Consider the following 56,414-nt stretch of genomic DNA (forward strand, 5'->3'; position numbering starts at 1 on the left):
TGCCACTGCATCTCGGCGGCCAGGGTGAGGCGCCGGGTGCGGCGGGCCAGGAGATAGAGGTCGGTGTCGCGTTCCGCCGCGGCGATCTCGTGGCCCAGGGCGGTGGCGAACTCGGCGAGTGCGCGCACCCCGGCCGGATCGGCACCGGCGGCGGGGAGACGGGCGGAGAGGACGCCGAGGCGGTCGCCGCGCACGGAGACGGGCACATGCACGGCGGCGGTCCCGCCCGCGGGCGGTTCGACCACCGGCGTCTGCTCGGTGAACGCCCGCCCGGCCGGGCCGTCGTACGCGGACAGCGGTTCGTCGGCGCCCGGGAGCGGGTCGACCGGGTGCAGCACCCGCAGGCCGTAGTCGGCGAAGAGAAGGGCGACCTCGCGGGCCGCGGCGCGGTCACCGAGCAGCCGGCGGGCCGTCTCCACCAGCGCGTTGGGCGGAGCCGACCGCAGCTCGCTCTCGACGGAGGGGAGCGGCTCAGAGGTGCTCACGGGTTTCACCCTTCCGGCTCAGAGTCTTCACACTAACGCCATGCCGGTGGGCGCGGGACACACCTCACCGGCCCCGCCAGTCCAGGCACACCACCAGGGCGTCGTCGTCGGGGGTCGGCGTGCCGCGGTGGCCGGTCAGTTCGCGCAGCACGGCCCTGGGCACGGCGGCGGCGGGCAGCAGCCTCGTGCGCTGGATCGCCCGCGCCAGCGCGGCGTCCCCGTACGCCTCACCCTGGGGCGAGGCGACGGCGTAGACCCCGTCGCTGACGAAGAGGATCCGGTCCCCGGGCTCGATCCCGAAGTCCTGCTCGACGTAGTCGGTCTCCTCGAACATGCCCAGCGGCAACTGCGCGTCGAAGGCGATCCGTTCCACCACCCCGTCGCGCAGCCGCAGCGTCTGCGGCGACCCGGCGTCCACCACCCGGGCGTGCCCGGTGGTGAGTTCGAAGTCGAACATCAGCACCGACATATGGCTGCGGCCCCGGTAGTGGGCGTACACGGCCTGGTCCGCGAGAGCCGCCTGGTCGGCGAGGGGGATGCCCGCCCGGCGCGCGTTGCGCAGGGCGTTGACCGTCAGGTTCGTCAGCAGCGAGGCCTCTATCCCCTCGCCCATGCCGTTCGAGACGTAGAGCGTGAGGCGGTCGGCCGTGGCGGACCAGTCGAAGTTGTCGCCGTGGATCGCGTAGGCGGGCTCCAGTTGCGCGCCGAGCTCGAACTCGGGGCGGGAGCAGGACCGGCCGGGCAGCAACTGCCACTGCATCTCCGCCGCCAGCGTGAGCCGGTCCTTGCGCCTGGCCCGCAGATACAGGTCCGTGTCGCGCTCGGCCACCAGCACCTCGTGTCCCAAGACCTCGGCCAGGTCGGCGAGTTCGGGCAGACACTCGCGTACGTGGTCGCCGCCCGGGAGCGTCACCGAGAGCACGCCGAGGCGGTCCCCGCGCACACTGACCGGAAGGTGGACACACACACTGCCGTCCCCGAAGTTCCCCTCCACGAAAGGCTCTTGGGCTCCGAAGGCACGGCCGGCGGGGGTGTTGTGCACGGAGACCGGCGGCAGGGTGTGCGGCAGGTCGGTGACGCGCTGCAGTACGGTCAGGCTGTAGTCGGCCACGAGCAGGTCCACGGAATCCGCCGCGTACCGCCGGACCAGTTCCCGGCCGACCACGTCGGGGAGCTCGTGGGGAGCCGCCGTACGCAGCGCCCGCTCGACAGCCATGAATCTGTTCACGATCGCAGATATACCAATCTCTCCCTCGGACAACGCGTCGTGCGTGCCTAGTACGCTGGAGTTCGTCCCTGTGCCTGCGAGAGTGTGACCGTGACGTCCATCCACCCCCGCCCCGAGCCCGCCGAGGTCGCACGCGTCACCTCGACGGCCGCGGAACTGCTGGAAGTCCTGTGGGGGCGCGCCTCGACCGCGCCCGCGTCCGCCTCGCAGCTACGAGTCCTGTTCATCCTGGAACACCACGAGGGCATCAACCTGCGCACCCTCGCCGACCACCTCGCCTCGACACCGCCGTCGACCAGCCGTCTCTGCGACCGGTTGCAGGCCGCCGGGCTCGTCGACCGCGAGGTGAGCCCCACGGACCGGCGCGAGGTACGCCTGTACCTCAGCGGTCCGGGGCGGGCCTTCCTGTCGGACCTGCGGGCCCGCCGGGAGGAGGCGTTGGGCGCGGTACTGGCACAGATGCCGGCCGCCGGGCGCAACGCGCTGCTCACCGGTCTGGAGGCGTTCTGCGCGGTGGCGTCGGCGCAGATCCACGACCACGACCAGTCCGCCGACAGCCGCACCGCGTGACCGGGCCGCCGGTTTCTTGATCTCCTCGGTCATGGTTCACCTCAGGTCGTCGGGCGGAGCGTACGGTTCCTTGCCTGCTCACTGGTGCCCCCGTCGGACGGAACCAGACACCTCGTCCCTGAGGGATACGTCACGCTGAGCGACGGCGACGCGATCAGCCGGGTGCGAGGGCGAGGCGGAATTCGTTGGACAACTCGGCGACCGCGAGCCAGCGTTGACGGAATGCAGCAGGAGAAGATCTGGGACGCCGACACGGCACAGCGCTACGACACCCCCGGCACGGGCATGTTCGCGCCCGAGACGCTTGGGCCGACCGTGGAGCGACTCGCGCAGCTCGCGGGGGACGGCGCGGCGCTGGAGTTCGCCGTCGGGACCGGCCGGGTCGCCGTGCCGCTCGCCGAGCGCGGAGTCCCCGTCACGGGCATCGAGCTGTCACGGCCGATGGTGGAGCGGCTGCGGACCAAGGCGGACGAGGCGACGATCCCCGTGACCGTCGGCGACATGACGACGACGGTCGTCCCCGGGACGTACAGCCTGGTCTACCTCGTCTACAACACCATCTCGAACCTGCTCACCCAGGCCGCACAGGTCGAGTGCTTCCGCAACGCCGCCCGCCACCTCGCACCGGGCGGCCGGTTCGTGATCGAGCTCTGGGTACCCGAGTTGCGCAAGCTGCCGCCGGGCCAGCACGCCACGGTCTGGCGGACCGACCCCGACTACATCGCCCTGGACACCTACGACGTCCTCAACCAGCGGGCCGTGTCGCACCACTTCCGGATCGACGAGGCCGGGCAGGCGCGGCTCGCACTCAGCCCGCACCGCTACATCTGGCCGGCCGAGCTCGATCTCATGGCGCAGTTGGCGGGCTTCGAACTGGAGACGAGGCACGCGGACTGGGACGGGTCCGAGTTCACCGCCGAGTCGCCTTCTCATGTCTCCGTCTACCGGGTCCCGGCCACGCCGTGACCCCCCGGCTCATGTGCGGCGCGGGCCGCCGCGGGTGACATCGCTGTCGGGACCCTCGGACAGCGCGATGCGCGCGGTGATGCGCTTGCCCACCGGTTCGCGCTGTGCCTCGAAGCCGCGCGAGACGGCCCGTACGATCTCCAGACCGTGCTGGCCCACCCGTTGGGCGTCCGCGCCACGGGCGACCGGCAGCACCGGGTCGGAGTCCCACACCTCCACCTCGACCAGGGCGCCGACGATCCGCAGATCCATCAGCACCGGGCCGGGCGCGTACTTGCGGGCGTTGGTGACCAACTCGCTGACCACCAACTGCGTGATGTCCATGGCACGGGCCGACACCGGGAGCCCGTACTCGGTCCGTGCCCGGACGAGGAACATCGCGGCCAGCTGCCGCGCCTCGGCGATGCAGGAGCCGTCCCCGTCCAGTGCCACGGTGGACCGTATGGGCAGGGCCCGGGCCCTGGCCTGCGGCGCTGTGTCGTCGTCCTCCGAAGAGTCTGGTTCCATCCGGATCGTCTCACCGCCTTCTGCGTGCCCCGCGCATACCCCGTGAGGCACCACCCACTCCGTCAATTTCCGTCGGCCCCACCGGACGCGGGCATCAACCGTACGATGCGGGGCAGCACTTCGGATGAAATCCTGCTCCGTAGCGTTCACCGACTCATGTATGAGGACAGATGGCCGACACCGAACAGCCGGGCCAGCCAGGGCAGTTGACGGTCAGAGCCGACGTCGTCGACGGCACCGTCGTCGTGGCGCTGGCCGGAGAGATCGACCACCAGACGGCCGGTTCGCTGAGGGAGGCGCTGGACCTTCCGGACGGGGGCGCACCGCACGTCGTCCTCGACCTGCGCCAGGTCACCTTCATGGACTCCAGCGGTATCAACATCCTCCTCGCCGTCCACCAGACGCTCGCCCAGGCGGACGGCTGGCTGCGACTGGCCGGGACCGCCCCGCCCGTGCAGCGCGTCATCGAACTCGTCGGCATCGACACGGTCATCGACTGCTATCCGACGGTCCAACAGGCCCTCGCGCCCTGACCGTTGTGGCGGCACTGTTCGCTTTCCGCAGGTCGGGACGGATAAATCGTTGGCCGGTCGACGGAGCACGGTGATAGACATCCCGAGTGACGAAGACTCTCGAATTCGCGGACCTGCTGCGGTTGATCGACGAACGGTCGACGGCATTCCGGGCCGCGGTCGCAGCCGCGCCCAGCCTGGACGCGCAGGTGCCGACCTGCCCCGCGTGGACCCTGCTCGACCTGGTGCACCACCTGGGCACCGTGCACCGCCGCTGGGCCGCCGTCGTCGCCGCCGGGCCCGCCGACAGCCGAGCGACCCCCGCGGACTCCGAAATACCTGAGGAGCGAGCGGCCCTGCTCGCCTGGTCGGCCGAGTCCACGCAGCAACTGCTGGGCGCACTGCGAGAGTTCGGCCCCGATCGCGGCTGCTGGACATGGTGGCCCGACTCGCAGTCTCCGCAGACCTCCGGCGCCGTCGCCCGGCACCAGGTCCAGGAGGCCCTGGTGCACACCTACGACGCCCAGCTCACCGTCGGCGACCCGCTGCCGCTTCCCGAGGAAGCGGCGGTGGACGGTGTCGAGGAATTCGTGTTCACCTGCAACGCCACGACGAGCGCCTGGCCGCACGACCCCGCCACCGTCGACTACCACGCCACCGAGGGCCGGTCCTGGCGCCTCGCGCTCTCCGCCGCCGGCGCGACGGCCACGCCCATTCCCGCGTCCGCGCCGATTCCCGCCGACACCGCCTACGCCTCCGCCCGGGCCACGGCCGGAGAACTGGTCCTCTTCATGTACGGCCGTACCTACGTCGAACCCCTGAAGATCGACGGCGAGCAACGACTCTTCGACCAGCTCATCGCCTGGGACCCGTCGGCGTAGGGGAACACCGGCTACGCCCCGATGGCCGGACCCGCTCGGCTAGGGTGACCCCGGAGGTGGTCAAGTGGCCGACAGAACACGGGAGTTGAGCCAGGCGCCGGAGTCCACGACCGTGGTGGTGATCGGCGCCGGCCCGGCCGGTACGACCGTCGCGAACCTGTTGCAGCGCAGCGGCGTCGACTGCGTCGTCCTGGAACGCCGGACCCGGGAGCACGTGGCACAGCGCCAGCGGGCCGGCATCGTCGAGACCCGCGCGGTCCGCATGTTCGACTCCTGGGGGCTGGCCGACCGGGTCCTGGGCGGTGTCCCGCACGAAGGCATCCTGGAGCTCCGGGTCGACGGCGAACCCCATCTCGTCTCGGACTACGACGGCTCCGAAGGCCCGACCGCCCGCCTCTGCCCCCAGCAGATGCTGGTCCAGAAACTCACCGCCGAGTACCTCGCGAACGGCGGCGACCTGCGCTTCGAAGCCGCCGACGTCTCCCTGCACGACCTGACCGGCGACCGCCCCACCGTCCGCTACCGCACCGCGGACGGCGACCTCCGCACCCTCACCTGCGAGTTCGTCGCGGGCTGCGACGGCGACCACGGCATCAGCCGCACCTCCGTCCCCGACGGGGCCCTCACGCCGTACGCCTTCGACCACGGGATCGGCTGGCTGACGGTCCTCGCCGACGCCCCGCCCCCGGCCCACCCACTCCTGGCCGTCAGCCCGCAGGGCTTCGCCGCGCACTTCCCGCGCGGCCCGTACACCAGCCGCTACTACCTCCAGTGCCCGCCCGACGACCACCCCGACGCCTGGACCGACGACCGGGTCTGGGACGCCCTGCGCGCCCGGCTCGGCGACCCGGCCCTCGTCTCCGGTCCGATCACCGACCGCGAGATCTTCCGCCTCCGCAGCCTGGTCCACGACCCGATGCAGTACGGCCGCCTCTTCCTGGTCGGCGACGCGGCGCACATCGTCTCGCCGATGGGCGGCAAGGGCATGAACCTCGCGCTCTACGACGCCGATCTCTTCGTCAGAGCCGTACGGGACTCCGTCCACGACCACGACGACACGGCCCTGCGCACCTACTCGGAGCGCTGTCTGCGCCGAGTCTGGAACGACCAGGAGTTCTCCCACTGGATGACCGGCATGCTCCACGACGCCGGCGACACCGCCAACTCCGGCCCGTTCCGCCGCGGCCTGGCCCGCGCCCGGCTCGACCGGCTCTTCACGGCCCCCGGCGCGGCCCGCGCCTTCTCCGAACTCATGACAGGGCTGGAATTCGGAGAGAGCGCGGGGCCGCCACGCTGAGATCAGCGCCGGCGCAGCTGCCGTACGAAGAACCGCACCGCGCTGTCGGCCTCGAACCTGGGCAGCTCCTTGTGGGCGCCCGAGTTGACGTGCAGTGACTTCTCCCGCGAGGCGAAGGCGTCGAACAGCGCGAGACCGGACCGGCGCGGGATGTGCTCGTCGTCCCACTGGAGCGCGAACTCGATCGGAACGGTGATGCGCCGAGCAGCCTCGGCGAGGGCGTCGTCGTACCAGAAGAGGCCGAACACCGCGGCGGTGATGCGGGGTTCGGCCGCCGTCAGCGGGATGCCGATGGCGGTCCCCATGTTCAGGCCGTAGTAGCCGACGGGGCCTTCGGTGCCGATCTCCGGCAGCTCCTGGAGGGCGTCCAGGGTGGCCAGCCACTCCGGTACGGCACGCTCGGCGAGGTGGCCGTTGTAGCGGACGACGATCTCGCCGGCCGGTTCGCCGGCCGCCATCGCCTTCTGCATCGTGGCGATCTCCCGCTCGTCGTGTGCCGTGCGGGGGCGGCCGCCGTGGCCGGGTGCGTCGATGACGGCGACGTGGAAACCGCCGTCGGCCACGAGGAGTTGGGCGCGGCCCGTCATGGCGGGGGACTTCCGGTGGTTGCCGCCTCCGTGCCCCATCAGGATCAAGGGCGCGCGGTCGGCACCGGATTCCGGTGACCAGAGGGCTCCGGTGATCTCGCCCATGGTGAAGTCGTGCTGGATGACGCCGTTCGACGTGGTCTCGGCGGTGAAGTGGAAGTGCGTTGAATTCATGGGGTGTTGCCTTTCGGGATCGCCTTGTCGTGCGGCGCTCCCGGCGACCTCTAGATCGCTGGCCCAACCGTGAAGAAGAGGGGGAGCACCCACCTGCGTACAGCGTTCATGGGTCTCACCTCCTCGCGTGTTGTCACGGCCTACGGCAAGTTAGCAGCCCCCTCGTCCGCGCGGCCAACGCATTTTGTCGAGCTGCTGCCGTATGCGCGTACATCTAATGTTCTTGACATCTTCCGGGACCGGCGACGAAGGTTGAGGCGATCGCTCCCGGACGGGTGGAGGCCCCATGTGCGCACGTGACGCCGCGCCTCGCGGTGCCGTCCCGGGCGCGCGGCTGATCATTCGCCGGCATGTGGACTACTGCCGTACCGCCTCCGCCGTGTGTCCTTCCGTACGCCTCTGATCCACGTCGGCCCCGCGGGCCGTCCGTCTCGACGCGTTCTCGGAAGGAACCCCCATGGCCGGCTCCGCTCTGCGGCTCGCCCTCGAAATCGACGGCGACGGCGCCCATCCCGTGGCCTGGCGCCGCGCCGCCCACTCGCCCGACCACCTGCTGAGCCCGCGCCGGGTGGCCCGTGTCGCCGCCGACGCGGAGAACGCCGGGTTCACCCTGCTCACCCTGGAGGACGGCGCGCTCCCGCCCGGCACCGGCCCTGACGTGGTCGGCCGGATCGGCGCGGTGGAGCGGGCCGCGTTCATCGCCGCGTCGACGAGTGTCGTCGGCATCGCGCCGGTCGTGCCGCTCACCTACGCCGAACCGTTCCATGTCTCCAGCCAGTTGGCGTCCCTGGACCACATCTCGGTCGGGCGTGCCGCGTGGGTGGTGAGTGAGGAGACGCGTGCCGAGGCCGCCTCCGTGTGGGGGCGCCCGCTGGTCGACGGGGCCGCGGCCCGCGCCCGCGAGTCCCGTGACGGCGTGGAGGTCGTCCGCGCGCTGTGGGACTCCTGGGAGGACGACGCGGTCATCCGCTCCGTCGCCACCAGCCGCTACCTCGATCGCGAGCGGCTGCACTACGTCGACTTCACCGGCGACACCTACACGGTGAAGGGCCCGGCGATCGTGCCGCGTCCGCCGCAGGGCCAACTCGTCGTGCTCGGCCACCCCGACCGCGTGCCCGCCGGGCAACTCGACGTCGCCCTGGTCGAGGGCCGCGACCTCGCCGCCGTCGCCTCGGGTGCGGCCACCGCCGGAACTCCGCGTTCCTTCGCCGAGATCGAGGTCGCCCTCGACACCGCGCACGCCACGGCCGAGGAACGCGTCGCCGACCTCGAACACCATGCGCCCTGGCCCGACCGGGGACGGCTGCGCCACATCGGCTCGGCCGCCGGACTCGCCCTGCTGCTGGGGGAGTTGAGGGGAGTGGTGGACGGAGTCCGGCTGCACCCGCTGGTGCTGGACGAGGACCTCCCGGAACTCTCCCGGCTCGTCCTGCCCCATCTCTTCGAACGACGGCACGCCCTACGGCCGCTGCCCGCCGCGACCCTCCGCACCCACCTGGGCCTCGACCGGCCCGCGAACCGGTACGCCGCCGCGGCCGTCCAGGAGGAAGCCCGATGACCCGCACCGACCCCCTCGACGTCCCCCGCCCGGACGCCCGACTCCACCTCGGCGTCTTCTTCCAGGGCGTCAACCACTGGACCATCTGGTCCGACCCGGCCAGCGGTTCCCAGATCGACCCCGCCAACTTCCGGTGCGTCGCGCAGACCGCCGAACGCGGCCTGTTCGACGCGTTCTTCCTGGGGGAGGGGCTGCGGCTGCGCGAGGTCGACGGACAGATCCACGACCTCGACGTCGCCGGACGGCCCGACGCCATCACCCAACTCGCCGCGCTGGCCGCCGTGACCGACCGGATCGGCCTGGTCAGCACCTCCAACACCACCTTCAACGAACCCGCCGACCTGGCCCGCCGCCTCTCCGGCCTCGACCTGCTCTCCGAGGGCCGCGCCGGCTGGAACGTGGTGACCACCGACAACGCCTGGACCGGCGCCAACTTCCGCCGTGGCGGCTACCTCGACCACGCCGACCGCTACCGGCGCGCCGAGGAGTTCCTCACCGTCGCCCGCGCCCTCTGGGACGGCTGGGCGGACACGGCCGTCTCCGACTCGGCCGACGCCCCGGCCTGGGCGGCACCCGGCGCCGTACGCCAAGTCCGCCACCGGGGACCGCAGTTCGACGTCGACCTGGCACCCACCCTGCCGCGCAGCGCCCAGAGACACCCGGTGATCTTCCAGGCCGGGGACTCCGGCGAGGGCCGTGACTTCGCCGCCCGCAACGCCGACGTCATCTTCTCCGCGCACGGCAACGACTTCGACGACGCGCTCACCTTCGCCGACGACCTGCGGAGCCGGCTGCGGGCCGTCGGCCGTCCCGAGGACGACCTGCGCATCCTCCCGGGCACCGAGATCATCATCGGCGCCACGGAGGAGGAGGCCCTGGAGAAGAAGCGCTGGATCCGCCTCCAACAGGTCACCCCGGCAACGGCGTTGGGCATCGCCGGACTTCTGTGGGGCATCGACCTCTCGGGCCGTGACGCCGACGGGCCGCTGCCCAAGGAAGACCCGGTCGTCGCCGAGAACGACGGATCCTTCGGCGCGCGGCGCATCGCCGATCCGCGCCAAGTCGTCGCCGAATGGCGGGAGAAGGCCGACGCGAACCGCTGGTCGCTGCGCGAGACCGTCATCGCGCTCGGCCCCCAGCGTGGCCATGTCGGCACCCCGGAGGGCTTGGCGGACAAGTTCGCCCACTACGTCCGGCACGGCGCCGTCGACGGCTTCAACGTCACGCCGTACCTGATCCCCGACGGTCTGGACGACATCGTCGACCTGCTCGTCCCGGCACTCCAGGAACGCGGCGTCTACCGCACCGAGTACACCGGCACGACCCTGCGCGAACACCTCGGCCTGCGCGAACCGCTCACCCACCGCACCGCCACGGACCGCCGGCTGGCCGGCTGACCCACGGCCGCCGTGGCCACCGTCCCCCTGTGCACGGTGGCCACCGCGTGCCGTCGCTCACACCCTCGCCGCGTGGGAAGCGCGGGGCAATGAATTCGAAATGGTTCTAAACGACCCCTCGGTCGGGATCTGTCACCGGTCCAGCAGGCGCAGACCCAGGGGTGTCGCCGAGTGCCGTACGAACTGGCCGTCCCGGTGACTGGCGACCAGACCTCCGTCGCGCAGTACACCGAGCTGGTAACTGGCGCTGGGCAACGCGATGTTGGCCGCGGAGGCCACCTCGGACGTGGTCCGTGCGCCATGCCTGGCCAGATGCGCCAGGACGACCGTCCGGGTACGGCCGAGCAGTCGCTCCAGCCCGTCTCTGCTCTCCCGGACGATCTCCAGAGGCTGTTTGGCTACCGGGTAGACGAGCACGGGCCCGAGCGTGGGGTCCGCCAGGGCGGTGGGTCTGCGCCAGCAGAAGTAGGACGGGACGAGCAGCAGGCCGCGCCCCTCCAGATGCAGTTCGCGGTCGACGGGATAGTCCACCTCCAGCACCGGGGCGTGCCAACGGGCGTGCGGGCGCAGGCTGTTGAGGAGGGCGGAGGTGCCGCCGTCGAGAAGTGCGCGGGCGCGCAGTTCGACATCGTCGCCGACGGCTGCCTGAACGCGGGGCCAGTACGGTTCGAGCAGGGTCCCGCAGGACACTTCCAGGGCCCGCGTCAACGCCCCCAGGGCCTTGGTGCCCGGCCGGTCGAGTGTGGAGACCCACGACGGCAGCGGACGCGACTCGGCGAGCCGGGACAGCTCACGGCTCAACCGGGCGCGGGAGGTGGCCCGTACCTCGTCGAGACCGCCGGCCAGACCGCCGCCCGTGACGGACGGTGTGAGGAAGTCGGGGATGTAGCCCACCGGAGGAATCAGCGTCCGTAACGGCGACAGGGCCCGCCCGGCCCGCGGGTCCTCGGCCAGCCGGTCGCGCACCGAGCGGCGCCAGTGCCCGAATTCGAGCGCCCCCTGCCGGCTGTCCAACCGGCAGACACCGCACACGAGTTCCCACAGCGCATGAGGCTGGCGGGCGACCCGGATGTTCTGGAAATCCCGCGAAGTGAAGTGAATTCGGAGCATGCGACCTCATTCCCGCGCGTGGTCAGTGCGCGTGATCGGTGGGGGGTCACGGCCGCAAAAAAACCGGCGCGCCACTCATGGGGACGACTGAGAGGCGCGCTTGGTTGTGGGGCCGGGACTCAGATCCCACCCCGCTCACGCGGAATCTTCTGCCCCGCTTCGATGGCCACCGGCAGGCGGTTCTCCGCTGGCGGCAGCGGGCAGGTGGCCAGGTCCGTATAGGCGCAGGGGAGGTTGGCCGCGCGGTTGAAGTCCAGGACAACCGTGCCGTCGGCGGCGGGCGGGGCGAGCGAGAGCGCCCGGTTGGCGGCGTAGGTGGTCACTCCGGAGGTGGCGTCCGTGAAGAGGACCAGCAGCCCGCCCGGCCCGCGTCCGGGGAACGCGGTCAGCGCCAGCGGGTGCCCGTCCAGCTCGAAATCGACCCGGCCCGGCGCGTCGTACACGTGCTCCAGGCCCTCGACCGCCGCGCCCACGGTTGTCGGGCGCGGCGTCTCGAACGCCGTGTACCGTCCCCGCACCACCCAGCGGGGATCCGGCGCGTAGGCGGGGGTCCCGGTGAAGGCGGTGCGCAGTGGCGCGTCCGGGTGCCGGGGCCGCACGATGTCCTGCCCGCCGCGCCTGGCGACCTCGATCACGGCGTCGCCCCAGACCGCGTCGACACCGCCCCGCTCGGGCAGCGCGCCGAAGCGGTGCTCACCTCGCAGGGTCGTTCCGCCCACGACGAGTTCCTCACCGTCGTCGAGGACTACGGCGACTCCTTCGGCGTCGGTCCACCAGGCACCCGGCGCGTCCGGGAACCGCTGCGGCCGGTCGTCGAGCCAGTGCAGTCCGGTGATCGCCAGGAATCCGTGCGGGGCGGCGAGCCGTTCCTCCTGACCGCGGTACCACTCCAGCCATTCCTGGGTGAAGGCCTGCAGATCCGTCCCAGTGAGGTCAACGGTCACGATGACTCCTTCGTCGCACGAGGCTCGGCCTCGAAACGGGCTCGTACCAGTGCCAACCCCGGCCGCCCGGCGGCGGATTCCGCCCGCGTGTGACAGCTTTGTGTCCAGATGGTCGAGCCGAAGGAGGAGAAACGGTCATGAGTACGTTCCCCACCGCGCGAGACGTCAGGACCACACCTGAGGGACTGCTGTGGGAACCGAGCCAGCGCTGGGTCCGCGGCCTGAAGGGCGATGTCACCGTCGTGGACAGCAGGCACCCCGTCCTCGTCTGGGAGCCGGGAGTTCCGGTCCCCCTCTATGCCTTCCCGCACGATGAGGTCCGCGAGGACCTGCTCCGTCCCGCGAAGAACCCCCCGACCGGCACGCACACCGGATCGCAGGTCTTCTACGACCTCGAAGCCGACGGCCGGCTGGTGGAGAACGCGGCCTGGACCTTCCCCGCGGAGGACCTGGCCGGGCACATCGCCTTCGAGTGGTTCCGGCGGGTCGGGCGCGGCCTCGACCACTGGTACGAGGAGGAGGAAGAGATCTTCATCCACCCCCGCGACCCGCACAAACGGGTGGACGCCCTCCCCAGCAGCCGTCATGTCCGGGTCGAGATCGACGGCACGGTCGTCGCCGAGACCCGCCGTCCGGTCCTCCTCTTCGAGACCGGCCTGCCGACCCGCTACTACCTTCCCCGCGAGGACGTCCGCCTGGACCTCTTCGAACCGACCGAGCACAGCACCGGGTGCCCCTACAAGGGGACCGCCACGTACTGGTCGTGGCGCGGCGGGACCGACGGCCCGGATGTCCCGCCGAACATCGTCTGGAGCTATCCGCAGCCGCTGCCCGCGGTCGGTGCCGTCAAAGACCTCCTCGCCTTCTACAACGAGGCGGTCGACATCACCGTGGACGGCGAAGCCCTGGAACGCCCCGTCACTCCCTTCACCGAGACGCTTTCGGGGCGGCCGGCGACCTGACCTTGGCCGCGATTGAAACCCTTTTGGCGCGAGGAGAAGTGAAACGCGGTCCACCGGGCAGTCGACCCGGATGGAGAGTCAGAAGTCGGAAGAGAAGAAGCGGGACGAGAAGAAGCAGGCGCCGAAACGCAAGGTCCTCGATCTGACCGCGGTGCAGGTGGTCGCGAGTGCGCTTGCCACCGTGGTGGGCGCGGTGCTGGCGTCCTTGCTGGGGGTGACCGGCACGATCATCGGCGCCGCCGTGGTCAGCACCAGCGCGACCACCGGCGCGGCGGTCTTCCAGCACGCTTTCCGGCGGACCGGCGAAGGAATCCGCAAGCGGGTGCCCGTGATGGCGATGGCCCTGACACCGAGTGAGGAGCGTGCGATCCAACGCGCCGACGCCCGGGCGGCGTTCGCGTTACCCGACGGCGCCCGGGCCGGTGACCGGACGCCGACCACCAGCCCCTCCGAGGACGAGTCGGTGACCACCTATCGAACCGGCTCCTTCTGGAAGTCCGTCGGCTGGAAGAAGTACCTGCTGGCGACCGGCCTGGTGTTCGCCCTGGCGATGGTCGCGGTCACCGCGGGTGAGCTGATCATGGGCAAGCCGATAGCCGCCGCGGTGCGGGGCGAATCGGGCAAGGGCACGTCGATGGGCGGCGGTTCGGCCGGGACGTCCGCACCCGCACACAGTCCGACGCCCACACCGCTCGGGTCCAGCGGTGCGGGGTCACGGACGGGCGGCTCGGCCTCGCCGTCCACAAGCGCGGAGCCGGACACGAGCTCCGGTACCGGCGCCGGCGCCGGTCAGAGCGCCTCTTCCAGCCCCGAGACCTCGGCCTCGACCGTGCCGTCCGCGAGCGGCGGCGCCGTCAACAGCCCCGACGCCACCACCCGTTGAGCCCTCGCTCCGGATGGGCGGAGGCTGTCGGACGACGGCCGGCGACCCTACTCGGACCTCCGGTTCGCCTCCGCCATGGCGCGGTCGTCGGGGCGTTCGGGAAGGGCGAGCTGCCTGCTGAACCTCCGTGCGGTGAGAAGCGCGAGCAGGGCCGTGAGTGCCGCCAGCGCAGCGAGCGCGGCCGTCAACCCCGCCAGCCAGGGCGGCGCAGCAGTGATCCGCAGCGCCTGGGACAGCCGCGTGGAGTGGAACCGTCCGTCGAACAGCTGGATCGCCGCCAACGCGGCCGGCACCACCATGGACAGGGCGAGTACGGGCAGGCCGCCGTGGAGAACCAGCGCCGGTGCCAGCAGGACGCACAGGATCGAGACCCCCAGCGCGAAACCGAAGGCGGCGCCGGAGGCCCCGTCCCGGTGCAGCGGGAAGTAGGACAGCCCGCACAGGACGAGCGCCGCCGCCGCGAACAGCCGCGGCCAGACCGGGAGTTCGGCGCGCCGTGGCATCGTACGCGGAGGCTGTGGACGGCGTCGGCGTGCCGGACGGTCGGCCGGCCGCTCCGGCTCGTGCGTGTCTGCCGGGAGTGGTCCGGTCGCCTCCGACCCGACAGCGGCCTCAGCGGTGGACCGATCGGCCGCCGGACCCGGGGCCCGGACGGGTGTGTCCTGTTCCTCGGCCAGGCGGCCGATCAACTGGGCGAGTTCCTCGACGGGCCGGCCGGCCGCGGCCCGTACCGCCTCCTCCCCGCAGTGCGGCTCCAGCGGAGCCCGGTGCAGCAGGGCCATCAGCCGGGTGACCTCCTCCACGGGCCGGGACTCGGCCGCCGCGCGGATCGTCTCGTCGGCGGAGTCGGGATGGCGTGGCGGCTGTGTCAGCAGGGTCACCAGGCGTGTCACGTCCTCCACGGACCGGTCCACCCCGATCGCCCGCAGGGCGTCGACGGTGGCCTGCGCGTACTTCGGTGACTGTTCCAGCAACGTGATCAGCTGGAGGACCTCTTCCAACGGCCGGTCGGTGACGGCGGCATGCACCAGGCTGTGCAGCGCGAGTGGGTGGGCCGCACTGTCATGAGATATCTCGGGTCGGTCCGGGCTGGGCGGGAAAGAGCGGGTGGTCATGCTCGGCTCCATGAAGAGGGTGATGCTGCTATCGCCCCCCGAAGCGCGATGAACCAGCTGATCCTGTCCAGTAGTAAGCGCCTGCCACCCGCGCCGCCACGCGATTGAGCCACCCGTGTGACGTGCGCGGGCCGCTCGCCCAGGCACAGGCCTGATTGACGGTCCGGAGAGCCGCGCCGTACGCTCCCCCTGTAGTGATGGCATAAGGAAGCTGGTGGAATTCCAGCACGGTCGCGCCACTGTGAGCCCGCCACCGGAGGTGGTGGGCGAGTCAGACACTGAACCGTCACTCGCCCGTACACGCAAGGGACGCACGATCCCGAAGGAGGGCTCACCTTGAGCAGCATTTCCACATCCCGTCCGGTGTCCACGCCGGTCGTCCTGCCGATCTCGAAGTCCATCGTCTGGCTGGTCGGCACCGCGCTGATCGCGCTGGCCGTCTACTACTTCATCGGTGTCGACCAGGGCGCCGTGTCGGTGTTCGGAAACGACACGCACGTCCACGAGTTCGTCCACGACGCCCGCCACTTCCTCGGCTTCCCCTGCCACTGACCCTCCACCGGCACCTGGACGTACGGACAACTCGACATGGAAAAGAAGCTCATACTGCGCGGCGTCCTCGCCGGCGCAGTAGCGGGCCTGCTCGCGTTCGTGTTCGCGCGGATCTTCGCCGAACCGCAGATCGCCAAGGCCATCGACTACGAGAGCGGCCGTGACGCCGCCCAGAACGCCCTGGACAAGGCGGCCGGCCTCCCCGTCGAGGGCCACGAACATGAGCTGTTCAGCCGCACCATCCAGGCCAACGTCGGCATAGGCGCCGGCATGATCCTCTTCGGCATGGCGATGGGCGCCCTGTTCGCCGTCGCCTACGCCGTCTGCCTGGGCCGTACCGGCGGTCTGAGGCCGCGTAACCTGGCGCTTCTCGTCGCCGGCGGCGGGTTCCTCGGCATGTACCTGGTGCCGTTCCTGAAGTACCCGGCCAACCCGCCCGCGATCGGCCACGAAGAGACGATCCAGCAGCGCAGCGCCCTGTACCTGATCATGATCGTGTGCTCCGTCGCCTTCCTCGCGGGAGCCGTCTATCTCGGCAAGCGGCTCCAGGCCCGCTTCGGCAACTGGAACGCCACGCTTCTTGCCGGTGCCGCCTTCGTCGTCGCGATCGGGATCGTCATGCTGCTCCTGCCGCAGTTCGGCCATCTCTCGTACAACAAGGCCAACTTCGGTGACCAGGCCACCGAGACGCCGTTGCCGCTGAAGGACTCGAAGGGCACCATCGTGTACCCGGGCTTCCCGGCCGACGTGCTGTTCACCTTCCGCTTCTACTCCGTCGCCGCGCAACTCATCCTCTGGACGGCCCTCGGCCTGATCTTCGCCCCGCTCGCCGAGCGTCTCCTCCAGCCCGCGCGACCGGACTCCACCACCCCGTCGAAGGAGCCGGACCCCGTCCCGGCGGCCTGACCAACTCCCCACGACGAGCGCGGTGATCGAGTCGATCACCGCGCTCGGTCCGTTGTGGAGGCTTTCCCCGGTCACCTGCGTCTGTGATCTACGTCATGGACGGGCATCGGAACTCGGCCCTCCGCCCCGCCGACTACTGGAGCGGTAGGGCTTCAACTGCCGTGCGCGGCAGAACGGTTCGATGCGACCAGGGAGGCCGGGCACCCTCCTGCTGCCGTCGACCGGAGCCGAGGAGACATCGGCGTTCTTCCGTGACGCCAACGAGGGCGGCTCCGCCGACCGCTTGCACGGGTCACCTCACCCCGCGCCTCCGGTGGCGTCGCTCTCTCCCAGCACCGTATGACCCAAGGGAACGCGCCTTACGACACCGCGATCGACTCGGTCGACATCGCGGCGGGCGACAGCCTTGCCATGTCGCCGACCTGCCGGTCTCCGCGGTCTCCAGCACATGGCGCTCGGGCGACCTCGTCCCCTTCGAGTTCCGGCGCAGTGGGCGGGTCACGGTGCTCTCCGTGGTCGTGCGTCCTGGCACCGTCTCGCTCCAGTGGTCGTCCCGAACCGCCGTCGAGTTCCCGGTGTTGCCATGTGACATGAGTCACTGCGCTGGTGGTGAGTCGAAGCCCCGGTGTGTACCCGTACCCCTGATGACGATCAGACGTCGAGTGCAAAGATGGGCGTGCCATGACTGTCGGAGGGTGGTGCCGCACGCTGCGGGCGGGTGTGTTCGCCGCCGTCTGCGTGCTGCTGGCCGCCCTCGGCCACTTGATGATGTCCGGCGCTGCCGTCCCCTGGTGGACCATGGGCGTCGGCGCCGCCGCGACCGGCGCGGCAGGCTGGTTCCTGGCCGGCCGTGAGCGCGGGCGCGGGCTGATCGTCACGGTCGTGGTCGCCGCCCAGACGGTGCTTCACGAGACGTTCTCCCTGGGCCAGAACCTGATGCCCGGGAGTGGTGGCGCGTCGATCGACATGGGCCGTGCGACCACGGGTTCCTCGGACTCCATGGCGTCCATGTCCATGGACGCCATGGACATGAGCGGCATGGCACACATGGCGCGCGGCTCGTCCGACATGGGGCCCGCGCAGACCATGACGGGCGCTGCCTCGTTCGGCATGCTCGCCGCCCACCTCCTCGCCGCCGTCCTGTGCGGGCTGTGGCTCGCGTACGGCGAACGCGCCGTCTTCCGTGTCCTGCGGGCGGCGGCAGCACGGCTGGCCGAACCCCTGCGGATGCTGCTGGCGCTGTCGGTACCGGCCCGCCGCCCGTCCGCGCGCGGGCGCCGCACCCTCGCGTACCGGTCGTCCCTGGCCCGCTTCCTTCTCTGCTACTCCCTCACCTCCCGGGGACCGCCCACGGGCCTCGCTGTCAGCTGAGACAGCCGGACCCACCGGGGGCTCACCCGCACTTCGTCGTACCGCGTTCCGGCGCGGAACCTCCCAGCGCCGCACACCGTTTCGTGCGGCTGACGAGCGCGCGCCGAGCCCCGGGCATCGCCGTACCCCTCGCGTACGGCCGCACCCCATGCGCCGGAGAGCCGTCCCCCACCGCGGGACGTCGGCCCCGGACGACCCGAGAAGGACACCACGTGATCACTTCTGTGCTGCCCGCTCGCCACCGGGCGGAGCGTGCCGCGGCGGACGCCTCCGCCACCGCCTGGGCCCTGGCCGCCCGAAACGGCGATCCCCACGCGACCGAGCACTTCGTCCGCGCGCTGCACGGCGACGTACTGCGCTACGTCGTCCATCTCAGCGGCGACCCGCAGACCGCGCACGACCTCACCCAGGACACCTTCGTACGGGCCCTCGACAGCCTGCCGGGTTTCGAGGGCCGTGCCTCGGCCCGCACCTGGCTGCTGTCCATCGCCCGTCGCGCGGTGGCCGACAGTTTCCGCCGGGCCGCGGCCCGACCGCGCCTGGCCGACGCGCACGACTGGCAACTGGCCCTGGAAAGCAACCAGCCCCGCGACCTGCCGGGCTTCGACGACGGCATCGCACTCCTCGACCTGCTGGAGACGCTGCCCGACGAACGCCGTGAGGCGTTCGTGCTGACCCAGGTGGTCGGTCTGCCGTACGACGAGGCGGCACGCTTCATCGGCTGCCCCGTCGGCACGATCCGCTCCCGGGTCGCCCGGGCGAGGGCCACCCTGGAACGCCTGCTCAGCGAGGCCGAGGCCGACGCCGCCGACGCCGCGTGACGTGAAGGCCGGCGCCTCCGTGCGGGCGCCGGCCCTCCACTGCGTTCCAACTCCCTGCCACTGAAGCAGAGTTGACGGAAATTCTAGGGAACTCACCCATTCCGGCTCCCGACTACTGGTGCGACGGCTCGATACCGCGCCCGGTCACGACACCAGTCAGGAGATCCGGGTGACGCCAGAGATGGAGGACGCCTTCGAGGCGATCCGAGCCGTGCACGGCTCGGAGGCGATCAATCGCGTCGAGCGGATGCCGGAGCCCGGCGGAGGTGGGCCACGGTATCCGCTCCAGAAGGGCGCCAAGTGGATCCTGCCGGCATTTTCCACGACCCCGTGGCACGACCCCTACGCCCACCCCGAACTGCTACCGGTGGTCGAAGCGCTGGAATCGGCCCACTCGGCCGTCAAGGAAGAACTGAACTCCGCCTGGAGGGCCAGACGCGAAGCATTCTCATCGTCGGCCTCGTCGGTCCCAACGGCAGTGGTAAATCAACCCTGTTGCGCGCCGTCTACCGCTCGCTCCGCCCGCAGGACGGCGTCGTCAGGGTCGGCGAGGACGACGTATGGACGCTGTCCGTCCGTGCCGCGGCCCGCCGTACCGCCGCCACTTCGACATCCGCGCCCGGTTCGAACTGCTGGACCTGATCCGCGCCACCGGCATCACCACACTCGCGGTTCTTCACGACCTCGACCTGGCCGCCCGCCTCGGCGACCATCTCGCGGTCCTGCACGAGGGCGCGGTGGTGGCCGCCGGGCCGGTCCTGGAGTTCCTGACCCCGGGGATCCTCAGGGATGTCTTCGGTGTCCGGGCGAGCGCCGAGCGGCACGCCGACGGCGTCGTCCGCGTCACCTACGCCGCCCAGCCGCTCGCCCGCGACGGGACGGCGGCGACCGAGACCGTTGCGCGCCGACATCCCCCTCCAACAGAAGTCGGACGGGAATCCCGTTGAGTTCCGGGCTTTTGGCGTGGTCCGGGTCACATGCTGTGGGTTGAGTGTGGTGCGCTGTGGGTTTGCTCACCCGCACCTGACATGCGATTTCCTGGTGCCAGGATGAGGCCTCATGAGACCAGGGTGGTGCTCCCGCGCGATGCGGGCCGCGGTGTTCGCGGCCGTCTGCGTGGTGCTCGCCTCCCTGGCGCACGTCATGATGTCCGGGAACCACGTGCCCCCGTGGGCACTGTCCGGCGGACTGGTCGCCACCGGCACCGCGGGCTGGTGTCTGGCGGCCCGTGAGCGCGGTCTCCCGCTGATCGTGACTGTCGTGGTCGTCTCCCAGACGATGCTGCACTCGGCGTTCTCGCTTGCCGCGTCGGCGTCCGGCGAATCGGCCCGCATGAACGCGAACATGGCCATGGGCTCGATGCGGCAGGGTTCCATGGACATGGCGGCGTCGTCCGCCGGTGGTACACCCTCGACCGGCATGCTCGTCGCCCACCTGTTGGCCGCCCTGCTCTGCGGGCTCTGGCTGGCCCACGGCGAGAAGGCCGCGTTCCGCATCCTGCGCGCCGTCGTCACCCGACTGGCTGCGCCGCTACGGCTGCTGCTGGCACTGCCCGCGCCGATGGACCGCCCGTGCCTCCGCAGGCGTCGCCTCCGCTCGGACCGTGCGCCGCACTCCTTCTTCCTGGTCCACTCGATCACCTCCCGGGGCCCGCCCGCGCGGACCGCTGTCGTCTGAGACAGCCGGTACCCCGAGGCCGCCCGTCACGGCGTGCCTCCGGCCTCGGCCGTACGTCCGCGCGAGCGCGCCGTAGGGCCGTCTTTCCCCACTCACCGGACCGCCCGCGTTCGCGTGCCCAGGTCCGGGTCACGGATGACCGAGAAGGACACCAGGTGATCACTCCTGCCCTGCCCGCCCCGCGCGGCAATGGCGACAAGAAGTCGGCATCTCTCGACGAGTCGACAACCGCGTGGGCGCTCGCCGCCCGCCACGGCGACGCGGACGCGGTCGAGCACTTCGTGCGGGCCTTGCAGCGCGACGTCCAGCGGTACGTCGCCCATCTCTGCGGCGATCCGCAGGCCGCCGACGACCTCGTACAGGACACGTTCCTGCGCGCGCTCGGCAGCCTGCACCGCTTCGAGGGGCGTTCCTCGGCACGCTCCTGGCTGCTGTCGATCGCCCGCCGGGCCGTCGTCGACAGCTACCGGTACGCCGCCGCGAGACCCCGTCTGTCGGACGTGGCGGACTGGCAGTTGGCGGTCGAACTGGCCCAGCCGATCGACCTGCCCGGTTTCGAGGACGGCGTCGTGCTCCTCGACCTCCTGGCGTCGCTGCCGGACGACCGCCGTGAAGCCTTCGTCCTCACCCAGATGCTCGGCCTGCCCTACGCGGAAGCCGCCGAGGCGAGCGACTGCCCGATCGGCACGGTCCGCTCCCGCGTGGCACGGGCCCGGGAGACTCTGACGGAACTGCTGGCCGAGGCCGACGAGGTGGTCGTGGCGGCCAGAGCAAGCCACCGTGCGAGCTGCGTACCTGCCCCAAGGAACTGGTCGCCTTCACCCCCGCCGACGGCGCCGGCGACCACGACGCGGTCCAGGCACCGAAGCATCGCAACGAGGTGTTCTTCGACTGGCTCGTCGTCGTGATGTGACCGGCTCCGGGCGGCGGGACCGGGGCATTCAGGCTGCGGCCCCCGGACGCCGGTTTCCGACCGGGGCGGGAACCGGCGGCGGGCGGTCGACTTCGATGTCCCGAAGCAGGGCGGCCCGACGCTCAGCGCCAGCCGAGCTCCGGTGCCACCTGGGTCAGGATGCTCTCCAGCACATGGGCGTTGTAGTCGACCCCGAGCTGGTTCGGGACGGTCAGCAGGAGGGTGTCCGCGGCCTGGACGGCCTCGTCCTCCTGGAGTTGCTTCACCAGCACGTCCGGCTCGGCGGCGTAGGAGCGGCCGAAGATCGCCCTGGTCTTGTCGTCGATCATGCCGACCTGGTCCCGCGAGTTGCGGTCGTTGCCGAAGTAGGCCCGGTCCACGTCGTCGGTCAGGGCGAAGATGCTGCGGCTGACGGACACCCGCGGTTCTCGCGTGTGGCCGGCCTCCCTGTACGCCTCCCGGTACGCCTCGATCTGCTTGCGCTGCTGGACGTGCAGCGGCTCGCCCGTCTCATCGTCCTTCAGCGTGGAGCTCTGCAGGTTCATCCCCAGCTTCGCGGCCCAGACGGCGGTCGCGTTCGAGCTGGATCCCCACCAGATCCGTTCGCGCAGCCCCTCGGAGTACGGCTCGACGCGCAGCAGCCCCGGCGGGTTGGGGAACATCGGCCGCGGATTCGGCCGCGCGAAGCCCTCGCCCTCGATCACCTTGAGGAAGGCCTCGGCGTGCTGACGGGCCATGTCCGCACCGGTCTCACCCTCCGCGGGCGCGTAGCCGAAATAGCGCCAGCCGTCGACGACCTGCTCCGGTGAACCACGGCTGATGCCGAGCTGGAGCCTGCCGCCGGAGATGAGGTCCGCCGCGCCCGCGTTCTCCGCCATGTACAGCGGGTTCTCGTAGCGCATGTCGATCACACCGGTGCCGATCTCGATCTTCGAGGTCCGCGCGCCGATGGCCGAGAGCAGCGGGAAGGGGCTGCCCGCCTGCTGGGCGAAGTGGTGCACGCGGAAGTACGCGCCGTCCACGCCCAGCTCCTCGGCGGCGACCGCCAGGTCGATGGACTGGTGCAGGAAGTCGGCGGCGGACCGGGTCTGGGAATGCGGACTCGGCGACCAGTGACCGAACGAAAGGAAACCTATCTTCTTCACGCAGGCCAGAGCGTTCGGCAGGCACGATTGATTCCCATGTCCGCGCCGCGGGGCCCGGCGTCACAGGCCCTTCAGGACACGATCAAGTGCCGACCGGCCCGCCGGTCCCCAGTTCGGCTTGCCGCCAGGCAGCCCGCGGTCCCCGTTCTGGCCCATCAGCATCAAGAACAGGCTCTTCATCGCGGCCAGCCCGCGCGCCCGACGTACCGCGGCTTCGTCCGCCCGCGCGTAGCCGTCGAAGAAACGTGGGGCGCCACCCGCCGGGAGCAGCAGCCAGGCAGCCGCGAGGTCCCAAGCCGGGTCGCCGGCGAAGAGCGCGCCGAAATCGACGATGCCCGCCAGCGTGCCTTCGGCGACGACCACGTTCGCGGGATGCAGGTCACCGTGCACCCACATCCGCGGTCCCTCCCACTCGGGTGCGGCCACCGCGTCGTCCCACACGGCCCGGATGTCGTCCTCGGCGAAGCGGCCGAGGTCCACCTCCCGAAGGAAGTGCTCGAAGCCGTCGGTGCACTCTCTGGGGTGAGCGCCGTGGTCCGAGGCGCCCGGCGCGTCGGCGGGCGCCTCCGCGTGCAGCGCCTTGAGGAAGGACGCCAACGTGTCGGCCGCGTGGTCGCCGCGGGTGAGGGAGCCGCGGTCCAGCGGCGTGCCGTCGACCCATGTCATGACGGTCCAGATCTTGGGGAAGCGCTCGGACGGTGCCCCGTTCCGCACCGGGGTCGGGATCGGAAGCGGCAGATGCGGAGCCAGCACCGGCAGCCAGCGGCGCTCCTTGAACTGCGCATCGGGGAGTCTGTCCATCCGCTGCATCCGGACGGCCAACCTGTCCCCGAGGCGCCACATCTGGTTGCCCCAGCCGCCCTCCACCTCGCGGACGGGTAGCTCGGCCAGGTCCGGATGCTGTTCCCGCAACAGGGCGCGAACCAGGTCCTCGCTGATCTCGATCTCGGCTTCGATCATGCGGAGTCACAGTAGTTGAGGCGGGCGGAGTCGACCTCGCTCTTGGGAGGATCCAGTTCCCGGCAGCCCCCGTGCCCACAGGTACGGGAGCAACTCGGAGGAGGAACGCCGGCCGGAACTGCCGTGCCGCTACGGGCGGTTCAGCAGGCGAGGGGCCCGTTCGAGGACCGGTCGGTCGACCATGCGGCCGTTCACCACGGTGACCGCTCCGTCGGCCGCACGGTCGGCCGAGGCCCGGACGATCGCGCGGGCCTGCTCGCGTTCCTCGTCCGACGGCGTGAACGCAGCGTTCACCGGCCGTACTTGACGGGGATGGACGCAGACTTTGCCGGTGAACCCCAGGGCCGCCGCCCGTTCGGCGTCGGCCACCAGCGCACGCTCGTCGTCCAGCGCTGTCGTCACCCCGTCGAGCGGGGGCGCCACCCGGCCGCGGCCGACGCGAGCACCAACTGGGAGCGGGTGCAGGCCAGTGCCGTCGGGTCGTCGGGGTCGACGCCGAGTTCGGCCGCCAGGTCGACGCTGCCGAAGCCGGCCCGGATCACTCCGGGCACCGCGCAGACGTCGCGGGCGTCCAGCACTCCGGCCGCCGTTTCCAGCAGCGGGACGATCACCGATCCCGGGGCAGCCGGGCCGGCAAGTCGCCGATCTGGTGCGGCCGTTCGGCCTTCGGCAGCATCACCGTGCGCGGGTGTCCGGCGAGGGCGGCCACGTCCCGTTCGTACCACGGGGTGGCGGGGCCGTTGATCCGTACGATGCCGGTGCCCCCGCCGGAGAGCCAGGCGAGGACGTGGCCGCGGGCCGCGTCCCTCGTCATCTCGACCCGCACCGCGGAGGGGCACGTGCGGCGCATCCTCGACAGACTCGGCCTGCTGTCGCGCTCGCAGATAGCCGCCTGGATGACCGGCTCGCCGCGGAGAGCGCGCTGATCGAGGAGAGCCCCGCGCTCGGTCCGTCACACTGTGCGGGCGACTCCGACGTACAACGGGATCTGTTCGCTCCCGCTCTGCCGCTCCCCGAGTTCGGGATGCCAGTGTGCCGCGAGCTCTATGCCGGGGTCGACGAGCTCAAGTCCCGTGAAGAATGCGGTGAATTCGGCGCGCGACCGTACTTGCGCGGGTGTGCCGCCCTTGCGGTAGACCTCGACGACCCGTTCCCATGTCTCGGGATCGAAGTCGCCGGTCGCGTGGGAGAGGGCGAGGTAGCTGCCGGGGGCCAGTGCGGCGAGCAGTTCGGCGACGATGCGATGGGGACGGTCCTCGTCGGCCACCAGGTGCAGCAGGGCCACCAGGGACAGGGCGACGGGCTGTTCGAAGTCCAGCACCTCCCTCGCCGCCGCGAGGATCTTTCCCGGCTCTCTCACATCGGCCTGGATGTACGTCGTGCTGCCCTCGGGCGTGCTGTGAAGAAGCGCCTCGGCATGCCTCAGCACGATCGGGTCGTTGTCCGCGTACACCACACGGGCGCCGGGATCGACGGCCTGGACGACCTGGTGGAGGTTGGGCCGGGTGGGTATTCCGGTACCGATGTCGAGGAACTGACGGATTCCCCGGCCTGCCAGCAGTCCGGACGCCCGGTGCATGAAATCGCGGTTCACCCGGGCCATGTGCCGGACGGCGGGGAATAACGCGATGACCTTTTCCGCGGCTTCCCAGTCGACGGGGTAGTTGTCCTTGCCGCCGAGGAAGTAGTCGTACATGCGGGCCGATTGGGGCCTGCTGGTGTCGATGCCGTCCGCGCTGAATCCGGCAGCTGCCATGTCGCTCCTCCTGCGATCCGTCGGCCAGCAGTGTGCCATGACGGTCGTGGCGTGATCTCCAACTCGCTTACGTCCACAGGGTGTTGGGCTAGTGCACGGAGAACCCGCCGTCGACGAAGACGGACTGACCGGTGACATAGGCGGAGGCGCGGCTCGCCAGGAACACCGCTGCGCCCGCGAAGTCCTCGGCAAGTCCGTTGCGCCCGACCATCGTTCGGGCGGCCAGCGCCGCCACCTTCTCCGGGTCGTTCGAGAGCCGCGCGTTGAGCGGCGTCATCACGAACCCCGGCACCAGCGTGTTGCAGGTGACGCCGTACGGCGACCACGCCTCGGCCTGCGACCGGGCGAGCGACTCCAGCGCGCCCTTGGACACCCCGTAGGCACCGCTCTGCACGAACGCGCGGTGCGCCTGCTGGGAGGTGATGTGGATGATCCGCCCGAAGCCCCGCTCGGCCATGCCGGGCCCGAAGCGCTGCCCCAGGAGGTAGGGCGCCTCCAGGTTCACCGCCATCGTGGTGTCCCACACGTCCTCGCCCAACTCGCCCATCGGCGGGCGGAGATTGATCCCGGCGCTGTTCACGAGAATGTCCGGCTCGCCGAACGCCTCGGCCGCGGCCTCCGCCACCGCACGCACCCCGTCCCGCGTCCCGAGGTCACCGCTCACCCAGGCCGCCCGGCACCCCTCCGCCACCAACTCGTCGACGGTGGCGGCCAGTTCCTCCTCCTTGCGGGCCACTACGACGACCTGGGCCCCCGCCCGCGCGAGCGCCCCGGCGACCGCCCGGCCGATGCCGGAACTGCCGCCCGTCACCACGGCCACCCGGCCGTCCAGCGAGAACATGTCGAAGAGATAGTCGCGAGAGATCATCCCCGCAGCCTAGGCGCCGACCTCCGCGATCCGGTCCCGGGGACCGCGGACAACGAGGAGGCAAGGCCTCTCGCACCCATGGCACCAACTAGGTACCATCGACGCATGCCATCACTGAATGTGTCCTTCACGGAAGAGGAACTCGACGGGGTGCGCGCCGCTGCCGCGGCCGAGGGCAAGAGCCTCAAGCAGTACCTGCACGACCTCGGCGTCCGCGAGATGCAGCGCGGCCGGTTCGTCGCCGGCGCGTCCGCGTGGGCCGAGCGGCTGCGCGGCGAGTTCGACGACGCCTTCCCCGAGGAGGTGCCGCCTTCCGAGCGCGGTGGGGCCGCGGCCGCCTGATGCACCTGTACATCGACGTCTCCTGGCTGCTCGACGTCCAGGAGGCCGCCCTCTCCGACGAGGACATGTCGGTCTCGGACTACTCCGCGCTCCTGGCCGCCGTGGCACGCCACAAGACCAAGCTGCCGACCCTCGCCGCCGCCGATCCGGACGCCGCCTGGCGGGCCGCCGCGCTCATGCACACCATCGTGCGCCTGGAGCCGCTGCCGCACCGCAACAGCCTGTACGCCGCGTTCGTCGCCGCCCAGTACATGGGCCAGTCCGGCGAGGGCATCGACCCGCCCTACGGCGCGCTCTCCGAGCTCGTGCGCAAGATCCGTGACACTCGTGTCGGGGTCGTGGCCGTCGCCGACCAGCTGCGCTCCTGGAAGGTCTGACCTGGTCCTTCCCGGGTCCTCGCGACCGGGCGGCCGTACCTCTGCGTACGCTGTCGGCGTGTCAGCCGCCCGCCTCCGCCGTGTCGCCGTCCTCGTCCTCGAAGGCGCCAAGCCGCTCGACGTCGGTATCCCCGCGCAGGTCTTCACGACCCGGGCGAGCATGCCGTACGAGGTGCGGCTGTGCGGTGCGGCCCCCGGGCTGGTCACCGGCGGAGACGGACTGTCGTACCACGTCGCCGACGGCCTCGACGCGCTGGCCTGGGCCGACATCGTCTTCGTCCCCGGCTACCGGTTCCCGGACCGCGAGAACCCGCCGCGGGCCGTCCTCGACGCGCTGATCACCGCCCACGACCGGGGCGCCCGGCTCGCCGCGATCTCCACGGGGGCCTTCGCGCTCGCCGCCACAGGACTCCTCGACGGCAAACGGGCGACGACCCACTGGCACTACACGCGGGCCCTCGCGGCGAAGTACCCACTCGTCAAAGTTGACGAGAACGTCCTGTTCGTAGACGAGGGCAGCATGCTGACCTCGGCGGGCGCCGCCTCCGGCATCGACCTCTGCCTGCACATCCTGCGCGGCGACCTCGGAGTGGCCGCGTCCAACCATGCCGCCCGGCGCCTGGTCGCGGCCCCCTACCGCAGCGGCGGCCAGGCGCAGTACGTGCCGCGCAGCGTGCCCGAGCCGCTCGGCGAGCGGTTCGCCGCCACCCGTGAGTGGGCGCTGCACCGGCTCGGCGAGCCCCTCACCCTGGAAACACTGGCCCGGCAGGCCGCGGTCTCGCCGCGGACGTTCTCCCGGCGCTTCGTCGACGAGACCGGCTACACACCGATGCAGTGGATCATGCGCGCCCGCATCGACATGGCCCGCGAACTGCTCGAACGGTCCGAGCGCAGCGTCGAGCAGATCGCCGCCGACGTCGGCCTCGGTACCGGCGCCAACCTCCGGCTGCACTTCCACCGCCTGCTCGGCACCACACCGAGCGAGTACCGGCGCACCTTCGCCCAGGGGGAGTAGCCGAGGCCCCGCGACGGCCTTGGGTGAAGGCCCTGCGACCGCCCTGGCGAGATCCTTTTGAACCGTGGCGATCGCGCCACTGTCACCGACGGTTGCCGCGCGCGAGCCTGGAGTGGAACCGAAGGGACACCACTTATGACTCGCATCGCCATCAATGGATTCGGCCGCATCGGACGCAACGTGCTGCGCGCGCTGCTCGAACGTGACAGCTCTCTCGAAGTCGTCGCCGTCAACGACCTGACTGAGCCCGCCACCCTGGCGCGTCTTCTTGCCTTCGACACGACGTCCGGCCGGCTCGGCCGCCCTGTCTCCGTCGACGGGGACACCCTGGTCGTCGACGGTCGGCGCATCAAGGTGCTCGCCGAGCGCGAACCGGCGGACCTGCCCTGGGCCGAGCTGAATGTCGACCTCGTCCTTGAGTCCACCGGCCGTTTCACCTCCGCCAAGGCCGCCCGTGTCCACCTCGACGCGGGCGCGCGCAAGGTGCTCGTCAGCGCGCCCTCGGACGGCGCCGACGTCACGCTCGCGTTCGGGGTGAACAACGACGCCTACGACCCGGCCGTGCACACGGTCGTCTCCAACGCCTCCTGCACGACCAACGCGCTGGCACCACTGGCCGCGGTGCTCGACGAACTCGCCGGTATCGAGCACGGCTTCATGACCACGGTGCACGCCTACACGCAGGAGCAGAACCTCCAGGACGGTCCGCACCGCGACGCCCGCCGTGCCCGTGCCGCCGCGGTCAACATCGTGCCGACGACGACGGGCGCCGCCAAGGCGATCGGTCACGTCCTGCCGAACCTCGACGGCAAGCTGTCGGGCGACTCGATCCGGGTACCCGTGCCGGTGGGCTCGATCGTCGAGCTCAACACCACCGTCTCCCGCGACGTGACCCGCGAAGACGTGCTGGCGGCCTATCGCGCCGCGGCCGAGGGACCCCTCGCGGGCGTCCTGGAGTACTCCGAGGACGCGCTCGTATCCTCCGACATCACCGGCAACCCGGCCTCGTCGATCTTCGACTCGGCCCTCACCCGCGTCGACGGCCGCCATGTGAAGGTCGTCGCCTGGTACGACAACGAGTGGGGCTTCTCCAACCGGGTGATCGACACCCTCGAACTCCTCGCCGCAGGCTGACCTGCGGCGAGGGGCGGCAGGCGGACGACCGCTGCCCGCCGACGCGACCGGTGCTGTCGTAGTGTCTGGCCATGCCCGAGTCGCCCCACCCCGTCCCGCCGGCGCCCGACGTGTCCCGCCGAGCCCGTGAACTCGGGCTCGGTATCGGTGACTTGCCCACCGGCACGCACAACGCGATCACGGACGTGCCCGGCGTCCGGGTGGGGCACACCACGTTGATCCACCCGCCGCACGTGCACAGCGGTGTCACCGCGATCGTGCCCGGGGGAGTGGGACCCGCGACCCCGCTGCCCGCCGGGGTGTTCGCGGGCAACGGCTACGGCAAACTTCTGGGCACCACGCAGATCACCGAACTCGGCGCCCTCGAAACCCCGGTGCTGCTCACCTCGACCCTGTCCGCCTTCCGGGTCGCGGACGCCCTGGTCGGCTGGGTGCTGGAACGGCCCGAGGGGGCGGAGGCGCGGAGCGTGAACCCGGTGGTGGGGGAGTGCAACGACGGTCTCCTGTCCGACATCCGGTCGCGTCCGGTCCGCGAGGAACACGTCCGCGCCGCACTCGACACCGCGTCCGCCGGACCGGTCGCCGAAGGTTCGGTCGGCGCGGGCACCGGGACGGCCGCGCTCGGTTTCAAGGCCGGCATCGGCACCTCGTCACGACGCGTACCGCTCGCGGGCCGGGAGACGATGCTCGGGGTGCTGGTGCAGGCCAACTTCGCCGGCACGCTCCGGGTACGCGGCCGTACGGTCACTCCCGCCGACGTGGGCGTCCCCGCCGAGGAATCCGATCCCGGTCCGGAGACCGGTTCCTGCATGATCGTGGCCGCGACCGACGCGCCCCTCGACTCCCGCCAGCTCACCCGGCTCGCCCGCCGCGCCGTCTACTCGCTGGCCAGGGTCGGTGCGGGCTACGGCCACGGCAGCGGCGACTACGGCCTCGCGTTCGGCACCCGCTCCCTCGGCACGCCCGCCGGACCGGCGGTGGTGCCCGATGCCGGGCTCGACGTCCTCTTCGGCGCGGTACTGGACGCCGTGGAAGAGGCGGTCCTGAACTCGCTGTTGACCGCGACCCGGGTGACGGGGCCGCGCGGGCACACCCGCCTGCCGTTGCCCGCGGCGGCGCTGCTCAGTCTGCTGGGGTGAGGGCGCGCTCGTACCAGGTGCCCTGCTTGCCGCCGATCTCGGCCGGGAGCGCGGGGCCGACCGGGACGAACCCGGCCTTGGCCAGCACCTTCCGAGACGCGATGTTCGCGTCCGAGGTGGCCGCCCGGAGCGTACGCAGACGGTGCCGTGTGGCCGCCAGCCGGCACAGTTCCTCGACGGTCGCGGTCGCCACACCGCGCCCGGCCACATGCTGCGCCACCCGGTAGCCGAGGTCGGCGGTACGGCCCTCGACGACGTCGAACAGGTTGAACCTGCCGAGCACCGAGCCGTCCTCGTCGACGAGCACATGGAAGGCGCAGACACCGGCCTCCTGCTCGGCCAGCAGGGACTCGTACTCTTCGGTGAAGTGCGCGAAGTAGTCGTCGCCGCGGTCGGAGACGGAGGCGGCGAAGTAGTCGCGGTTCGCCAACTCGAAGGCCAGGACCGCCGGGGCGTGATCGGCGCGCAGCCGCTGCAACTCGGGCACCGCCCGACCCTACCCAGGTGGGACCCGGGCCGGGCAACTCACTTTCCGACGAGGAAGCAGGTCCCGTCCGCGTCCCGAATCTCCGGCACACCCAGGTACGTGAGGCGACCAGGCCAGCTCTTCGGCCGACCAGCGGATCACACCGGCGTCGACCGGGCGGATCGCACCGGGTTCAAAGGCGTGATGGCACTGCGGGCATTCGACTTCGCTCGGCGGGGGCGCCGTGGCACTGTCCGGCCACCTGAGCCGCATCGACCTCAAGTCGTAAGGGGCGTGCCGTACATGGGCCCCGGGGCGTCACAGTTCGAACGTGGCGTGCATCTCCCGGGCGAGGATCTCCGAGGGGCCGGTCGCGTCGACCCGGTGTCCACCCGTGGCGGTGAAACGCACGGCGTCGCCCTCGTCGAGCCTGCTGGTGCCCTCCAGTTCCACCGAGCCGCGGGCGACGAACAGGTGCAGATACGGCGCCTCGGGCAGGACCACCTGCTGCCCTGGCCGCAGTCGTGCCACGTGCAGAGCCGCGTGCCGGTTCCGGATGGCGCTCATGTCCTGGTGCCGGTCCCTGCCGGACGCCACCGTCACCAGCCCGCCCGAGAGCAACTCGCCGTCGATCTCCAGCTGTTCGTAGGCCAGAGCGAGGCGCCGACCAGGTCCCCGCGGTAGTTTCGGCTCGCCAGTCACTTGAGCATTGAATTCATTCAGGTAGCGCCGAAGACTTCGTCGGCCACACCTCGCGGCCCGGCCGTACCACGCCAAGGCCGGTGCCCCGGAGCTCTGCAAGGTGCTGGGCGCCTCAGCCGGGCTCCAGCCCCGCGTCCCGTGCCAGCAGCGCCGCCTGTACCCGGTTCTCGCAGCGCAGCTTGGTCAGGATCCGGCTGACGTACGTCTTCACCGTCGCCTCGCTCACATGGATCCGCTCGCCCGCGTCGGCGTTCGACAGGCCCTCACCGAGCAGCGCCAGCACCTCCAGTTCGCGGGTGCTCAGTGTCTCCAGACGCCGCCGAGCCTCCTCGCCGCGCGCCGCGGCCGGCCCCGAGGCGAGCGAGTCGACCACATGGCGGGTGGCGGCCGGCGACAGATACGCGTCCCCGGCCGCAGCCGCCCGCACCGCCTGGATCAGTTCGGCCGGCGCCGAGTCCTTCAGCAGGAACCCGGCGCCTCCCTGGCTCAGCGCACGCAGTACGTTCTCCCGCTCGCCGAACGTCGTCAGGATCAGCGGACGTACGGCCGGTGCCGCTCGCCGCAGTTCGGCCAGTGCGGACAGCCCGTCCAGTACGGGCATCTGGATGTCCAGCAGGGCCACGTCGACGGAGTGGGCGCGGACGAGGTCGACGGCCTCGCGGCCGTTGGCCGCCTCCGCCACCACGTCGATGTCGTCGGCGGAGGTGAGGATCATCCTGATGCCCGCCCGGATGAGCGGTTCGTCATCCGCGACGAGGACTCTGATCACAACTCTCCTGCGGGGACGTGCGGTGATGGCCGCTACTTGACCAAGTAGGCCTTTTTCTCGATCAGTTTGCCGTCCTTGAAGCAGAAGCGGTAGGCGGGCATCTTGTCCCCCTCGTTCGGCCAGTCCTCCGTCGACAGGTACGACGCGCACGTCGCTCCCCGCGGCACGGCGGGCGCCTGGTCGTCGTCGATGGCCCCGGCCAGGAACGACTTGCCGTGCGGCAACCTGTCCCGCACAGCCGTCTCGGTGTCCCCGACCCTCACGGAGTCGTAGACGGACGGCTGGATCATGATCTTGTCGGACTCCTTCTCCACCAGGTTGACGATCAGTACGACGGCCAGCACCCCGAGAACCAGGAAGATCACTGCCGCGGCACTGCACCCGATCACGAAGCCTTTCCCCTTGCGTCCCATGGCGATGTCGAACTCCTTCTGCCTGTCCGGCGCACCGGACCAGTCGATGTCCGCACCACCGTCGCCGGGCACCACCCCTTCGCTCTGCCCCCGGAAGTCGTTCGACCCGTCGACGAACGTCGTTCCCTTCCGCACGGGGTCCGCTCGCCGCGGGTCCCCGCCAGGCGCACGCGGCGGGGAACCGTACGGCAGAACGCCCGCGACCCGGAACCCGCCCTCGGACGTGGAGCCCGTATGCACCATGCCGCCGACCAGCCGGGCCCGCTCCTGAAGTCCCGTGAGGCCCTGACCGCCGCTGATCACCGGGTGCCGTCCGCCGCCGGTCGTCACGGGTGTCGGACCGTTGGCCACCTCGACCACCAGGGCGTCCGGCTCGTACCGCAGCTCGACGGCGACCGAGGCCCCCGGCGCGTGCTTCAGGGCATTGGTCAGCGCCTCCTGCACGATCCGGTACGCCGCGTGATCGGCGGCGGGGGGCAGCGGCCTTGCCTCACCGGCCCGCCGCAGCTCGACGGCCGAGTGCGCACCCCGCGAGGCCGCCACCAGGCCGGCTATCCCCGCGACGCCCCGGGCCGATGGCTCCGGGTCGGGCTCCTGTTCCCGGGCCCGGTCCGGTGTGCCGTCGTGCAGGATGCCGACGGCCTCGCGGAGCTCGTGCATCGCGGCCACGGACGCCTCCCGCAGGACGCCGACCACCTCCCGCTGTCCGTCCGTCAGGTTCCGGTCCACCTCCAGGGCACCCGTGTGGACGGCGATCAGCGCCAGTTGGTGGCCGAGGCTGTCGTGCATGTCCTGCGCGATGCGCTGCCGCTCGCGCAGCCGGGCGTGGGAGGCGATGATCTCGCGCTCGCGCAGCAGCTGGGCGTTGTGCTCGTGCAACGCATGGACCAGCCTGCGCCGCTGGGCGCGGTATCGACTGGTGAGACCGGGCAGGACCGTCGTCGCCAGGAACGCGAGCGAGGTGAACACCAGTGACTGCGCCGCGAACACGTTGAAGGGCGCTCGGCTGACGGACAGCCCCGTGAACAGGACGAAGGTGGTTGCGAACAGGGCGAGCGCCCGCCGCGGTGCCTCGATCCGCGCCCCCGCCGACCAGCTCGCGGCCATCAGCACGACCCCGAAAGTGCCGAGCGCACCGGCGATCGCACCGGTGAGAACCAGCACGGTCGCCGGGAAGGGCCGCCGCAGCAGCGAGAGCACCGCGGCGGTCACGGCCGCGGCGATCATCAGCGGCAGGCCCCTGTCGGCGAAACTCAGCATCGCGAACAGGCCCAGTAGGACGGCCAGCACCGTCTCGCCGACGATCTGCCGCCGGGACCACAGATGTGCCGCCCCCAACTGCTTCCGGACCTCGCGCGCCTTCGTCTTCACGTCCACGCGCCAACGGTAGACATCAACACCCGCGCGCACAGCCACCGTTCGTCGCTGCCACGAGCGACCAAAGTCGTACGGCGGCCCGAGGGGTCGGCGGGATCGGGCGTGTGGCGGCCACGAGTCGGTCAGCCGTTGCCGCCGAAGGACTTGACCTGGCATTCGACCTTGTACTTGTCGAAGTCGGGCAGGTTCATGCTGTCACCGCCGGCCGGTCCCCAATTCCCGTCGGAGACCACGCTCTTGATCCCGTGACTGTTCATGCACTTGACCATGGCGCGCACGCCGTCGCCGTAGCGGGGATTCTTCGCCGGGTCCATCTCCACCGGCTGGAGTGGGTATGTCGACTCGCATGCCTTGAGTGCCGGGCTGTCGGCGACGGGTTTGCTGCCGGCGGGCACCCCATGTCGGTGGAGGCAGCCCGTCCAGGCGTCCCAGAGCCTGTTGGTGTCCTGCGGGTTGTCGTCGAGACGGATCCGCACGTGACCGGCGTTCGGGTCCGCAGTCCTTCCGGCGGTGGTGGAAGGAGTGGCGAGGGAGGCGACGCCTTCGTCGCGGGTGCCCTTCCCGCCGTCGCCGCAGGAGGCGACCAGGAGGAGGGCCGTGCCGGACGCGAGGACCGTCAGCACGGGACCGGTGACGCCGTGGCGCCGAGGAACGGTGAAGGAGGACATGGCATCAACATCCCGGCCAGATATGAGGATCCTGTCAGCGACCGGTCAGCATTCTGTCTGCGCGAGAGCGATCCGGTGGCGGCCGGAAGCGGGCCCCGGACGACTCCACCGACACCTGCCGACCCCACTGTCGACGCCTCGAACAACTTCTGTCCCAACGCTGTACGCGCATCCGGTGTTCGAGATAGCGTCACCACGCAGCTGCCCAGTGAAACGATTCAATCCACTGCCGCACAAGGGGACAGCATGGCGCTGAACAGCACACCGAACGAAGGCATTTCCCGTCGCGCAGCTCTGGCCGCAGCCGGCACCGTCGGACTCACCGCGGTGTCCCTCTCGACCGGGCTTCCCACGGCGGAGGCGCTCCCGGCCGCCGAAGCCTCAGCTTCACCCACCGGCAGCGTGCCGCGCCGCGCCGGCGGCTGGCATCGCTACGTCCAGGGGCCGTCCTCGCGCACCGTCCGGCCGGTGCGGATCGTCGCGTCGACCGGAGACGTGAAGAACCCCAATGCGCTTCTCAAGCCGGGCGGTTCCAGATCGGTCCTGCGGCGCCCGCAGCCCGCGGCGGCCCCCGCCTGGCCCGCCGGCACCACGGCCGAGGCCTCCTCGGCACACGCCGGCAACAACGGCAACGACGGTCAGCCGCGCACCTACGACGCCTCCAACGCGATCGACGGAAACCCCGACACCTTCTGGAACGACGACACCCTCGGGGTGTTCCCCGACGTCCTCACCATTGTCGCGCCGCAGGTCACGACCCTGCAGGGCATCACGGTGATCTCCAACAGCGACGGCGTACCGACCGACTACACCGTCGACGTCTGGCGCGACGGCGACTGGCACACCGCCGCGACGGTCGCGGGCGACGACGCGGTGCAGAGGGCCGTTCCGTTCACGGAGCCGGTCGGCACCGACCGCGTGCGCATCACCGTGACCCACGCACAGGACACCTCGCACGGCAACTTCACCCGGATCAACGAGGTCTGGCCCGCGCCGGTCGAGCCGATCCCCGTGCCCAGCGTCACGGTGGACTTCGGCAAGGTCGTGGTCGGATATCCGCAGATCAGGTTCACCTCCGCCTCCACCAACTCCCCGGGTGTGCGCGTCGCGTTCTCCGAGACCCGCCAATTCCTCACCGACCGCTCGGACTTCACCCGCTCCGACCAGGCGGGCGGCGCCGGACAGGGCACGGACCAGTTCGCCGTACCCGCGAAGGGCGCCAACTGGACCGACCGCAAAGGTTTCCAGGCCGGCGACAAGGTCTTCGCGGACGGACTCCACGGATTCCGCTACCTCAAGATCAGCCTCGACGCGCTCGTCTCCGACAGCCCCGCCGCGCAGCCCTGGGGGACGGTGGAAATCGACTCCGTGGCCCTCCAGTTCACCGCGTACGTGGGCACACCGAGCACCTACCGCGGCTGGTTCCTGTGCTCCGACGACGAGTTGAATCGTTACTGGTACGGCGCCGCATACACCAACGAACTGGTCACCGACACCTTCCGTCAGGACGACGTCGACCCGCGCAACGCCTGGAGTGCCACGCTGGAGGGGAAGCCGGTCCTCCAGGACGGCGCCAAGCGCGACCGCGACCCGTACGTCGGCGACCTCGCCGTCTCGGCGCGCACCCTCTACCTCACCCACGACGACGCGGCGGCCGCGGCCCGCAACGTCCTGGCCGACCTCGCCGACCACCAGCGCGCCGACGGCTGGATACCGCCCGCCTCCATCGGCAACTACACCCTGCCCCTCTTCGACTATCCGCTGTACTGGGTCACCTGCAGCTGGGACTACGTTCTCTACACCGGGGACCGCCAGTACGCGACGCGCTACTACCCCACGCTCCTGAAGGTCCTGGACACCTGGTACCCCAGCGTCACGGACGACGCGGGTCTGCTCAGCAAGGGCCTCAACGGGACCGGCGGTTACGGCGACTACGCGTTCCTCGGCCGCACCGGCCGCGTCACCTACTACAACGCGCTCTACGTCCAAGCGCTGCAGAACGCCGCCCAGTTGGCGCGGCTGCTGGGGCAGACGGCCGACGCCACCCGGTGGAGCGAGCGCGCGGACAAGGTCGCGCGGGCCGTCAACTCGCTGCTGTGGGACGCGGACGCGGGCGCCTACCTGGACTCGTCGACCGGTGCGGTGCGCCACGCACAGGACGGCAACTCCCTCGCCGTCGTCACCGGTATCGCCGACGCGGACCGCGCCGCCTCCGCGCTCGCCCATCTCGACGCGACGACGCAACGGCCGTACGGCAACGCCTTCATGGACAACGACACGCTCTTCGACCAGGCCTCCCAGCGGGTCTACGCCTTCACCTCCTACCCGGAGATCGAGGCCCGCTTCCTGACCGGTCAGGTCGACTCGGCGCTCGACCAGATCCGCCGGATGTACGGCTGGATGGACAAGAACGACCCCGGCATCACCAACTGGGAGGGCATCGGCCCGAACGGGTCCCTGTACGAGGACGCGTACACCAGCATGGCGCACGGCTGGTCCACCGGAGTCCTGCCCGCGCTCACCAACAACCTCCTCGGCGCCCGGCCGACCTCGCCCGGCTACGCCACCTGGGAAGTGCGCCCGCAGCCCGGCCGTGTCTCCTGGGCGACGGGTCAACTCCCCACGCCTCAAGGACCGTTGGGCGTCGAGTGGGAGAACGGCGCGCGTGTCTTCCGGCTCACCGTCCGCGTACCCAAGCACACCCAGGGCTCGGTCACCCTGCCCGGCGACGCGCGCGGGCTACGGGTGTCCGTCGGGCGACGGACGCTCTGGGACGGCGGGCGCGCGTCGACCCGCGACGTGAGCGTGGCCGACGGCACGGTCACCGTGTCGGGCCTCGGCCCGGGCGAGCACGGTTTCGTGAGCGAACAGCGCGGCAACTGACACTGTTCCGCGCCCCGTCGGCGCGGCACCTGGGCGAGCTGCTCCGGGACGGACCAACCGCCGTCTGACTCGGGGCGGTTCGCCGTGAAATGGGCGAACCAAACGTTCCCTTTGGCTAATTGTGGCGGGTGTTTTGCCGGTCCTCGCATTGCCCGTCCCAGCACCCCGACCTAGCCTGACCTGCGGACCAAGGGAGGGCTGGCATGCTGCGGACCGTCCGGGAACAGGCAGCGGGTCTCACCAAGGATCAGCGCAACGCCTTCGTCGCCGCCTACCTGGGCTGGGCGATGGACGCCTTCGACTACTTCCTCGTCGTCCTCGTCTACAGCGAGATCGCCGACGACTTCAATGTCTCCCTCACGGACATGGCCTTCCTCACCACGGCCACCCTGGTGATGCGGCCGGTCGGCGCGCTGCTCTTCGGCCTGTGGGCGGACCGCAAGGGCCGCCGCACTCCGCTCATGGTCGACGTGGTCTTCTACTCCCTCGTCGGATTCGCCTGCGCCTTCGCGCCGAACTACGCCGTGCTGCTGGTGCTTCGCCTGCTGTACGGCATCGGAATGGGCGGCGAATGGGGCCTGGGCGCCGCGCTCGCCATGGAGAAGATCCCCGCCGACCGGCGCGGCTTCTGGTCGGGCCTGCTGCAGAGCGGCTACTCGCTGGGCTATCTGCTCGCCGCCGTCGCGTTCTTCGGTATCGAACCCTCCTTCGGCTGGCGCGGGCTGTTCGCCTTCAGTCTCGTCCCCGCCCTGGTCGCACTGTGGGTGCGCACCCGGGTGGAGGAGAGCGAGGTGTGGGAGAAGAGCGTCCGGCTCAACCGCACGCCCGCCTACCAGGTGTTCAAGAACCCGGCGGTCCTGCGGCGCTTCGTCTACCTGGTCGCGCTGATGACCGCCTTCAACTGGATGTCGCACGGCACCCAGGACATTTACCCCACCTTCGTCAAGAAGGGGCTGGGCCTGTCCCCGGACACCGCGATCGCCATCGCCGTCGTCTACAACATCGGCGCCATCATCGGCGGCATGGTGCTCGGCGCCTACTCCGAGCGGCTGGGACGCCGTCGCACGATCATGATCGCGGCAGCCGCCGGCCTGGTCGTGGTGCCCTTCTTCGTCCTGTCCACCGCCGTGGGCTGGCTGATGTTCTCCTCCTTCCTGATGCAACTGTGCGTCCAGGGCGCCTGGGGCGTCATCCCCGCCCACCTGACCGAGATGAGCCCGGACACGATCCGCGGCTTCTACCCCGGCGTCACCTACCAGCTCGGCAACCTCATCGCCGCCCTCAACCTGCCGATCCAGGAAGCCCTCGCCGAGCGGCACGGCTATCCGGCGGCGATGGCGTGGACGGTGACACCTGCCCTGACCCTGGTGATCGTGCTGAGCGCCGTGGGCCGGGAGGCCAAGGGCATACGGTTCGGCGGCACGGGGGCGCAGGTGCAGAGCGCCGCGGTGGCCGACACCTGAGGGCCCCTCAAAGCGCCGGTGAGCGTCCTGGGACGACGACCGGTTCCAGCCGCCGTACGCGGAACCGGTCGCGGCGCAGCAGGGGCCGCTCGACGAGGGCGTACGAGGCGAGAGCCGCGGCGAGCGTCGCCGCGAGGCCGGCCGGGAGCAACGGGTCGCCGCGCACACCGAGGTCGTGCAGCAACCGGATCACGGGGTAGTGCCACAGGTACATCCCGTAGCTCAGGTTGCGTCCGATCCACACCGGCGCGGACAGCGAGAGCAGACGGGTGGGCCACGCCTCGGGACACAGGTCGAGCGCGGCCACCACGCAGGCCGTCAGCACGGCGGCGACCAGGAATCCCACCGTGTACCAGACCGGGTTCCATCCGCTGACCTCGGTGATCGGGATCTGCCAGGCGATCAGCCCCAGCAGCACGAGCGCGGGCCGGCACAGCCGTCGCGCCCAGCGGCGCAGCAGCGCCAGCCGGGGGTCGTCGGCCCGCAGCCGGGCCAGCACGAGGGCCAGCAGGGCGCCGACGAGGAGCTGGTCGGCGCGGGTGTCGGGGCCGTTGTAGATGCGGTGTGCCGCCGAGGGATCCCACAGCACGCTCCGCCAGAGCACCGGCAGCACGCACAGCACCGCGACCCAGCCCAGCACGGCGCGCGCCCTCGCGTGCCGGAGCAGCACCAGCAGGAGGAGCGGCCAGGCCAGATAGAACTGCTCCTCCACCCCCAGCGACCAGGTGTGGCTGAGCGGCGCGGTGAGGTCGGAGTACGTCCCGGCGCTCCCGGCCCGTACGAGGTTGACGACCGAGCCCGCGGCCAGCACCGCAGCCATCCATGCCCCTTGGAACAGCGGCAGAGCGAACGCCACGGACAGGACGGCGGTCACCGCGCACATCACCAGCAGGGCCGGCATCAGCCGCAGCCAGCGCCGGCGGTAGAACGACCACAGTCCGATACGACCGCTACGGGCGTACTCGGTGACCAGCAGCCGGGTGATGACGAACCCGCTGATGGTGAAGAACACGTCCACGCCCACCGAACCACCGGGCACCAGCTCCGGTTCCACGTGGTAGACGATCACCAGCACCACGGCGACCGTCCGCAATCCGTCCAGCCCCGCCACCCGCCCACCACCGCGCAGCGCGGACGCAAAACCCTGTCCCGCGTCTCTTACGTCAGGGCTCTGTCCGGTGGCCTCGTCTACCGCGCTTCGTTGGAGGGTGCTCATAACGGCGGCGTCTGCCCAACCGGAGCGGGATCACACAAATTCTCATGTTCCTCATGGAGCGGCGGCACGATTCGGCCGCTGTCACCCGTCGGGAGTCAGGAGGGGCCGTTCTGTATCTCGGCGTGAACGGCGAGGGCGCGTAGCGGGGTGAGGTCGAGGGAGGTGAGGACGGAGGAGTGCACGACCGAGGGAAGGGTGTGGCGCAGGAGCGCGGAGGTGGCATGGGGGAGGTTCTGGTAGGCGGTGGTCGCCTGGGACATCGCCTGGATGCCGGCGAAGGCGCCGACGAGGACCTCGGCCGTCTCGGCCGGGTTGACGTGGGGGAGGAGTTCGCCCTGGTTGCGGGCTTTGTCGAGGAGGTCGGTGACGAGGGTGGTCCAGTGGTGGAACGGGCCGGTGCGGTCGACGCCGTCGGCACGCTGGTCGAGCGCGAGCCGGGCGCCGGCCCGGACCATGGGGTCGGTCTGCAGGTGGTACGCGTGGAGCATGGCCGTGTCGACGAGTTCCTGTGTCTTGCACGGGCGGTCGGGTACGGCGAGGTTGTCGTTCTGTCCGGCCAGGACGCCTTCGGCGAGCTGTTCCTTCGACTTGAAGTGGAAGTACAGGGCGCCCTTGGTGACGTTGGCGGTGGTGAGGATCTCGCTGATGGTCGCCGCTTGGTAGCCGCGCTCCTCGAAGACGCTGGCCGCGGCGACAAGGATGGTACGGCGGGTACGGATCGCCCGGTCCTGTTTGGGTCCTGGCATGGGCCGGCGCCTTTCGTTGCGGGAGAGCTGCGCTGTTCAACTCGTTAAAAATACCGTCCAGTTCGTATAGTCTACGGCGCTTCGTCACTCGTTGAAGGGCCCATTGCGGGTCGTTTGACGGGTGAATCCTCGTTACCCGGTGTGTGGCAGCTTATTTTACGGACCGGTCATGCCGTTTTTTCGAACCCTGTTCGGCCGGCCGGTCGCCATGAGAGGCGCGCTGCCAAGTCAGTTGCCGTCCCGCATGTCGGCAGATCACGAACTCTCGGTCAGCAGCCCTCTGGCGAAATCGTGGGCCGGATCCGCCAGGGTGCTCCGGAGCGCGGCGAAGAGGTCCGCGGCCGTCGTGCCCGACCAGGTGGCGGGGAGCAGGGTGTCGGGCAGGCCCGGGTCGAGGTAGGGCAGCCGGCGCCAGGCCGTCAGGACGTGGACGTAGTCGATGAACGCCTCCTGGTCGGACAGCGCGCCCCTGCCGACGCCGGCCCAACGCCCGGCCATCGGTGTGAACTCCGCGACGAAATCGTCGTAGAGCTTCTGCAGTGCCTCCAAGTCCCACCAGCGGCCCACCTGTTCGGCGGGGTCGCCGAAGGCCACGTAGTCGGCGCGGAAGAGGTCGACGTACTGGTTCAGGCCGTGTCGCAGGAGGTGGTCGCGGGTGTCGTCGAGGGCGTGGGCGGGGGCGATCCAGACCCCGGAGGAGACCGTGCCGAAGCCCAACCACGCCAGCCGGGACCGGAGTTGGTGACGGTGTTGCCGTTCGCTCTCCGGTACCGAGAAGACGGCGATGACCCAGCCGTCGTCGGTGGCGGAGTGGCGCTCGAAGATACGGCGGTCACCGGTCTCCAGGACGGAGCGGGCGTACGGCGAGAGCGCGTAGCCCGCTCGGCCGTCCCGGCGCTCGGCCACCAGGATCTCGCGGCGCTTCAGCCGGAAGATGGAGGAACGGACCGCCTGGGCGTCGACGTCCAGCTCGGCGAGGAGCCGGATCAGCGCGCTCACGCTGATCCAGCCGCCGACCTCGCGCGCGTAGAGGCCGTACACCGTCACGATCAGGGATCGCGGCGGTGCGGGCTGGCCCGGGCTGTCGTCAACGAGATCGCTTGCCGTCATGATCGGATTATTTTAGTGCGCCGTACGGGCGTCCGGTTCGGCCAGGTCGGCCGCCGTGCCCGTCCCGCCCAGCGCCGCACGCCAGGCGGCGGGCCACGGTGCGCTGCCGCCCGTCTCCTTGTCCGGGACGTGCACGGTGACGTAGCTGCCCCGGGCCGCGCGACGGCGCGACCCGTCCCCGGAGGCGCCGCGCCACACCTCGAAGCGGAAGGTCATCGAAGACCGGCCCAGGCGGGTCAGCTCGACCCGCGTCTCGACCTCCTCGCCGAACCGGATCGACGCTTCGAACTCCACCTCGTAGCGCACCCGTGGAGCCACCGGGAAGTACCCCGGGATGTCGTACGCCCGCATCAGCTCGGCCTCCGCCGCCTCGGCGAACCGGACGACGGTGGTGTTGTGGTAGATCCCGGCCGCGTCGGTGTCGATCCACTCCACGCGGGTGCTGTGGACGGCGTGGGGGCCGCTCATCCCGCCGCCCTGCCCGGGGTCCAGCGCAGGTGCACGGCGTCCCGCGGGGTCTCGCGCAGCAGCGCGAGGCGCGGACGTACCGCGTCGGTCCGTGAGGTGGGCGGCTTGCGGCGGCCGGCCGCGAACTGCGCCGGCCAGTCGGCTCCCGGGCCGCGGTACTCCTGCTCGGCGGCGGCCTGCAGCGTCCACTGCGGGTTGTACAGGTGTGTGCGGCCCAGCGCGCACAGGTCGGCGCGCCCGGCGAGCAGGATCGAGTTGACGTCGTCGTACGACGAGATCGCTCCTACGGCGATCACGGCCGCGCCCGCCGGAGCGGCCACCTCGTGCCGGATCCGGTCGGCGAACGGGGTCTGGTACGAGCGGCCGTACGCCGGCTTCTCGTCCTTGGTGACCTGACCGGACGACACGTCGACGGCCGCCGCGCCATGCGCCACGAAGGCGCGCGCGATCTCGACCGCGTCGTGCTCGGTGTTCCCGTCCGGGACCCAGTCGGTGGCGGAGATCCGTACCGTCACCGGGCGGTCGGCGGGGAAGGCGGACCGAACGGCGTCGAAGACCTCCAGCGGGAAGCGCAGCCGGTTCGTCAGGTCGCCGCCGTACTCGTCGGTGCGGCGGTTGGAGGTGGGGGAGAGGAAAGAGGAGAGCAGGTAGCCGTGGGCCGCGTGCACCTCCAGCAGGTCGAAGCCCGCGTCGGCGCCGCGCCGGGCGGCGGACACGAAGTCGGCCACGACCGCGTCCATGTCGGCCCGCGTCATCTCACGCGGCTGGTGGCAGCCCGTGCCGTAGGGCAGCGCGGACGGGCCCATGACCTGCCAGTTGCCCTCGGGCAGAGGCTCGTCAATGCCCTCCCACATGATCCGAGTCGAGCCCTTGCGGCCCGAATGCCCGAGCTGCAGGCCGATCTTCGCCGTGCTGCGGTCGTGGACGAAGGAGGTGACCCGCGTCCACGCCTCGCGCTGGGTGTCGTTCCACAGGCCCGTGCAGCCGGGGGTGATACGGCCCTCGGGGGAGACGCAGACCATCTCGGTCATCACCAGGCCCGCGCCGCCGAGCGCCTTCGAGCCGAGGTGCACGACGTGGAAGTCGTCCGGTACTCCGTCGACGGCGGAGTACATGTCCATCGGCGAGACCACGATCCGGTTCTTCAGCTCCAGGCCGCCGATGCTGAACGGCTGGAACATCGCCGGGGCGGACTCGGCCGCGCCCTGGGCCTCGGCGAAGCCGCGCTCGATCAGGTCGGCGAAGCCCGGGTCGCGGTCCTTGAGGTTGTCGAAGGTGATCCGGCGCGAACGGGTCAGCAGGTTGAAGCAGAACTGCGCGGGATCCTGGTCGGCGTAGCGGCCGATGTTCTCGAACCACTCGAGGGAAGCCTGCGCGGCGCGCTGGGTGGACTCCACCACCGGACGGCGCTCGGTCTCGTACGCCGTCAACGCCTCGTCCACGGTGGGGTGTTCGTGCAGACACGCGGCGAGCGCGAGGGCGTCCTCCATGGCCAGCTTGGTGCCGGAGCCGATCGAGAAGTGCGCGGTGTGGGCGGCGTCGCCGAGCAGGACCACGTTGTGGTGGTGCCAGCGCTCGTTGCGGACCGTCGTGAAGTTGAGCCAACGGGAGTTGTTCGTAAGGAGGTTGTGGCCGGCGAGTTCGGCGGCGAAGATCTCGCGGATCCGGGCGACGGACTCCTCGTCGCTGACGCCGGGCGGGAACTGCGTGCCCTCCGTCGAGTCGAGGCCCGCCCTGCGCCACACGTCCTGGGCCATCTCGACGATGAAGGTCGAACCGCCGTCGGAGAAGGGGTAGCCGTGGATCTGCATGGTCCCGAACTCGGTCTGCTTGACCAGGAATTGGAAGGCCTCGAAGACCCGGTCGGTGCCCAGCCACATGTACTTGTTGGTCCGCCGGTCGAGCGAGGGGACGAAGGCGTCGGCGTATTTGGTGCGCACTGCCGAGTTGATGCCGTCGGCCGCGACCACGAGGTCGTAGGACAGGCGCAGTTCGTCGACGTCCGGGGCCAGGGTGCGGTAGTGGACCGTGACGCCGAGTTCGGCGGCCCGTTCCTGGAGGATGTGCAGCAGGTCCTTGCGGGCCATCGCCGCGAAACCCTGGCCGCCGACCGTGAAGGGGTGGCCGTCGAACTCGATGTCGATGTCGGTCCAGCGGGCGAACCGGCTCTCCATCGCGTCGTGGACGACGGTGTCCGCGTTCTCGATGCCGCCGAGGGTCTCGTCGGAGAAGACCACGCCGAAGCCGAAGGTGTCGTCGGGCGCGTTGCGCTCCCAGACGGTGATGTCATGGCCGGGGTCGAGCTGCTTCATGAGTGCGGCGAGGTACAGTCCGCCCGGCCCGCCGCCCACGATGGCGATCCTCATGCCTGGTTCTCCTTCTCGACGATCTGACGCAGCAGGAAGTGCTGAAGCTTTCCGCTGGTGTTGCGGGGCAGGGAGTCGCAGAAGCGCACCGCGCGGGGGTACTTGTACGGCGCCAGCTGTGCCTTGACGTGGTTCTGGATGTCCTTGACCTTGGCGTCGTCGCCCACGACCCCCTCGGTCAGGACGACGAACGCGCAGACGACGGAGCCGCGTTCGGGATCGGGCTTGGCGACCACGGCCGACTCGACGACGTCCGGGTGGGTGTTGATCGCGGACTCGACCTCGGGACCGCCGATGTTGTACCCGGAGGAGACGATCATGTTGTCCGTGCGGGTGCGGTAGTAGAAGTAGCCGTCCTCGTCGCGGACGAAGGTGTCGCCCGTGACGTTCCAGCCGTTGACGACGTAGTTCTCCTGACGCGGGTCGTCGAGATAGCGGCAGCCGACGGGGCCGATCACGGCCAGCCGCCCCTCGACACCCGGGCCGACCTCCTCGCCGTCGAGGTCGAGGACGGTCGCGCGATAACCGGGGACGGGTTTGCCCGTCGCCCCGGGCCGGATGTCGTCACCGGCGGCGGAGATGAAGATGTGGATCATCTCGGTGGCGCCGATGCCGTCGATGACCTTGATCCCGGTCTCCTCGTGGAGCTGCTGCCACACCTCTTCCGGTATGTGCTCCCCGGCACTGACCGCGGCGCGCAGACCGTGCAGCCGGTCCGCCTTCCCGGCCTTGAGGATCTGCCGGTACGCCGTCGGCGCGGTCGCCAGCACGGTGCCCCCCGCCTCGGCGACCAGCTCTGCCAGCGGCTCCGGCGCGACCGCCTCCGTCAGCAGCGCGCACGCACCAGCCCGCAGGGCGCAGACGACCAGGATGCCGAGCCCGAAGGTGAAGGCGAGCGGCGCCGTGCACGACACGAGGTCGTCGGACCGTAGCCGCAGGGTGTGGCGTCCGAAGGTGTTGTCGATCGACAGGATGTCGCGGTGGAAGTGCGTGGTGATCTTCGGTACGCCGGTGCTGCCCGAGGTGGGTCCGAAGAGGGCGACATCGTCGGCGGCCGTGTCGACGGCCGTGAACTCCCCTGATTTCGAGGTAACTTGGCGTGTCAGGTCGTCGGGCGTGTCGCCGCCGAACGCCACGATCCTGATGTCCGGCAGGACCGCGTCGCGTACGGCCTCCACGTCCGCCGTGAATCGGTGGTCCACGAGGGCGACGGCCGGGCGGGTCTTCTCCACGACCGGGGTGAGTTCACGGGCCCGCAGTGCCGCCATGGTGGTGACGACGATGCCGCCGGCCTTGAGGACGGCGAGCCAACACGCCACGATCCAGGGGTTGTTGGGGGCGCGCAGCAGTACCCGGTTGCCGGGGACCAGGCCGAGGTCCTCGGTGAGGACGTGGGCGATCTGGTTGGTGCGGCGCAGGAGTTCGCCGTAGGTCCACACCTCGCCGTCCGGTGTGCGCAGGGCCGGGCGGTCGGCGCCGAAGGCGGCGGTGGGTACGTCGATCAGTTCGGTGCCGGCGTTGAGGCGTCCGGGGTACTGGAGGTCGTCGGTGGTGAACTCCAGGACCGGCCACTGGGCGCGTGGCGGAAGGTGGTCGCGGGCGAAGGTGTCCGGATAGGCGGAGGGCGAGAGAGCCAACGGGTCCAGCTGGTCCATCGGGAGGTTCCTTTCCGCGGGCCGGGGCGGGCCGTGCAGGGATCAGGAGCTGCGCGGGAATCAAGAGCTGCGGATCAGGCCTTCCTGGGCGACGGTGGCCAGGTGGGTACCGGAGGCGGTGAAGAAGCGGCCGACCGCGAGGCCGCGACCGGAGTCGGCGGCGACGGCCTCCTGGGCGTAGAGGAGCCATTCGTCCAAGGGGCCCGGGCGGTGGAACCACATCGAGTGGTCGAGGCTGGCGGTGACGACTCCCGGCTGCGCCCAGGACAGGTCGAGCATGCGCAGGACGGGTTCGAGGATCGTGTAGTCGCAGACGTAGGCGAGCGCGGCGAGGTCGCGCTGCTCGTCGGTGAGGCCGTCGACGGGGCGCAGTGCGTCGAACGGCCTGACCCACACGGCCTGTTGGGGAACGCGTTCACCCTCGACCGTGAGGTACACGGGTCCGGGCACGTGCCGCATGTCGAAGCTGCGCCCGCCGCTCCAGTACTCCTCGGAGGTATCCGTCATCGTGCCCCGGGGAGCGGTGGTGTCGCGCAAGTACGTTGCCGAGCTGGGCAGTTCGGTGGGATCCGGGACGCCGGCCGGGGGCTCGGCGGCGAAGGTGGCACCGGGCTCGCCCGCGGCGAAGTTGGCGAGGCAGGTGTAGACGGGTTTGCCGTTCTGGAAGCCGCGGACCTGCCGGGTGGCGTAGCCGCGGCCGTCGCGCAGCAGTTCCACCTCGTAGCGGACCTCGGCGCCGATGTCGACCGGCCGCAGGAAGTAGGAGTGCATCGAGTGGAGCGTCTTGCCCTCGACCGAGCGCATCGCGGCTGCGGCGGCCTGGGCCACCATGTCGCCGCCGTAGGCCTTGGGCCAGGGGCAGGGCTGGGTGGTCGCGGTGAAGGCGAGGTCGAAGTGCTCGGGCTCGGCGGGGGTCAGGGCGAGCGCGGCGGTGAAGACCGCCGAGGTCGGGACGGACCGGATGTCGGTGCGGGTGCTCCGGGAGTCGGCGCCGGTGCTCGGGAAGTCGTTCACGGCCGGTCCAGCCAGTCGCGCAGGTCGGCGTCCGCCACCTGTTCCAGGTTGACCACGATGTTCTCCGGGGTGCGGGTCGTCATCCAGGTGAGGGGGTTGTTGCGGTCGAGATTGCACTCGACGTGCGGCATGAACGGCGGGACGAAGACCCAGTCGCCCTCCGAGAGGTCGAGGTAGTCCTCGAAGCGTTCGCCGAAATAGATCCGGGCCCGGCCCGAGAGGACATAGCCGCCGGTCTCCGCCTCGCCGTGGTGATGAGGCACCGAGCGGTAGCCCGACTCGTTGCTCACCTTCCCGAACCACAGCTTGGTGGCCGGTGTGTGCTGGACGGAGACACCGGAGATTCGGGTGGCGCCGGATGACTGGCCGGTGTCACCGACCTCCAGGCCCGCGCGGGTCACGACCGGTACGACCAGGCCGGACTCGTTGGCGTACAAGGAGTTGTCGCCCTCTAGGACGTACTTGGAGAAATCGGGTTCCATGATCAGCTCCTGGAGTCGGTGAGACGGAGGCGGTTGCGCAGGGTGCCGATGCCCGGGATCTCGGTCTCGACGAGATCGCCGTCGGCCAGACGGACCGGTGGGGTCATGCCCGACCCCACACCACCGGGGGTGCCGGTGAGCACGAGGTCGCCGGGACGCAGCACCGTGAAGGTCGAGATGTAGGCGAGCAGATCGGCCGCGTCGAACACCAGCGTGCGCGTGTTGCCGCGCTGCCGCTCGACACCGTCGACCCGGCAGATCACCTCGACGCCGGTGACCGGGTCCAGCTCGTCGGGGGTGACCACCACCGGGCCCAGCGGGGTGGTGCGGTCCCAGGCCTTGCCCTGGAACCACTGGAGCGTGCGCTTCTGCCAGTCCCGCACGCTGATGTCGTTCGCGACCGTGTACCCGGCGATCGCCCGTCCGGCCGTGTCGCGGTCGGCGTTCCTCAGTTCGGCCCCGACCACCACCGCGAGCTCGGCCTCCCAGTCGACGTCGAGACCGGGCGGGAGGAACAGGTCGTCCTCGGGGCCGGTCAGCGTGTCGGCGAACTTGGCGAACAGGGTGGGGTGCGCGGGCAGCTCGCGGCCCATCTCGGTGATGTGGTCGGCGTAGTTGAGTCCGCAGCAGACGACCTTTCGCGGTGACGGCAGCGGCAACACCGGGGTGGCGCCCGGCAGTTCGGCCTCGGCGAGGTCTGCGACACGGTCGGGGGACGTCGTCGCCAGCAGTGCGGAGAGGTCGTCGGCCGGCAGTGCCCGCCAGCGGTCGCCGTCCAGGACGGCGGCCGTGGTGCGGCCTTCGTGGGCCACGGTGGCGAGCTTCATGGGCGGTACTCCCTCGGGTGCTCGGGGTGACGGCGGCTGGAGGGGCCGAGCCGCGTCGGCGATATAGCGAGATTTTCACGACCGTCGAAAACAGTCAATAGATGAGTTACGCTGCCTGCACCAGCCCGTCCGAGGAGGAACCCGCAATGACGACTCCGATCCCGGTGAACCCGCCCTCGCTCCCCGCACCGAGCGGCTACTCGCACGGCACCCTGAGCGGCAACACGCTCCACCTGGGCGGACAGACGGCCCTGGACGCGAACATGCGGATCGTCCCCGGAGGCATCGTCGAGCAGTTCCGGCAGGCGTTCGGCAACGTGCTCACCACGCTGCGGGCCGCCGGTGGCATCCCCGAGGACCTGGTCAGCCTGACGATCTACCTCACCGACATCCCCGACTACCAGGCGCACGGCAAGGAGATCGGGAAGGTCTGGCGCGAGCTCGCGGGCCCGGTCTACCCGGCGATGGCCGGCATCGGCACCACCGCGCTCTGGCAGCCGGAGGCGATGATCGAGATCCTCGGCGTCGCGGTCGTCCCGGACGAGCGGCTCATCCGGCCGGGCGAGGGGAACGCCGCCGGGGTGTGACGGGTACCTGGCGCCAGGTGAGCGCTGCCCTCGATCGTGCATGAGCCCTCGTCGTGCGCCGACGAGGGCTTCTTGCTGCATTTCGTGACCCCCTGCTGCAGGGGTTCCGCTGCCGCTCGGCGCGCGGCCATTCTGACATCTCTGCCGAGCGGTGCGGCTTTCAAACATTCAATTCGGTTCGACTGCCGAAATAGGTGGTCCTCTTTGCCTGTGTGGCCGCCCATGTCACCGATTCGCCTTCCTGCGGGGGAAGTTGTGTGACGGTGTGCAGGCGTTCCTCCCATATGGGAGTTTCGCGGGATTCTTTTTTCAGGGTGACACCCGGGTGGGGCTCCGGGAAATATCAAGTGTTGACATGCCCGGAGCCCGTGATTGATGATTACGACCGCGTCACGGAGTTCCGGAAGGGAATCTGAGGGAACAGGAAAATGACGTGACGAAGTAATTGGCCAGCGATTTCGTTCGTCGAATTGTCGAATCCCCGGGCCGCTTTCGGCGGCCCTGCGCGTCCCGGCCGCCGGCCCCGCGCCCGCCACCTCTCCTGCCCCTCTTCACGGCACCCGCTCGACGGCGAGCGCGGCCTCCCCGCGCTGTCCGCCCGACGGCGAGCGCGCCCTTTCCGGACCGTCGGCAGCCCGGTGATCCCGGTTTGTCGCGCCCCGATGTCACCCAGCCCCACACCGATGGGAAGGCCAGGTACCGCCGGTGCACCACACCCCCCGCCCTGCCCCCGCTCCCCGCGCGTCCACCGAATCGGCCCCGCACCGGCAGGAAGGGGCGCGGCTCCGGCCCGCCTCCTTTGCCCAGCAGCGGCTGTGGTTCCTGTCCCAGCTGCCGGGCGCGAACGCCGCGTACAACGAGACGATCGCCTTCACCCTGACCGGTCCGCTCGACGCCGACCTGCTGTCCCGAGCCCTCGACACACTGACGGACCGTCATGAGACGCTGCGGACAAGGCTGGTGGCCACGCAAGGGGACGTACATCAGCACATCGACCCACCGGGCACCGGATTCACCCTGACCCGCGAAGACCTCACCGCCGTCGACGACTTGGACGCGCGGGTGGCCGCCCGCCAACTCGACGAGGCACAGCAGCCGTTCGACCTCGAAGCGGGCCCGCTCGGCCGAGGCCGCCTCCTCGTCACGGGACCCGAACGCCACGTACTGCTCCTGACGTTCCATCACAGCATCTACGACGGCGTCTCGATGAACGTCATGATGGACGAACTCGGGCAACTCTACGAGGCGTTCGGCACGGGCGCCCCGAACCCCCTGCCGCCGCTCACGGTGCAGTTCGCGGACCACGCGAGCGCCCAGCGCGAAGCCGACCTCGGCACCCAGGAGGACTACTGGCGGCGCGCGCTCGACGACGCCCCGCCCGTCCTGGAACTGCCCACGGACCGTCCCCGGCCGGCGGAACAGCAATACGCGGGCGGCCGGGTCGAGTTCGGGCTCGACGCCGAGGTCACCGCCGGACTCCGCGGCCTGGCGAGACGGCACGGCGCCACCCCCTACGTGGCCCTGCTGACCGGCTGGGCGATCCTGCTCTCGCGCCTTACCGGGCAGGAAGACATCGTTGTCGGCAGCCCGTTCGCCGGCCGGCGCGGCCCGGGAGCGGCCGGCCTCATCGGCTTCCTCGTCAACTCCCTCCCGCTGCGCGTCGATCTCTCCGGAACCCTCACCGCCGCCGAGGCCCTGACCCGCACCCGCGCCGTCGTACGCGAGGCCCTCGCCCACCAGGACCTGCCCTTCGAGCGCATCGTGGAACTCGTCAACCCGCCCCGCAGCGCCTCCCGCACACCCCTGTTCCAGACCATGCTGGCCTGGCAGCCCGACCGGCGGGGCCTGCTGCACCTGCCCGGAGTCGACGCCGAGCCGCTGCCGATCGCCCACGCCCCGGCCAAGTTCGACCTCGCCCTGTCGGCGACCGAGTCCGACGGCCGTATCACCGGACACCTGGACTACGCGACCGCGCTCATCGATGCCGACACCGCCCGGCGCTGGACCGGCCACCTCCGGCACCTGCTCACCGACATGGTCCGCCACCCCGAACGGGACATCCGGGCAGTGGAGTTGATGAACCCGGAAGAACGCCGACGGGTACTCCTCGACGGCGACGCCACTCGACCCGACGCCGCCGCCCGGCCCGACCCTGCGGAGACCGCCCTGCGTTCGGCGTCCGGACTCGTCGAACTCTTCGAGATGCAGGTCCGCGAGCGCCCCGCACGGACCGCGGTCGTCGACCGGGACGGCAAGCTGGACTACGCGGCACTCGGCCGCCGCACCGACCACCTCGCGCAGGCCCTGGTCGCCCGGTCCGTCCGCCCCGGCGACGTGGTGGGCCTGCACGCGAAACGCTCCCGCGACCTGGCCGTCGGCGTGCTCGGCATCCTCAAGGCGGGCGCCGCCTACCTCCCGCTCGACCCGGGCCAGCCCGCCGAACGCCTCGCCCGCATGATCGAGGACGCCGCCTGCCCGCTCGTGCTGAGCGACCAGGACAGTGCCGAACGCGCCCCGGAATGGCTCGACCTGGGCACCGTAGAGGCTGAAGGGGCGACCCGGCAGGGGCCACCGACGGACATCGACCGCACGCCCGACCAGCTGGCCTACGTGATCTTCACCTCTGGGTCCACGGGACGGCCCAAGGGCGTCGCGGTCGAACACCGCAGCGTCATCAATCTGTTCGCGACCTGGCACGCCCGCATGGGCACCGCCCCCGGCGAGGCCGGCTCCGCCTGGTCCGGCATCGGCTTCGACGCCTCGATCCACGAACTGCTGCTGCCGCTGACCACCGGCGGTGAACTGCACATCGTCCCCGAGGAGTTGCGCGGCGACCCCGAAGCCCTGCTGGCGTGGATGCGCGAACACACGGTCACCCAGGCGTTCCTGCCACCCGCCTACGTCAAGTGGATCGACGAGGACCCAGCCGCACGACTGCACGGCCTGCCCCTGCGCAAGCTCCTCACCGGCGTGGAGTCACTCACCGAAGCCGCGCTCCACCGCATGACACAGCACCTCCCGGGCCTGCGGATCTGCTTCGGCTACGGCCCCACCGAGGCGACCCTCTACAGCACCGCCCACTACGACCCCCGCCCGCTGGACCGGCCGTGCCCCATCGGCCGCCCGCTGCCGCACACCCGCATGTACGTGCTCGACGGCCGCCTGGAACCCGTCCCGCCCGGAGTGGTCGGCGAGGTCTACCTCGGCGGAGCCTCGCTGGCCCGCGGCTATCTGGGCCGCCCCGACCTCACCAAGGAACGCTTCCTGCCCGACCCGTTCGTGCCCGGCGAGCGGATCTACCGCACCGGCGACCTCGCCCGCCGACTGCCGGACGGCCAGGCCCACTTCATGGGACGCGCCGACGACCAGGTCAAACTCCGCGGCTTCCGCATCGAGCCCGCCGAGGTCGAGGCGGCGCTCACGGCCCTGCCCGGCGTACGGGAGGCAGCCGTCCTCGTCGACCACGACGCGACGGGCCAGCCCCGCCTCGTCGCCGGAATGGGCCGGGGCACGGCACCGCCCCGCACCGCACACGACTGGCGCACCGCCCTCGCCCGCCGGCTGCCGGACTACATGATCCCCGCCGTCTTCCTCGACCTCGAAGCACTGCCGCTCAACCGCAGCGGCAAACTCGACCGGCCCCAACTCCTGCGCCTGGCCCGGGAGTCGACCTCCGACCAGGTCAACACGGCCAGCCCGCGCGACCACGTCGAACACGACCTGTACCGGATCTGGCAACGCATCCTGCTCCACCCCGACATCGGGGTCAGCGACAACTTCTTCGAGATCGGCGGCACTTCACTGTCGGCCATCAAGATGGCCCACGCGGTCACCGAGACCTTCGGCCGCCGACTTCCCGTCGGCGAGGTGATGACGCGCCCCACCATCGAGGCCCTGGCCGAGCTGCTCCGCGAGGACGGAACCGCCGAAGCCCCCGGCAGCCTCATCGAGTTCCGTCCCGGCACCGGTCCGCGCGTGGTCTGCGTCCACCCCGCCGGCGGCACCGCCTTCTGCTATCTGCCCCTGGCCGCCCTCCTGCCCGAAAGCGTCGGGCTCTACGGGATCCAGTCCCCGGGAGTCAACCCCGACGAGGACCTGCTGCCCAGCGTGGAAGCCATGGCCGAGGCGTACCTGCGCCTCCTGGAACCGCTCGGCGACCACCCCCTCGTCCTGACCGGCCTGTCCTACGGCGGCCTCGTCGCCCACGAGATGGGACGCCTCCTGGCCGCCGCCGGACACCGCGCGGTCAGTGTCGTCCTCCTGGACACCCAGGCCACCGACGACGCGACCGCCCGCGCGGAGATCGGCGCCGTCGACGCGACCGAGTTCCGCGACAAACTCGTGAGGTTCAACGGGATGTACCCCGGGATCGACGACGCCCAGGTCGACCGCTACTTCCACATCTACAACCACAACCGGCTCACCGCCCGCGACCACCTCCCGGCGGCCTCCCCGGCCCGCCTGGTCCTCGCCCAGGCCGTACCGGACGGCACCGACACCCCCTTCCACGCCGAGGTCCGTGCCTTCTGGCGGCGCCGCGCCGAGGGCGCGTTCCGGGTGGAGACGCTGGAGTGCGACCACTGGGAGATCCTGGAGGGCGTCGGAGGGACCCGGGTCGGCACCCTGCTCGGAGCCGAACTGGCCCACCACACCGATCAGTTGGCCCTGCCGATACGGGAGGCGTGATGGACCTCGGACCAGCCCGCACCGTCTTTCCGGCACCGCTCGACCCGGCCCGCGCACGGACCGCCTCCCTCGCCGAGACCGTCCTCGCCCAGGCCCGCCGTACCCCCGCCGCCCCCGCCGTCGAGGACGGCGGCCGGGTCCTCGACTACACGGAACTCGTGCGAGCGAGTGGCCTGGTGGCGGCGCGGCTGCACGCGGCCGGAGTACGCCCCGGGCACGCGGTCGCCGTGCACCTGCCGCGCTCCTGGCAGTTGGTCTGCGTCATGCTCGGCATCCGCCGTGCCGGAGCCACCGTCGTCCCCCTCGACCGCCTCAGCCCGCCGGACCGGCAGCGCCACATCCTCGACGACTCGGGTGCCGTCGCTGTGGTTCACGGGGACGGTCCCCAACTACCCGTGCAACTGCCGGTGTTGAACGTCGATCTGCTCCTGAGCGGCAACGGCACCGGCCTGCCCGACGTCTCCCGGGGACACCCCGGCGACACCGCCACGGGCTTCGTCTTCTACACCTCCGGCAGCACAGGGCACCCCAAGGGCGTGGAGGTCACCGACGAAGGAGTGCTGCGGCTGGCCCGCCCCGGCTATCTCGACCTGCGGCCCGGCACCCGCTTCGCCTGCCTGGCCAACCCCGCCTTCGACGCGCTCAGTTTCGAGGTGTGGGTCCCGCTGCTGACCGGTGGCGCCTGCGTCGTACTCGACGACAGCCAGGTTCACAGCGCGCCCGGACTCGCGAGGGCGCTCGTCGAGCGCAGCGTCGACACACTGTTCATCACGACGGCACTCTTCAACGCGGTCGTCGAGCAGGTCCCCGACTGCTTCGCCACCGTCGGACAGGTCCTCGTCGGCGGCGAACAGCTCAACGCCCGTATCGTCCGCCGCTGGTACGAGACCAACCCCAAGGCCCGCACCGTCCTGCACAACGTGTACGGGCCGACCGAGGCGACCACCTTCGCCCTCTGCCACCCCATCCCGCGCGACTTCGCCGGCGACACGATCCCCATCGGCACCCCGCTCCCCGGCACCGGCGTACTGCTGCGCACCGAGGACGACCGCACCGCCGAACCGGGCGAAGTGGCCGAACTCCTGCTGTCCGGCCCGGCGTTGGCGCTCGGCTACCGCAACCTCCCGGAGCGGACCGCCCACAGCTTCGTCCAACTGCCGAACGAGCAGGCGGGGCGGGGTCGTTGGTACCGCACCGGCGACCTCGTACGCCAGGACACCGAGGGCCGGATCACCTACGTCGGCCGGGCCGACCGCCAGGTCAAGGTGCGCGGCTTCCGCATCGAACCGGGCGAAGTGGAGCGGCAGGTCCTGGCCCGGCCCGCCGTCCGCCAGGCCTACGTGTGCACTCGCCGCGACACCGAGGACCGCAACGAACTGCTCGCCTTCCTCGTTCTGGGCGGCGAACTCTCCTACGACGACTACGACCGCCACCTCGCCGCGACCCTGCCCTCGTACATGCGCCCGCACCACACGTACCTGGTCGCCGAACTGCCGCGCAACGCTAACGGGAAGGTCGACCGGGAGGCCCTGCTGCGCGCTGCCCGCACCCCGTGGCGGGGCACACCGGACGGTGACGCAGCACCCGTCAGCGCCGGGCAGCGGCGGGTGCTGGAGGTCGCGGAGGACATCCTCGCCGTCAACGGACTGCGGCCCGGGGACCGTTGGGCGGCCAGCGGCGGCGACTCGCTGAAGGCGCTGCGCTTCCGCTTCGAGATCCTCGAACGCTACGCGGTCGACCTCCCGCACGACCTGGTCATGCGCGCCGACTTCGCCGCCCTCGCGGACGCCGTCGACGCCGCCGACACGGCCGTAGGAGAACATCCGCCCGTATCCGGGCCCGCCGGTGCGACGACCGCGCCGGCCACCAGTGAGCAGGAGCGGCTGTGGCTTCTGCACCAGCGAGCGCCCGAAGACCGGTCCTACGACGTGCCGTTGGCCTTCCGGGTCCGGGGCCGCGTCGACACGGCGGCCCTGCACGGTGCGGTGCGTGCCCTGGTGGAACGGCATGTCGCCCTGCGCACCCGGCTGGTCCCCGCCCCGGACGGGCTGCTCCAGCGGACCGGGGACGCCTACGACCCGTGGCAACGCCTCGAAGCCCGCGCCGGAGAGGAGTGGCAGGACACCGCCGACCGGTTCTTCGAGCACCGCTTCGACCTCACCGAGGGCCGGATGCTGCGGGCGGCCTGGGTGCCGGAGACCGACGGCGGACTGCTCCTGCTGCATCTGCACCACGTCGCCGTGGACGGCTGGTCGCTCAACCTCCTCCTCCGCGACCTCACCGATGCCTGCGTCGCCGACGGCCCGTCCTATACGCCCCTGGACTTCGCCCCCTGGCAGCGCGCCTGGCGGACGAGCGCTGCCT

At 70.8% G+C, this 56,414-nt stretch carries 53 protein-coding genes, 1 pseudogene and 1 riboswitch (2 of these 55 running past the window's edge); of the genes and pseudogenes, 26 read left to right on the forward strand and 28 right to left on the reverse strand.

The genetic code is table 11. The features are described 5' to 3' along the window. Together ACWDEW_RS33100 and ACWDEW_RS33105 are read right to left on the reverse strand one after the other, a co-directional pair. Positions 1-494, reverse strand: the 5' portion of a protein-coding gene (locus ACWDEW_RS33100) for a PP2C family protein-serine/threonine phosphatase (protein WP_450517669.1). 700 nt of this gene lie to the left of the window's left edge; 494 of the gene's 1,194 nt are visible here — the first part of the coding sequence; its start codon is at positions 492-494; the stop codon falls past the left edge of the window. 55 nt (positions 495-549) lie between these two features. Next, positions 550-1,701 carry a PP2C family protein-serine/threonine phosphatase gene (locus tag ACWDEW_RS33105; protein WP_450517795.1) on the reverse strand — a complete coding sequence of 384 codons (1,152 nt, stop codon included), beginning with the start codon at positions 1,699-1,701 and terminating at the stop codon, positions 550-552. Positions 1,702-1,797: 96 nt separating this feature from the next. On the opposite strand from ACWDEW_RS33105, the gene ACWDEW_RS33110 reads away from it, so the two are divergent. Next, entirely contained in the window at positions 1,798-2,283 is a 486-nt protein-coding gene (locus tag ACWDEW_RS33110; RefSeq protein WP_450517671.1) for a MarR family transcriptional regulator, read from the forward strand. A gap of 222 nt (positions 2,284-2,505) precedes the next feature. Beyond that, a complete protein-coding gene (locus ACWDEW_RS33115; RefSeq protein ID WP_450517673.1) occupies positions 2,506-3,249 on the forward strand; it encodes a class I SAM-dependent DNA methyltransferase in 744 nt (247 codons plus the stop codon). Positions 3,250-3,258: 9 nt separating this feature from the next. Here ACWDEW_RS33115 and ACWDEW_RS33120 read toward each other — a convergent pair whose 3' ends face one another. Then, the gene (locus ACWDEW_RS33120) at positions 3,259-3,756 is read right to left on the reverse strand and encodes an ATP-binding protein (protein ID WP_450517675.1); all 498 of its coding nucleotides are present in this window, start codon (positions 3,754-3,756) and stop codon (positions 3,259-3,261) included. Between the two features lie 170 nt (positions 3,757-3,926). Here ACWDEW_RS33120 and ACWDEW_RS33125 point away from each other — a divergent pair, with 170 nt between their 5' ends. The 3 genes from ACWDEW_RS33125 (at position 3,927) to ACWDEW_RS33135 (ending at position 6,446) form a co-directional block, all read left to right on the forward strand. After that, on the forward strand, positions 3,927-4,289 hold the full coding sequence (locus ACWDEW_RS33125) for an STAS domain-containing protein (RefSeq protein ID WP_450517676.1): 363 nt from the start codon (positions 3,927-3,929) through the stop codon (positions 4,287-4,289). Positions 4,290-4,375: 86 nt separating this feature from the next. After that, entirely contained in the window at positions 4,376-5,149 is a 774-nt protein-coding gene (locus tag ACWDEW_RS33130) for a maleylpyruvate isomerase family mycothiol-dependent enzyme (protein WP_450517678.1), read from the forward strand. A 64-nt stretch (positions 5,150-5,213) separates the two neighbouring features. Beyond that, positions 5,214-6,446, forward strand: coding sequence for a 4-hydroxybenzoate 3-monooxygenase (locus tag ACWDEW_RS33135; protein ID WP_450517680.1), 1,233 nt, complete (start codon positions 5,214-5,216; stop codon positions 6,444-6,446). Positions 6,447-6,448: 2 nt separating this feature from the next. Here the strand turns inward: ACWDEW_RS33135 and ACWDEW_RS33140 are convergent, their stop codons facing one another. Next, a complete protein-coding gene (locus tag ACWDEW_RS33140; RefSeq protein WP_450517682.1) occupies positions 6,449-7,207 on the reverse strand; it encodes an alpha/beta hydrolase in 759 nt (252 codons plus the stop codon). A gap of 457 nt (positions 7,208-7,664) precedes the next feature. Here ACWDEW_RS33140 and ACWDEW_RS33145 point away from each other — a divergent pair, with 457 nt between their 5' ends. Beyond that, positions 7,665-8,765: an LLM class flavin-dependent oxidoreductase gene (locus ACWDEW_RS33145; RefSeq protein ID WP_450517684.1), complete on the forward strand. Its 1,101-nt coding sequence runs from the start codon at positions 7,665-7,667 to the stop codon at positions 8,763-8,765. Then, entirely contained in the window at positions 8,762-10,162 is a 1,401-nt protein-coding gene (locus ACWDEW_RS33150) for an NtaA/DmoA family FMN-dependent monooxygenase (RefSeq protein ID WP_450517686.1), read from the forward strand. The genes ACWDEW_RS33145 and ACWDEW_RS33150 overlap by 4 nt, the downstream gene beginning before the upstream one ends. A 132-nt stretch (positions 10,163-10,294) precedes the next feature. Here the strand turns inward: ACWDEW_RS33150 and ACWDEW_RS33155 are convergent, their stop codons facing one another. Continuing rightward, positions 10,295-11,272, reverse strand: coding sequence for an ArsR/SmtB family transcription factor (locus tag ACWDEW_RS33155; protein ID WP_450517688.1), 978 nt, complete (start codon positions 11,270-11,272; stop codon positions 10,295-10,297). Positions 11,273-11,391: 119 nt separating this feature from the next. Beyond that, a complete protein-coding gene (locus ACWDEW_RS33160; protein WP_450517690.1) occupies positions 11,392-12,216 on the reverse strand; it encodes a DUF1684 domain-containing protein in 825 nt (274 codons plus the stop codon). A 137-nt stretch (positions 12,217-12,353) separates the two neighbouring features. Between ACWDEW_RS33160 and ACWDEW_RS33165 the strand changes: the two genes are divergently transcribed. After that, a complete protein-coding gene (locus tag ACWDEW_RS33165; RefSeq protein ID WP_450517692.1) occupies positions 12,354-13,178 on the forward strand; it encodes a DUF427 domain-containing protein in 825 nt (274 codons plus the stop codon). 70 nt (positions 13,179-13,248) lie between these two features. Further along, positions 13,249-14,061 (forward strand): hypothetical protein, encoded by an 813-nt coding sequence (locus ACWDEW_RS33170; protein ID WP_450517694.1) that lies wholly within the window; start codon positions 13,249-13,251, stop codon positions 14,059-14,061. Positions 14,062-14,108: 47 nt separating this feature from the next. Here the strand turns inward: ACWDEW_RS33170 and ACWDEW_RS33175 are convergent, their stop codons facing one another. After that, positions 14,109-15,176 (reverse strand): hypothetical protein, encoded by a 1,068-nt coding sequence (locus ACWDEW_RS33175; protein WP_450517696.1) that lies wholly within the window; start codon positions 15,174-15,176, stop codon positions 14,109-14,111. Positions 15,177-15,318: 142 nt separating this feature from the next. Continuing rightward, positions 15,319-15,478: riboswitch (cobalamin riboswitch) on the forward strand. 34 nt (positions 15,479-15,512) lie between these two features. Here ACWDEW_RS33175 and ACWDEW_RS33180 point away from each other — a divergent pair. The 7 genes and pseudogenes from ACWDEW_RS33180 to ACWDEW_RS33210 all read left to right on the forward strand — a co-directional run bounded on the left by ACWDEW_RS33180 (position 15,513) and on the right by ACWDEW_RS33210 (position 21,411). After that, a complete protein-coding gene (locus tag ACWDEW_RS33180) occupies positions 15,513-15,728 on the forward strand; it encodes a CbtB domain-containing protein (protein ID WP_450517697.1) in 216 nt (71 codons plus the stop codon). Between the two features lie 36 nt (positions 15,729-15,764). Next, on the forward strand, positions 15,765-16,634 hold the full coding sequence (locus ACWDEW_RS33185) for a CbtA family protein (RefSeq protein WP_450517699.1): 870 nt from the start codon (positions 15,765-15,767) through the stop codon (positions 16,632-16,634). 681 nt (positions 16,635-17,315) lie between these two features. Then, complete coding sequence (locus ACWDEW_RS33190; RefSeq protein WP_450517701.1) at positions 17,316-18,005, forward strand: hypothetical protein; 690 nt, start codon at positions 17,316-17,318, stop codon at positions 18,003-18,005. Between the two features lie 212 nt (positions 18,006-18,217). Then, on the forward strand, positions 18,218-18,826 hold the full coding sequence (locus tag ACWDEW_RS33195; protein ID WP_450517703.1) for a sigma-70 family RNA polymerase sigma factor: 609 nt from the start codon (positions 18,218-18,220) through the stop codon (positions 18,824-18,826). 423 nt (positions 18,827-19,249) lie between these two features. After that, positions 19,250-19,773: pseudogene (locus tag ACWDEW_RS33200) on the forward strand (ATP-binding cassette domain-containing protein). A 112-nt stretch (positions 19,774-19,885) separates the two neighbouring features. Beyond that, complete coding sequence (locus tag ACWDEW_RS33205) at positions 19,886-20,503, forward strand: hypothetical protein (protein ID WP_450517704.1); 618 nt, start codon at positions 19,886-19,888, stop codon at positions 20,501-20,503. A gap of 155 nt (positions 20,504-20,658) precedes the next feature. Beyond that, a complete protein-coding gene (locus ACWDEW_RS33210; RefSeq protein WP_450517706.1) occupies positions 20,659-21,411 on the forward strand; it encodes a sigma-70 family RNA polymerase sigma factor in 753 nt (250 codons plus the stop codon). Positions 21,412-21,538: 127 nt separating this feature from the next. Here ACWDEW_RS33210 and ACWDEW_RS33215 read toward each other — a convergent pair whose 3' ends face one another. From ACWDEW_RS33215 to ACWDEW_RS33245, 7 genes are all read right to left on the reverse strand, one after another. After that, positions 21,539-22,561 carry an LLM class flavin-dependent oxidoreductase gene (locus ACWDEW_RS33215; protein ID WP_450517708.1) on the reverse strand — a complete coding sequence of 341 codons (1,023 nt, stop codon included), beginning with the start codon at positions 22,559-22,561 and terminating at the stop codon, positions 21,539-21,541. A 60-nt stretch (positions 22,562-22,621) separates the two neighbouring features. After that, positions 22,622-23,521, reverse strand: a complete 900-nt coding sequence (locus tag ACWDEW_RS33220; protein WP_450517710.1) for a phosphotransferase — start codon at positions 23,519-23,521, stop codon at positions 22,622-22,624. Positions 23,522-23,650: 129 nt separating this feature from the next. Beyond that, positions 23,651-23,923, reverse strand: a complete 273-nt coding sequence (locus ACWDEW_RS33225) for an HpcH/HpaI aldolase/citrate lyase family protein (RefSeq protein WP_450517712.1) — start codon at positions 23,921-23,923, stop codon at positions 23,651-23,653. Next, positions 23,920-24,132, reverse strand: coding sequence for an aldolase/citrate lyase family protein (locus ACWDEW_RS33230; RefSeq protein ID WP_450517714.1), 213 nt, complete (start codon positions 24,130-24,132; stop codon positions 23,920-23,922). Before ACWDEW_RS33230 ends, ACWDEW_RS33225 begins: the two co-directional genes overlap by 4 nt. Next, on the reverse strand, positions 24,129-24,371 hold the full coding sequence (locus ACWDEW_RS33235) for a hypothetical protein (RefSeq protein WP_450517716.1): 243 nt from the start codon (positions 24,369-24,371) through the stop codon (positions 24,129-24,131). Before ACWDEW_RS33235 ends, ACWDEW_RS33230 begins: the two co-directional genes overlap by 4 nt. Before the next feature lie 102 nt (positions 24,372-24,473). Further along, the gene (locus ACWDEW_RS33240; protein WP_450517718.1) at positions 24,474-25,277 is read right to left on the reverse strand and encodes an SAM-dependent methyltransferase; all 804 of its coding nucleotides are present in this window, start codon (positions 25,275-25,277) and stop codon (positions 24,474-24,476) included. Between the two features lie 88 nt (positions 25,278-25,365). Continuing rightward, on the reverse strand, positions 25,366-26,145 hold the full coding sequence (locus ACWDEW_RS33245; RefSeq protein WP_450517720.1) for an SDR family NAD(P)-dependent oxidoreductase: 780 nt from the start codon (positions 26,143-26,145) through the stop codon (positions 25,366-25,368). A gap of 105 nt (positions 26,146-26,250) precedes the next feature. On the opposite strand from ACWDEW_RS33245, the gene ACWDEW_RS33250 reads away from it, so the two are divergent. The 5 genes from ACWDEW_RS33250 (at position 26,251) to ACWDEW_RS33270 (ending at position 30,152) form a co-directional block, all read left to right on the forward strand. Beyond that, entirely contained in the window at positions 26,251-26,487 is a 237-nt protein-coding gene (locus tag ACWDEW_RS33250; protein ID WP_026179556.1) for a hypothetical protein, read from the forward strand. After that, the gene (locus ACWDEW_RS33255; RefSeq protein ID WP_431248311.1) at positions 26,487-26,864 is read left to right on the forward strand and encodes a toxin Doc; all 378 of its coding nucleotides are present in this window, start codon (positions 26,487-26,489) and stop codon (positions 26,862-26,864) included. Before ACWDEW_RS33250 ends, ACWDEW_RS33255 begins: the two co-directional genes overlap by 1 nt. A 58-nt stretch (positions 26,865-26,922) precedes the next feature. After that, positions 26,923-27,879, forward strand: a complete 957-nt coding sequence (locus ACWDEW_RS33260; RefSeq protein ID WP_450517722.1) for a GlxA family transcriptional regulator — start codon at positions 26,923-26,925, stop codon at positions 27,877-27,879. A 135-nt stretch (positions 27,880-28,014) separates the two neighbouring features. Beyond that, positions 28,015-29,013, forward strand: coding sequence for a type I glyceraldehyde-3-phosphate dehydrogenase (gene gap / locus ACWDEW_RS33265; protein WP_450517724.1), 999 nt, complete (start codon positions 28,015-28,017; stop codon positions 29,011-29,013). Positions 29,014-29,084: 71 nt separating this feature from the next. Beyond that, positions 29,085-30,152 (forward strand): P1 family peptidase, encoded by a 1,068-nt coding sequence (locus tag ACWDEW_RS33270; protein WP_450517726.1) that lies wholly within the window; start codon positions 29,085-29,087, stop codon positions 30,150-30,152. On the opposite strand, the gene ACWDEW_RS33275 is transcribed toward ACWDEW_RS33270, so the two are convergent. The 5 genes from ACWDEW_RS33275 to ACWDEW_RS33295 all read right to left on the reverse strand — a co-directional run bounded on the left by ACWDEW_RS33275 (position 30,136) and on the right by ACWDEW_RS33295 (position 34,547). Continuing rightward, positions 30,136-30,639 carry a GNAT family N-acetyltransferase gene (locus ACWDEW_RS33275; RefSeq protein WP_450517728.1) on the reverse strand — a complete coding sequence of 168 codons (504 nt, stop codon included), beginning with the start codon at positions 30,637-30,639 and terminating at the stop codon, positions 30,136-30,138. The genes ACWDEW_RS33270 and ACWDEW_RS33275 overlap by 17 nt on opposite strands. Positions 30,640-30,936: 297 nt before the next feature. Continuing rightward, positions 30,937-31,320: a pirin family protein gene (locus ACWDEW_RS33280; protein ID WP_450517730.1), complete on the reverse strand. Its 384-nt coding sequence runs from the start codon at positions 31,318-31,320 to the stop codon at positions 30,937-30,939. 112 nt (positions 31,321-31,432) lie between these two features. Then, positions 31,433-32,089 (reverse strand): response regulator transcription factor, encoded by a 657-nt coding sequence (locus ACWDEW_RS33285; protein ID WP_450517732.1) that lies wholly within the window; start codon positions 32,087-32,089, stop codon positions 31,433-31,435. A 32-nt stretch (positions 32,090-32,121) separates the two neighbouring features. Beyond that, complete coding sequence (locus ACWDEW_RS33290; RefSeq protein WP_450517734.1) at positions 32,122-33,879, reverse strand: histidine kinase; 1,758 nt, start codon at positions 33,877-33,879, stop codon at positions 32,122-32,124. Between the two features lie 122 nt (positions 33,880-34,001). Then, entirely contained in the window at positions 34,002-34,547 is a 546-nt protein-coding gene (locus ACWDEW_RS33295; protein WP_450517735.1) for a hypothetical protein, read from the reverse strand. 246 nt (positions 34,548-34,793) lie between these two features. Here ACWDEW_RS33295 and ACWDEW_RS33300 point away from each other — a divergent pair, with 246 nt between their 5' ends. Continuing rightward, positions 34,794-37,430, forward strand: coding sequence for an alpha-L-rhamnosidase-related protein (locus ACWDEW_RS33300; protein WP_450517737.1), 2,637 nt, complete (start codon positions 34,794-34,796; stop codon positions 37,428-37,430). A 203-nt stretch (positions 37,431-37,633) separates the two neighbouring features. Continuing rightward, positions 37,634-38,893 carry an MFS transporter gene (locus ACWDEW_RS33305; RefSeq protein WP_450517739.1) on the forward strand — a complete coding sequence of 420 codons (1,260 nt, stop codon included), beginning with the start codon at positions 37,634-37,636 and terminating at the stop codon, positions 38,891-38,893. 7 nt (positions 38,894-38,900) lie between these two features. Here the strand turns inward: ACWDEW_RS33305 and ACWDEW_RS33310 are convergent, their stop codons facing one another. The 9 genes from ACWDEW_RS33310 to ACWDEW_RS33350 all read right to left on the reverse strand — a co-directional run bounded on the left by ACWDEW_RS33310 (position 38,901) and on the right by ACWDEW_RS33350 (position 48,777). Continuing rightward, a complete protein-coding gene (locus ACWDEW_RS33310) occupies positions 38,901-40,004 on the reverse strand; it encodes an acyltransferase family protein (protein WP_450517741.1) in 1,104 nt (367 codons plus the stop codon). 200 nt (positions 40,005-40,204) lie between these two features. Continuing rightward, a complete protein-coding gene (locus tag ACWDEW_RS33315) occupies positions 40,205-40,855 on the reverse strand; it encodes a ScbR family autoregulator-binding transcription factor (RefSeq protein WP_450517742.1) in 651 nt (216 codons plus the stop codon). A gap of 255 nt (positions 40,856-41,110) precedes the next feature. Beyond that, on the reverse strand, positions 41,111-41,965 hold the full coding sequence (locus tag ACWDEW_RS33320; RefSeq protein WP_450517743.1) for a PaaX family transcriptional regulator: 855 nt from the start codon (positions 41,963-41,965) through the stop codon (positions 41,111-41,113). 12 nt (positions 41,966-41,977) lie between these two features. Beyond that, positions 41,978-42,433 (reverse strand): acyl-CoA thioesterase, encoded by a 456-nt coding sequence (locus tag ACWDEW_RS33325; protein ID WP_450517745.1) that lies wholly within the window; start codon positions 42,431-42,433, stop codon positions 41,978-41,980. After that, positions 42,430-44,799 (reverse strand): bifunctional salicylyl-CoA 5-hydroxylase/oxidoreductase, encoded by a 2,370-nt coding sequence (locus tag ACWDEW_RS33330; RefSeq protein ID WP_450517747.1) that lies wholly within the window; start codon positions 44,797-44,799, stop codon positions 42,430-42,432. The genes ACWDEW_RS33325 and ACWDEW_RS33330 overlap by 4 nt, the downstream gene beginning before the upstream one ends. Further along, positions 44,796-46,454 (reverse strand): AMP-binding protein, encoded by a 1,659-nt coding sequence (locus ACWDEW_RS33335; RefSeq protein WP_450517748.1) that lies wholly within the window; start codon positions 46,452-46,454, stop codon positions 44,796-44,798. The genes ACWDEW_RS33330 and ACWDEW_RS33335 overlap by 4 nt, the downstream gene beginning before the upstream one ends. A 60-nt stretch (positions 46,455-46,514) precedes the next feature. Further along, positions 46,515-47,468, reverse strand: a complete 954-nt coding sequence (locus ACWDEW_RS33340) for an acyl-CoA thioesterase (protein ID WP_450517750.1) — start codon at positions 47,466-47,468, stop codon at positions 46,515-46,517. Beyond that, positions 47,465-47,950 carry a cupin domain-containing protein gene (locus ACWDEW_RS33345; RefSeq protein ID WP_093623123.1) on the reverse strand — a complete coding sequence of 162 codons (486 nt, stop codon included), beginning with the start codon at positions 47,948-47,950 and terminating at the stop codon, positions 47,465-47,467. Before ACWDEW_RS33345 ends, ACWDEW_RS33340 begins: the two co-directional genes overlap by 4 nt. 2 nt (positions 47,951-47,952) lie before the next feature. Beyond that, positions 47,953-48,777 (reverse strand): fumarylacetoacetate hydrolase family protein, encoded by an 825-nt coding sequence (locus ACWDEW_RS33350; RefSeq protein WP_450517752.1) that lies wholly within the window; start codon positions 48,775-48,777, stop codon positions 47,953-47,955. Positions 48,778-48,923: 146 nt separating this feature from the next. Between ACWDEW_RS33350 and ACWDEW_RS33355 the strand changes: the two genes are divergently transcribed. The 3 genes from ACWDEW_RS33355 to ACWDEW_RS33365 form a co-directional block, all read left to right on the forward strand. After that, on the forward strand, positions 48,924-49,364 hold the full coding sequence (locus ACWDEW_RS33355) for a RidA family protein (RefSeq protein ID WP_450517754.1): 441 nt from the start codon (positions 48,924-48,926) through the stop codon (positions 49,362-49,364). Positions 49,365-50,069: 705 nt separating this feature from the next. Continuing rightward, the gene (locus tag ACWDEW_RS33360) at positions 50,070-54,050 is read left to right on the forward strand and encodes a non-ribosomal peptide synthetase (protein ID WP_450517756.1); all 3,981 of its coding nucleotides are present in this window, start codon (positions 50,070-50,072) and stop codon (positions 54,048-54,050) included. Then, positions 54,050-56,414, forward strand: partial view of an amino acid adenylation domain-containing protein gene (locus tag ACWDEW_RS33365; RefSeq protein WP_450517758.1) — the beginning only. It continues 6,788 nt past the right edge of the window; 2,365 of the gene's 9,153 nt are visible here — the first part of the coding sequence; the start codon lies at positions 54,050-54,052; the stop codon falls past the right edge of the window. Before ACWDEW_RS33360 ends, ACWDEW_RS33365 begins: the two co-directional genes overlap by 1 nt.

This window comes from Streptomyces sp. NPDC001100 (assembly GCF_053598575.1).

What these genes read in the sequence shown, in the direction of transcription:
- ACWDEW_RS33175 (WP_450517696.1), bottom strand. Translation starts at nt 15,176, where the DNA reads ATGACCACCCGCTCTTTCCCGCCCAGCCCGGACCGACCCGAGATATCT.
- ACWDEW_RS33320 (WP_450517743.1), bottom strand. Translation starts at nt 41,965, where the DNA reads ATGACGGCAAGCGATCTCGTTGACGACAGCCCGGGCCAGCCCGCACCG.
- ACWDEW_RS33345 (WP_093623123.1), bottom strand. Translation starts at nt 47,950, where the DNA reads ATGGAACCCGATTTCTCCAAGTACGTCCTAGAGGGCGACAACTCCTTG.
- ACWDEW_RS33350 (WP_450517752.1), bottom strand. Translation starts at nt 48,777, where the DNA reads ATGAAGCTCGCCACCGTGGCCCACGAAGGCCGCACCACGGCCGCCGTC.
- ACWDEW_RS33355 (WP_450517754.1), top strand. Translation starts at nt 48,924, where the DNA reads ATGACGACTCCGATCCCGGTGAACCCGCCCTCGCTCCCCGCACCGAGC.
- ACWDEW_RS33245 (WP_450517720.1), bottom strand. Translation starts at nt 26,145, where the DNA reads ATGATCTCTCGCGACTATCTCTTCGACATGTTCTCGCTGGACGGCCGG.
- ACWDEW_RS33140 (WP_450517682.1), bottom strand. Translation starts at nt 7,207, where the DNA reads ATGAATTCAACGCACTTCCACTTCACCGCCGAGACCACGTCGAACGGC.
- ACWDEW_RS33335 (WP_450517748.1), bottom strand. Translation starts at nt 46,454, where the DNA reads ATGGACCAGCTGGACCCGTTGGCTCTCTCGCCCTCCGCCTATCCGGAC.
- ACWDEW_RS33105 (WP_450517795.1), bottom strand. Translation starts at nt 1,701, where the DNA reads ATGGCTGTCGAGCGGGCGCTGCGTACGGCGGCTCCCCACGAGCTCCCC.
- ACWDEW_RS33300 (WP_450517737.1), top strand. Translation starts at nt 34,794, where the DNA reads ATGGCGCTGAACAGCACACCGAACGAAGGCATTTCCCGTCGCGCAGCT.
- ACWDEW_RS33235 (WP_450517716.1), bottom strand. Translation starts at nt 24,371, where the DNA reads ATGCGCCGCACGTGCCCCTCCGCGGTGCGGGTCGAGATGACGAGGGAC.
- ACWDEW_RS33315 (WP_450517742.1), bottom strand. Translation starts at nt 40,855, where the DNA reads ATGCCAGGACCCAAACAGGACCGGGCGATCCGTACCCGCCGTACCATC.
- ACWDEW_RS33305 (WP_450517739.1), top strand. Translation starts at nt 37,634, where the DNA reads ATGCTGCGGACCGTCCGGGAACAGGCAGCGGGTCTCACCAAGGATCAG.
- ACWDEW_RS33220 (WP_450517710.1), bottom strand. Translation starts at nt 23,521, where the DNA reads ATGATCGAAGCCGAGATCGAGATCAGCGAGGACCTGGTTCGCGCCCTG.
- ACWDEW_RS33270 (WP_450517726.1), top strand. Translation starts at nt 29,085, where the DNA reads ATGCCCGAGTCGCCCCACCCCGTCCCGCCGGCGCCCGACGTGTCCCGC.
- ACWDEW_RS33170 (WP_450517694.1), top strand. Translation starts at nt 13,249, where the DNA reads ATGGAGAGTCAGAAGTCGGAAGAGAAGAAGCGGGACGAGAAGAAGCAG.
- ACWDEW_RS33255 (WP_431248311.1), top strand. Translation starts at nt 26,487, where the DNA reads ATGCACCTGTACATCGACGTCTCCTGGCTGCTCGACGTCCAGGAGGCC.
- ACWDEW_RS33250 (WP_026179556.1), top strand. Translation starts at nt 26,251, where the DNA reads ATGCCATCACTGAATGTGTCCTTCACGGAAGAGGAACTCGACGGGGTG.
- ACWDEW_RS33240 (WP_450517718.1), bottom strand. Translation starts at nt 25,277, where the DNA reads ATGGCAGCTGCCGGATTCAGCGCGGACGGCATCGACACCAGCAGGCCC.
- ACWDEW_RS33150 (WP_450517686.1), top strand. Translation starts at nt 8,762, where the DNA reads ATGACCCGCACCGACCCCCTCGACGTCCCCCGCCCGGACGCCCGACTC.
- gap (WP_450517724.1), top strand. Translation starts at nt 28,015, where the DNA reads ATGACTCGCATCGCCATCAATGGATTCGGCCGCATCGGACGCAACGTG.
- ACWDEW_RS33330 (WP_450517747.1), bottom strand. Translation starts at nt 44,799, where the DNA reads ATGAGGATCGCCATCGTGGGCGGCGGGCCGGGCGGACTGTACCTCGCC.
- ACWDEW_RS33145 (WP_450517684.1), top strand. Translation starts at nt 7,665, where the DNA reads ATGGCCGGCTCCGCTCTGCGGCTCGCCCTCGAAATCGACGGCGACGGC.
- ACWDEW_RS33185 (WP_450517699.1), top strand. Translation starts at nt 15,765, where the DNA reads ATGGAAAAGAAGCTCATACTGCGCGGCGTCCTCGCCGGCGCAGTAGCG.
- ACWDEW_RS33115 (WP_450517673.1), top strand. Translation starts at nt 2,506, where the DNA reads ATGCAGCAGGAGAAGATCTGGGACGCCGACACGGCACAGCGCTACGAC.
- ACWDEW_RS33325 (WP_450517745.1), bottom strand. Translation starts at nt 42,433, where the DNA reads ATGAGCGGCCCCCACGCCGTCCACAGCACCCGCGTGGAGTGGATCGAC.
- ACWDEW_RS33155 (WP_450517688.1), bottom strand. Translation starts at nt 11,272, where the DNA reads ATGCTCCGAATTCACTTCACTTCGCGGGATTTCCAGAACATCCGGGTC.
- ACWDEW_RS33295 (WP_450517735.1), bottom strand. Translation starts at nt 34,547, where the DNA reads ATGTCCTCCTTCACCGTTCCTCGGCGCCACGGCGTCACCGGTCCCGTG.
- ACWDEW_RS33120 (WP_450517675.1), bottom strand. Translation starts at nt 3,756, where the DNA reads ATGGAACCAGACTCTTCGGAGGACGACGACACAGCGCCGCAGGCCAGG.
- ACWDEW_RS33165 (WP_450517692.1), top strand. Translation starts at nt 12,354, where the DNA reads ATGAGTACGTTCCCCACCGCGCGAGACGTCAGGACCACACCTGAGGGA.
- ACWDEW_RS33205 (WP_450517704.1), top strand. Translation starts at nt 19,886, where the DNA reads ATGAGACCAGGGTGGTGCTCCCGCGCGATGCGGGCCGCGGTGTTCGCG.
- ACWDEW_RS33125 (WP_450517676.1), top strand. Translation starts at nt 3,927, where the DNA reads ATGGCCGACACCGAACAGCCGGGCCAGCCAGGGCAGTTGACGGTCAGA.
- ACWDEW_RS33190 (WP_450517701.1), top strand. Translation starts at nt 17,316, where the DNA reads ATGACTGTCGGAGGGTGGTGCCGCACGCTGCGGGCGGGTGTGTTCGCC.